The sequence below is a fragment of the Schumannella soli genome (assembly GCF_006517435.1).
Taxonomy (GTDB): domain Bacteria; phylum Actinomycetota; class Actinomycetes; order Actinomycetales; family Microbacteriaceae; genus Schumannella; species Schumannella soli.
Genome location: NZ_VHQG01000001.1, coordinates 247983 through 299355, shown reverse-complemented (window position 1 = coordinate 299355; position 51373 = coordinate 247983). Strand labels below are relative to the sequence as shown.

At 71.6% G+C, this 51373-nt stretch carries 33 protein-coding genes, 1 tRNA gene and 1 other RNA gene; 22 read left to right on the top strand and 13 right to left on the bottom strand.

Translation table 11 applies throughout. From position 1 onward, the window contains the following. Positions 1 to 79: 79 nt before the first annotated feature. Positions 80 to 691 (bottom strand): PDDEXK family nuclease, encoded by a 612-nt coding sequence (locus FJ657_RS01295; RefSeq protein WP_369407388.1) that lies wholly within the window; start codon positions 689 to 691, stop codon positions 80 to 82. Positions 692 to 850: 159 nt separating this feature from the next. On the opposite strand from FJ657_RS01295, the gene FJ657_RS16975 reads away from it, so the two are divergent. The 3 genes from FJ657_RS16975 (at position 851) to rplL (ending at position 2235) form a co-directional block, all read left to right on the top strand. Then, entirely contained in the window at positions 851 to 1024 is a 174-nt protein-coding gene (locus FJ657_RS16975; protein WP_181408821.1) for a hypothetical protein, read from the top strand. A gap of 269 nt (positions 1025 to 1293) precedes the next feature. Continuing rightward, positions 1294 to 1809, top strand: a complete 516-nt coding sequence (gene rplJ, locus FJ657_RS01290; protein WP_141161885.1) for a 50S ribosomal protein L10 — start codon at positions 1294 to 1296, stop codon at positions 1807 to 1809. A 39-nt stretch (positions 1810 to 1848) separates the two neighbouring features. Further along, positions 1849 to 2235, top strand: a complete 387-nt coding sequence (rplL, locus tag FJ657_RS01285; RefSeq protein WP_141161884.1) for a 50S ribosomal protein L7/L12 — start codon at positions 1849 to 1851, stop codon at positions 2233 to 2235. Positions 2236 to 2445: 210 nt separating this feature from the next. Here the strand turns inward: rplL and FJ657_RS01280 are convergent, their stop codons facing one another. Next, positions 2446 to 4059: a LuxR family transcriptional regulator gene (locus FJ657_RS01280; protein WP_141161883.1), complete on the bottom strand. Its 1614-nt coding sequence runs from the start codon at positions 4057 to 4059 to the stop codon at positions 2446 to 2448. 483 nt (positions 4060 to 4542) lie between these two features. Between FJ657_RS01280 and FJ657_RS01275 the strand changes: the two genes are divergently transcribed. Together FJ657_RS01275 and FJ657_RS01270 are read left to right on the top strand one after the other, a co-directional pair. Next, a complete protein-coding gene (locus FJ657_RS01275; protein ID WP_141161882.1) occupies positions 4543 to 6798 on the top strand; it encodes a hypothetical protein in 2256 nt (751 codons plus the stop codon). Between the two features lie 317 nt (positions 6799 to 7115). Next, entirely contained in the window at positions 7116 to 8993 is a 1878-nt protein-coding gene (locus FJ657_RS01270; protein WP_141162662.1) for an ABC transporter ATP-binding protein, read from the top strand. 2 nt (positions 8994 to 8995) lie between these two features. Here FJ657_RS01270 and FJ657_RS01265 read toward each other — a convergent pair whose 3' ends face one another. Together FJ657_RS01265 and FJ657_RS01260 are read right to left on the bottom strand one after the other, a co-directional pair. Further along, positions 8996 to 9670 carry a DUF305 domain-containing protein gene (locus tag FJ657_RS01265; RefSeq protein WP_141161881.1) on the bottom strand — a complete coding sequence of 225 codons (675 nt, stop codon included), beginning with the start codon at positions 9668 to 9670 and terminating at the stop codon, positions 8996 to 8998. Positions 9671 to 9745: 75 nt separating this feature from the next. Beyond that, positions 9746 to 10435, bottom strand: coding sequence for a thioredoxin-like domain-containing protein (locus FJ657_RS01260; RefSeq protein ID WP_255447069.1), 690 nt, complete (start codon positions 10433 to 10435; stop codon positions 9746 to 9748). Between the two features lie 179 nt (positions 10436 to 10614). On the opposite strand from FJ657_RS01260, the gene FJ657_RS01255 reads away from it, so the two are divergent. The 9 genes from FJ657_RS01255 to FJ657_RS01215 all read left to right on the top strand — a co-directional run bounded on the left by FJ657_RS01255 (position 10615) and on the right by FJ657_RS01215 (position 23921). Further along, a complete protein-coding gene (locus FJ657_RS01255; protein WP_141161880.1) occupies positions 10615 to 11976 on the top strand; it encodes a cystathionine beta-synthase in 1362 nt (453 codons plus the stop codon). A 58-nt stretch (positions 11977 to 12034) separates the two neighbouring features. Continuing rightward, complete coding sequence (locus FJ657_RS01250) at positions 12035 to 13201, top strand: cystathionine gamma-synthase (protein ID WP_141161879.1); 1167 nt, start codon at positions 12035 to 12037, stop codon at positions 13199 to 13201. Positions 13202 to 13356: 155 nt separating this feature from the next. Beyond that, positions 13357 to 14550, top strand: a complete 1194-nt coding sequence (locus tag FJ657_RS01245; RefSeq protein ID WP_141161878.1) for an ROK family transcriptional regulator — start codon at positions 13357 to 13359, stop codon at positions 14548 to 14550. Positions 14551 to 14774: 224 nt separating this feature from the next. Next, entirely contained in the window at positions 14775 to 16304 is a 1530-nt protein-coding gene (gene mmsA / locus FJ657_RS01240) for a multiple monosaccharide ABC transporter ATP-binding protein (RefSeq protein ID WP_141162660.1), read from the top strand. Continuing rightward, entirely contained in the window at positions 16304 to 17671 is a 1368-nt protein-coding gene (gene mmsB / locus FJ657_RS01235) for a multiple monosaccharide ABC transporter permease (protein WP_255447068.1), read from the top strand. The genes mmsA and mmsB overlap by 1 nt, the downstream gene beginning before the upstream one ends. A gap of 85 nt (positions 17672 to 17756) precedes the next feature. Beyond that, on the top strand, positions 17757 to 18851 hold the full coding sequence (locus tag FJ657_RS01230; RefSeq protein ID WP_141161877.1) for a substrate-binding domain-containing protein: 1095 nt from the start codon (positions 17757 to 17759) through the stop codon (positions 18849 to 18851). Positions 18852 to 19010: 159 nt separating this feature from the next. Next, a complete protein-coding gene (locus FJ657_RS01225; RefSeq protein WP_141161876.1) occupies positions 19011 to 20357 on the top strand; it encodes a bifunctional glycosyltransferase family 2/GtrA family protein in 1347 nt (448 codons plus the stop codon). Continuing rightward, positions 20354 to 22549 carry an ArnT family glycosyltransferase gene (locus FJ657_RS01220; protein ID WP_141161875.1) on the top strand — a complete coding sequence of 732 codons (2196 nt, stop codon included), beginning with the start codon at positions 20354 to 20356 and terminating at the stop codon, positions 22547 to 22549. The genes FJ657_RS01225 and FJ657_RS01220 overlap by 4 nt, the downstream gene beginning before the upstream one ends. A 145-nt stretch (positions 22550 to 22694) precedes the next feature. Next, complete coding sequence (locus FJ657_RS01215; RefSeq protein WP_141161874.1) at positions 22695 to 23921, top strand: multidrug effflux MFS transporter; 1227 nt, start codon at positions 22695 to 22697, stop codon at positions 23919 to 23921. 386 nt (positions 23922 to 24307) lie between these two features. On the opposite strand, the gene FJ657_RS01210 is transcribed toward FJ657_RS01215, so the two are convergent. Continuing rightward, a complete protein-coding gene (locus FJ657_RS01210) occupies positions 24308 to 25693 on the bottom strand; it encodes an HNH endonuclease signature motif containing protein (protein ID WP_255447067.1) in 1386 nt (461 codons plus the stop codon). Between the two features lie 451 nt (positions 25694 to 26144). Here FJ657_RS01210 and FJ657_RS01205 point away from each other — a divergent pair, with 451 nt between their 5' ends. From FJ657_RS01205 to FJ657_RS01195, 3 genes are all read left to right on the top strand, one after another. Further along, on the top strand, positions 26145 to 26966 hold the full coding sequence (locus FJ657_RS01205) for a phosphatase PAP2 family protein (protein ID WP_255447066.1): 822 nt from the start codon (positions 26145 to 26147) through the stop codon (positions 26964 to 26966). Positions 26967 to 26999: 33 nt separating this feature from the next. Continuing rightward, positions 27000 to 28301, top strand: a complete 1302-nt coding sequence (locus tag FJ657_RS01200; RefSeq protein WP_141162657.1) for a saccharopine dehydrogenase family protein — start codon at positions 27000 to 27002, stop codon at positions 28299 to 28301. Between the two features lie 102 nt (positions 28302 to 28403). After that, positions 28404 to 30242, top strand: coding sequence for a helicase HerA-like domain-containing protein (locus tag FJ657_RS01195; protein WP_141161872.1), 1839 nt, complete (start codon positions 28404 to 28406; stop codon positions 30240 to 30242). A gap of 66 nt (positions 30243 to 30308) precedes the next feature. Here the strand turns inward: FJ657_RS01195 and FJ657_RS01190 are convergent, their stop codons facing one another. The 3 genes from FJ657_RS01190 to FJ657_RS01180 all read right to left on the bottom strand — a co-directional run bounded on the left by FJ657_RS01190 (position 30309) and on the right by FJ657_RS01180 (position 33248). Then, positions 30309 to 30929 (bottom strand): hypothetical protein, encoded by a 621-nt coding sequence (locus tag FJ657_RS01190; RefSeq protein ID WP_141161871.1) that lies wholly within the window; start codon positions 30927 to 30929, stop codon positions 30309 to 30311. Between the two features lie 202 nt (positions 30930 to 31131). Beyond that, the gene (locus FJ657_RS01185; protein ID WP_141161870.1) at positions 31132 to 32217 is read right to left on the bottom strand and encodes a magnesium and cobalt transport protein CorA; all 1086 of its coding nucleotides are present in this window, start codon (positions 32215 to 32217) and stop codon (positions 31132 to 31134) included. Positions 32218 to 32621: 404 nt separating this feature from the next. After that, complete coding sequence (locus FJ657_RS01180; protein ID WP_141161869.1) at positions 32622 to 33248, bottom strand: TetR/AcrR family transcriptional regulator; 627 nt, start codon at positions 33246 to 33248, stop codon at positions 32622 to 32624. Positions 33249 to 33369: 121 nt separating this feature from the next. Here FJ657_RS01180 and FJ657_RS01175 point away from each other — a divergent pair, with 121 nt between their 5' ends. Further along, positions 33370 to 34056, top strand: coding sequence for a DUF998 domain-containing protein (locus FJ657_RS01175; protein ID WP_219995836.1), 687 nt, complete (start codon positions 33370 to 33372; stop codon positions 34054 to 34056). Between the two features lie 55 nt (positions 34057 to 34111). Here the strand turns inward: FJ657_RS01175 and FJ657_RS01170 are convergent, their stop codons facing one another. The 3 genes from FJ657_RS01170 to FJ657_RS01160 form a co-directional block, all read right to left on the bottom strand. Beyond that, on the bottom strand, positions 34112 to 35185 hold the full coding sequence (locus FJ657_RS01170; RefSeq protein ID WP_141161867.1) for a hemolysin family protein: 1074 nt from the start codon (positions 35183 to 35185) through the stop codon (positions 34112 to 34114). Next, positions 35172 to 36569, bottom strand: coding sequence for a hemolysin family protein (locus FJ657_RS01165; RefSeq protein ID WP_141161866.1), 1398 nt, complete (start codon positions 36567 to 36569; stop codon positions 35172 to 35174). Before FJ657_RS01165 ends, FJ657_RS01170 begins: the two co-directional genes overlap by 14 nt. A gap of 143 nt (positions 36570 to 36712) precedes the next feature. Further along, positions 36713 to 36797, bottom strand: a tRNA-Ser gene (locus FJ657_RS01160). A 168-nt stretch (positions 36798 to 36965) separates the two neighbouring features. Here FJ657_RS01160 and pta point away from each other — a divergent pair. Then, entirely contained in the window at positions 36966 to 39113 is a 2148-nt protein-coding gene (gene pta / locus FJ657_RS01155) for a phosphate acetyltransferase (protein WP_141161865.1), read from the top strand. Next, a complete protein-coding gene (locus FJ657_RS01150) occupies positions 39110 to 40234 on the top strand; it encodes an acetate/propionate family kinase (protein ID WP_141161864.1) in 1125 nt (374 codons plus the stop codon). The genes pta and FJ657_RS01150 overlap by 4 nt, the downstream gene beginning before the upstream one ends. Before the next feature lie 57 nt (positions 40235 to 40291). On the opposite strand, the gene FJ657_RS01145 is transcribed toward FJ657_RS01150, so the two are convergent. Next, positions 40292 to 40939 (bottom strand): SDR family oxidoreductase, encoded by a 648-nt coding sequence (locus tag FJ657_RS01145; protein WP_141161863.1) that lies wholly within the window; start codon positions 40937 to 40939, stop codon positions 40292 to 40294. Between the two features lie 102 nt (positions 40940 to 41041). Beyond that, positions 41042 to 41138, bottom strand: an RNA gene (gene ffs, locus FJ657_RS01140) — signal recognition particle sRNA small type. A gap of 448 nt (positions 41139 to 41586) precedes the next feature. Here ffs and FJ657_RS01135 point away from each other — a divergent pair. Then, a complete protein-coding gene (locus FJ657_RS01135) occupies positions 41587 to 49713 on the top strand; it encodes an IPT/TIG domain-containing protein (RefSeq protein ID WP_181408820.1) in 8127 nt (2708 codons plus the stop codon). Positions 49714 to 49967: 254 nt separating this feature from the next. Next, positions 49968 to 51373 (top strand): DNA polymerase III subunit gamma and tau (locus tag FJ657_RS17255; protein WP_255447065.1); only part of this gene is annotated, 1406 nt, incomplete at its 3' end.

Sequence of the window (51373 nt, the reverse complement as noted above, 5' to 3'; positions counted from 1 at the left end):
GGCGGCGGAGCCGGAGGCGGCGGAGCCGGAGGCGGCGGAGCTGGAGGTGACGGAGCCGGCGGATGCGCTCGCGCCCGGCTCAGCGTCGGCGCAGCAGCTCGAGCAGCCGATCGGCTAGCACCACGAGTCGGTGGATCTCGTTGTCGTCGCGATCCACCCAGCGCGACTCGGGCACCGCATCCACCGGCACGAAGTCGCGGTGCTGCTCCCACACGACGAGCGTGCGCTCGGCGCCGAGCACGTATTGCTGCCACCAGACCTGACGCAGGTAGGTGCGGGGGATGCTGCGCCAGGCCTTCGACGTCGTCTTGATCTCGCAGAGCTCGAGCGCCGCGCCGCGCTCGCGCACGCCGTCGGGGGTGGCGAGGTGCCCGCGCTCGCCGTCGGCGTGGAAGAGCTGGGTGCTCGGCTGCATGCCGTGCTCGGCGCGCGCCCAGCGGGCGATCTCCGGCTCGCGGGCGCGGCCGTGATCCGTGTAGGCGTTGCCGCCGAAGCCGGTGCCGAGCATCTTCTCCATGGCGATGCCCTGCAGGGGCTTGTCGCTCGAGAATCGCGCCGCATCGGTCGCGGTGACGCCGTTCGCGCGGGCGATGAACCAGCCGCGCCGATCGGTCGAGTCGGCGACGACGCGGTCGCGCCAGTGCACCGGCGGCGCCTCCCAGAGGGAGAGCATCGGCTGGGCGCGGGTCACGCGTCCATTGTCTCCCGGGCCGGCGACAGCGGCGGGCGGCGCGCGAGCCGGGCGCGACCCGATCGCGGGTCTACGAAGCAGGTGATGAGCTGAGGTAACCTCGCACGGCAGTGCTCGTGCGATCAGCCCGACCGCCGCTCCGATGAAGGGAGATGCGCCATGGCCAGCGGCACGATCCCCTCCATCGCGGAAGCAGGGCTCTTCGATGCGGCATGCATCCCCTGGGTGCCGATCGCCCTCGTGATCGCACTCGCCGCCGTGGCCGTGATCGGAGCGTTCGTTCTGCGCCGCGACCCGTCGGACGGCGACGACGAGACCGATCCCGAGATGTGAGACTCCGGAGCCGGTTTGCGCATCCGCCGTCTCTCGGGTTACCCTGGACCCGGCCGAAGACCGCTGGTCTCCGACGTGCCGCCTTCTCGAAGGCGTCACCCGGACGAAGTCCTTCCTCGTGAAGAGACCCGCGCAGGTGTGTGAAGTGACAAGCCCTTCTGTGGTTCGAGCTCCGTGCGTCTGCGCCGGAGCTCTTTTCGTTGGCGGATGTCTGATCCCACTCGGGATGCCCGCGGCCCTCGGCGCCGAATCCAACCACAAGGAGCGCCATGGCGAACAAGGAAGCAACGGTCGCCGAGCTGACGGAGTCTTTCCGCAGCTCGAACGCGGTCGTGCTCACCGAGTACCGCGGTCTCACGGTTGCTCAGCTCAAGGAGCTGCGCAAGAACCTCCGCGAGAACGCGACCTATGCCGTGGTGAAGAACACGCTCACCAAGATCGCGGCCAACGAAGCGGGCATCACGTCGTTCGACGACGCCCTCGTCGGTCCCTCCGCGATCGCCTTCGTGCACGGCGACACCGTCGCCGTCGCGAAGACTCTGCGTGACTTCGCCAAGGCGAACCCTCTGCTGGTGGTCAAGGGCGGGTACTTCGACGGTGCCCCGCTGACCGCCGACGAGGTGAACAAGCTCGCCGATCTCGAGTCGCGTGAGGTGCTGCTGGCCAAGCTGGCCGGCGCCTTCAAGGCCTCGCTGTTCGGTGCCGCGTACATGTTCAACGCGCCGCTCGCGCAGGCCGTCCGCACGGTCGACGCGCTGCGCGCGAAGCAGGAGTCCGCGGCGTAACCCGCCCGCGGCTAGACATTCAGCACTAAGGAGAAAAGCATGGCCAAGCTCACCACCGACGAGCTGCTCGAGGCGTTCAAGGAGCTCTCGCTCATCGAGCTCAGCGAGTTCGTCAAGAAGTTCGAGGAGACCTTCGAGGTCACCGCCGCCGCGCCGGTCGCCGTCGCCGCCGCCCCCGCCGCCGGTGGCGCTGCCGCCGCCGAGGAGGAGGAGAAGGACTCGTTCGACGTCGTTCTCGAGTCGGCCGGTTCCGCCAAGATCCAGGTCATCAAGGAGGTGCGCGGCCTCACGAGCCTCGGTCTCTCGGAGGCCAAGGCTCTCGTCGACGGCGCGCCCAGCACCGTTCTGGAGGGCGCCAACAAGGAGGCTGCCGAGAAGGCCAAGGAGGCCCTCGAGGGCGCCGGCGCCACGGTCACCCTCAAGTAAGGTTCTTCCTCACTTCAACGACGGCGTCGTTCCCGGTTCGTCCGGGGGCGGCGCCGTCGTCGTGTTCCCGGGCGGGGATCCGTCGGGCCCGGGGGGAGCGCGATCGCTCGACCCGAGTTGACGGACGGGGATCAGGTAACCAGCCGTTCTCCCCGCCCGTCGGCGCAAGCGGGCGGCCGGGATCAGGGACGGCCGGGCGCGAGCGCTGACTCAGTGAAGCGCATCGGGCTCGGGCGACGCAGAGTGACCCAGGGGTGATCCCGGGGTGACGTAGAGGCCGAGGGCCTGCGCCTTGCGCACCGCCTCGCCGCGTGAGCCGACGCCGAGCTTGCGGTAGATGTTGCGAAGGTGCGTCTTCATCGTGTTGCCCGAGACGAAGAGCTCCTGCGCGATCGTCGCGACGGTCTTGCCCTGACGCAGCTGGTCGAGCACGATCGTCTCCCGGCTGGTGAGCGGCGCGAGCATCCCGCCCTCGTCGCCGGCGGCGGTGAGGCGCGCATCCACGGCCGACCGGATGCGCTCCACGAGCGCCGCGATCTCGGGGGCCTGACGCCGCGACGAGGCCTGATTCATGAGCTCGCGCAGCATGAGCGGCGGCACCATGATGAGCGGCGAGCGCGTTCCGGTGCGCTGCATGTGGTGCAGGCTGCGGTCGCACCAGAGCGCCGACTCGGCCGGATTGCCGCGCTCGGCCTCGATGGCGGCGCGCAGCAGCTGCACCTCCGCGAGAGTGCGCGCGGCGTGGGCCTCGCCGAGGGCGTCGCACTCGGCGAGGGCGGCGGCCGCGCCCTCCACGTCGCCGTTCACGAGCCGGAGCTGCGCGACGTAGCGGCCGGCGCAGAGATCGTGCCGCGCATCGGAGGGCAGCTCGGAGAGCACCTGCCAGGCCGCGTCGCCCTGGCCGTGACGGATGAGGATGGCGGCGCGCAGCAGCTCGCCGAGAGCGGCGCCGCTGCCCGCCGGGTGCCACGTGCGGTAGCTCTCCCCGGCGCGTCGGATCAGCTCGAGCGCGCCGGAGAAGTCGCGCTCGAGCGCGTGCAGGCGGGCCGTGGCGATCCAGCCGAAGGGCTCCCAGTCGCTGCCCTCGGCGGCGGCGGCGATCTCGACCTCGATGCGATGCGCGGTCTCGCTGTCGAGGCGCTCGACCGCGACCATGAGCTCGGCGATGAGCGCTGTCGCCGCGAAGGGGCTGCGCAGCAGCAGGGTGCCCTCGGCGATCGAGCGCGCCTGCTGCACGAAGCCGGATGCGGCATCCAGCTCGCCGGCGCCGATCGCGATGAGGGCGCGCCCGCCGAGGCACTCCACGTGCTCGGCGCGGCTCAGGTGGCGTTCGCCCAGTCCGTCGGCGAAGGCGAGCAGCGGAGCGGCGTCGGCGTAGCGCCCGCGGTGCAGCTGCACCATGCCGCGCTGGAGGGCGGCCATCGCGCGCACGGTGACCCGCCATTCGATGCCGGGCGCCGAGGTGGCCTGGGCCTGTTCGGCGGCCAGGTCGAGGGCGTCGTCCGCGTCATCGAGTCGGCCGAGGGTGCGCAGGGCGGCGGCCGACTGCAGGCGCACGATCACGGCATCCGGGTCGTCGCAGGGCAGGCTCATCAGGGCCGCTTCGAAGTACGCGAGCGCCGACCGCGAGCGGTCGCCGCGCGCCGTGCGGTAGCTGGCGCCGAACGCCGCCGCGATCACGGGGTCGTCGCGCCAGGCCTCGTCGGGGATGGTCTCGATCAGCTCCCGCAGTCCCGCGGGAGACTCGGCGGAGAGCCCTCGCCAGGCGCTGCGCACGAGCGTGACGGCACCGGGGGGATCACCCGCGTCGAGTCGGGCGTCCACTTCCCGTCGGAGGGAGTCGAGAGTGGTGCTTCGGGGCAATTCGGTGTCGCTTCCACACGTCGGGTGCTGCGGACGTGCGCCGGTTTTCGGGCCCGGCGCGCGATGCAGGCACGCTTCGGAGTGATGCACACCCCCGTGTGGTTCCCAGTTCCGCGCGGTGGTCTGAATCTCACCCCCGATGCTACTTGCGCACCGCGAAACGTGTCCACCATAATGAGGACAACTCTGGCGACCCCCGTAGTCAGAGGGCCGATCGTCCCCCGCGGTCGGATCAGTACGGCATCGCGCCGTGCACCCGCCAGGTCTGGTCGGTCTTACCCTCCGCCCAGCCCGTCCCCCCTGAATGGCGGGTGGTCAGACGCGTGCCTTGAAGTAGAGAGCAACCCCCGTATGCGCTCCACGGCATCGTCCCCTGCCCGGATTCTCGATAGGGCCCTCGCGCGCCTCGCGCGCCGCGGGCCGCGCACCCTCAGAGCCAAGGTCATGACGGCGGTCTCCGGACTCGTCGTCGCGGCTCTCGCCGTCGGCGGCATCGCCCTCGTCGGCGCGGCGGCCGAGGCGCACAACCGCTCCGTCAACGTCACCTGCTCGAGCATCGCCGTGAACCTCACGGCGTACAACTCGAACAAGACCAACACGGTCCGCGTCGAACTCGACGGCAAGCAGCTCGTCGACACGACCTTCCGGTCGAGCTTCGCCGCCACCTACCCGGTTCCGCAGGATGGTGTGACCCACGCGTACCGCGTCAAGGTCGTCGCCGGCGACAACCCGAGCAACCCCGACTGGAACCTCGACAAGTCGGGTACGACCCCGCTCTGCACGCCGACGAACCCGCCGAGCAACCCGGTCAAGCCGACGATCTCGATCGATGCGGCCGACTGCGTCGCCCCCGGCGGCCCCACCTCGGTGCCCGTCACCGCGAAGCTCGGCTCGCTGCAGCCCGGCGCCAACTACACGGTCATCCTGAAGTCCGGCGCCAAGGAGCTGCGCACCGAGGACTTCGCGGCGAACGCCGCCAGCCAGAGCGTGCCGCTCGGCAGCTGGCCCACCGGCAGCAGCTACACCGCCGTCGTGACCAGCAGCACCACCGGCGCCTCCGCCACGAGCGCGGCCGTCACCCCGGCCGAGTGCCCGCGCGGAGTGGACTCCGCCGACGTCGTCGCCGATGTGTGCACCGCCCCCGGCTCGACCCTCGTCGGCGCCACCGTGACCGTGACCGGTCTCGTCGAGGGCCAGACCTACTACGCCACCGTCGACGGCAACGCCGGTTCGAAGACGAAGGTCGGCGCCGACGGCACCGCGCGCATTCAGGTGCCGGTCGGGGTCCCCTCGACGATCATCATCACGACCGAGGCGGGCGTGAAGGTCGGCCAGACCGCACCGGTGACCCCGGCGCTCTGCCCGGTCACGCCGAACCTCACGGTCGAGCTGGCCGTCTGCACGACCGACGCGCAGACCCTTCCGCTGACCATCACCGCCTCGGGCCTCTCCGCTGACCGCACCTACACGGTCGTCGTCGACGGCACGACCGTGGCGACCATCACCGGCGCGACCACCAAGACGGTCACCGCGGACACAGCGGCGGGAGAGCACACGGTGCGCGTCATCGACTCGGCGGCCACGTCGGTGCTCGCCGAGCAGACGATCACCCAGGTCGCCTGCGCCACGACCCCGAAGATCGCGATCGACGCCACGCAGTGCGTCGCCCCGCACGGCACCGGCAGCCTCGCCGGAACCGTGACCTCGGTGGTGCCGGGTCGCTCGTACACGGTCACTCTGGTGTCGGCCGGCGACGCGGTGCAGGCGCCGGTCCACGTGACCCCGACGAGCTCCAGCTTCCCGCTGAGCTTCACCGGGCTGACGCCGGGCGCGAGCTACACGGTCACCGTCGTCGACGACCAGGCCGACGACGCCACCGCGAAGGTCACCGCGAAGCTGGTCGACTGCCCTGACGTGCCATCGATCGCCATCGACCCGACCCAGTGCGTGGCTCCGACCGGCAAGGGCAGCTTCGACGTCACGGTCACCGGCGCCATTCCGGGTCGCAGCTACCTCGTGACGCTCACCGTCGACGGCAAGGCCGTCACGGGCGTGGACGCCAAGCCGGTCACCGCCGAGGCCGCCACGTTCTCGGTTCCGTTCACCGGACTCGAGCCCGGCACGACCTACGGCGTGACTCTGACCGACGCGGACGACGACCAGACCGTCGTGACCAAGGATGTCACTCTGGCCGACTGCCCGACGAACCCGGGACTCTCGGCGATCGCCGTGGCCTGCCAGGCCGACTCGAAGACCTCGAGCCTCGAGGTCGACGTGACCGGCGTGGAGCCGGACCGCGACTGGACCGTGCGTGTCAGCCAGGGTGACGACGACGCCTGGACCGTCATCGACGAGAAGACCGTCACCTCGGCCGAGCTCGCCGACCCGGTGGTCTTCACCGGCATCAAGAACGACGCCGAGTACCGGGTGACCGCGATCGACTCGAGCGGCAACCTGCAGAAGAGCACCGACGTCACCGTCAAGGACTGCGGTGTCTCCGACGAGGAGACCACGCCTCCCACCACGCCGCCGACCACCCCGCCGACCAAGCCGCAGGCCGGTGGCGGCACGGGCCTCGCGTCGACCGGTGTCGACGGACTGATCCCCGGAATCGGAGCGCTGCTCGTGCTGCAGGTCGGTATCGCCCTGCTCGCCGTCGCCGCGATCCGCCGCCGCAAGGCCGCCCGCCAGCAGGGCTGATGAGACCCGGATCCGGGCTGATGGGACGAGAGGCCCGGATCCGCAGCTGACGGGGACGATCAGCTGGCCGGGAGCGTGACCCGTTCACGCTCCCGGTGCTCCCCGTCGAATGAGAAGACGACCGGAGGTCGGGTGCCGCGGAGGGCGCCCGGCCCCCGGTCTTTCGTCGTTCATGCGCGCGCACGGGGGCGACAGCGCGGTCGGGGCCTCCGGTCTCCCGCGTGCAGGGCACGCGGGGCGGAAGCGGGATGCGCGTCCGCCCGGGGCGCACGACCCCGCGCGGGGTCGGCGGCGGGTTCTAGGCTCGGCGCGTGAGCATGCGCGGAGGTGGAGGCGGCGGAGGCCGCGGCGGCCGGATCTCGTCGAGCGACGCCGCAGCGCAGCGCGCCGCCAACGCCGAGGCCCCGCGCATCCCCCACCTGATCGGCCGCATCGCCGAGCTGTTCCAGCCGCACCGCCGCGCCCTCGGCACGATCGTCGTGCTCGTGCTGATCGGCGCCGGACTCAGCGTGCTGCCGCCGCTGCTCACCCAGCAGGCCTTCGATCGCGGGCTCTTCCCGGCCGGCGGCCGCCCCGACGTGCCGGTGCTGCTCGAGCTCGTGCTCGGGATGGTGCTGCTCTGGGTCGCCTCCGCCGCGCTCGGCGTCTGGCAGACCTGGCTCACCGCCCGGGTCGGCAACAGCGTGATGGGCCGACTGCGCATCCGGCTCTTCTCGCACCTCGAGGCGATGGAGCTCGGCTTCTTCACCCGCACCAAGACGGGCATCATCCAGTCGCGCCTGCAGAACGACGTCGGCGGCGTCGCCGGGGTGCTCAGCAACACCGTGCAGAGCGTGATCGGCAACACGGTCACGGTCATCGCCGCGCTCGTCTCGATGCTCGTGCTGAGCTGGCAGATGACGATCGTCGCGGTCGTGCTGCTGCCCGTGCTCGTGATCGCCCAGCGCCGTGTCGGCCAGGTGCGCGCCCGCATCGCGACGCAGACGCAGGAGTCGCTGTCGGAGATGACCGCGATCACGCAGGAGGCGCTGAGCGTCTCGGGCATCCTGCTGACCAAGAGCTTCGCCCGGCAGAACGCCGAGATCGCGCGCTACACGAACGAGAACGAGAACCAGATCCGGCTGCAGGTGCGCCAGGCGATGAGCGGCCAGTGGTTCTTCGCGCTGGTCAACATCTTCCTGTCGATCATCCCGGCCATCGTCTACCTCGTCGCCGCCTGGCTCATCCTCGATCGGGTGGATGTCACGGCGGGCACCGTCGTCGCGTTCACGACCGTGCAGGCGCGCCTCATGTGGCCGCTCATGGGCCTGCTGCGGGTCGCCCTCGACCTGCAGACCTCGCAGGCGCTGTTCGCCCGCATCTTCGAGTACCTCGACCTGACGCCGGCGATCACCGAACGGCCCGACGCCCGCGCCGTCGATACGACGAAGCTCGGGCGGATCGCCTTCGACGGGGTGGTGTTCCGCTACCCGGATGCGCCGGCCGAGAGTCCGGCGACGCTGCGCGGCGTGAGCTTCTCCGTCGAGCCCGGGCAGTACGCGGCCTTCGTCGGGCCCTCGGGCGCCGGCAAGACGACGGTGTCGTATCTCGTGCCGCGCATGCACGACGCGACCGGGGGCCGCGTGCTGTTCGCCGGCGACGACGTGCGCGAGCTGCGGCTGAGCTCGCTCGCCGAGTCGATCGGGCTCGTCAGCCAGGAGACCTACCTGTTCCACGCGACGATCGCCGAGAACCTGCGGTACGCGAAGCCGGACGCGAGCGACGAGGAGCTCGAGCGGGCGGCGCGCGCCGCGAACATCCACGCCACCATCGCCTCGTTCCCCGACGGCTACGACACGGTCGTCGGAGAGCGCGGGTACCGGCTCAGCGGCGGCGAGAAGCAGCGCATCGCGATCGCCCGCGTGCTGCTGAAGGATCCGGCGGTGCTGGTGCTCGACGAGGCGACGAGCGCGCTCGACACGGTCAGCGAGCGCATCGTGCAGAACGCGATCGACGCGGCCGCCCGGGGCCGCACGACGATCGCGATCGCGCACCGGCTGTCGACGGTCGTCGGCGCCGACGTCATCTTCGTGGTCGACGGCGGACGCATCGTCGAGCAGGGCACGCATCCCGAGCTGCTCGCCGCGGGCGGCGTCTACGCGCAGCTGTTCGCCGAGCAGCTCGCGGCCGCCGGCTCGAGCCCGCGGGCTGACTGAGCTCAGCCGAGCTTCTCGAGCATCTCCTGCATCGTCGTGATCTCGGCCTTCTGCGAGGCCTCGATCTGCGTCGCCATCGCCACGACCTGCTTCTGATCGGTGCGGTGCAGGATCGCCTCGGCCATCTCGAGGCCGCCCTGATGGTGGGCGATCATGAGCGTGAGGAAGAGCTTGTCGGCGGCCTCGCCCTTCGCCGCCGTCAGCGCGGCGATCTGCTTCGCGGTCGCCATGCCGGGCATCGGGCCTCCCGCCTTCTGACCCGAGACGGCGTGGCCGTGACCGCCGTCGCTGCCGTCGATGGTCGGGTAGCTCATCCAGGTCATCCGTGGCTGGCTGGATGCCTGAGGCAGGTCCCAGGCGTCGAGCAGGCCGTACATCTGGCCGGCCTGCCCGCCCTGTCCGATCGCGATGTCGTAGGCGATCAGCCGCACGGCCTCATCGGTGCTGCGGTCGCGCACCAGCAGCGACATCTGCACGGCCTGGGCGTGATGCACCTGCATGTCGCGCAGGAACCCGGCGGCCGCGCTCTCGGTCGTCGGCGTAGCCGGAGCGGCGCCGACGCGGCCGAGCAGCAGGCCCGAGGTGAACAGCAGCAGCGCGACGGCAGCGGCGACGATCCACCAGGGGCGGCTCGGCCGGCGGCTCGGGGTCGACGGGTCCTTCGCGGCGCTTCTCACCGGGTCATGCTCCCACTGTCGTCGTGTCGTGCTGTCGATGACCGTCCGAGAGCGGATGGCACGACGCGGATGCGGTCAGCTCACCTTGCCGGGAGCGTCGAGCCCGCCGGTGCACGGGGCGCCCGGCTCGGGGGCGTTGGGGGAGCGGTAGTAGTCGGTGATGAACTTCTGCACCTTCGCGTTCTCGGGGTTCGAGAACTTGATCTGCGCACCCCAGGCGGAGACGGCCATCGGGGCGTCGAGGCCCGGGTACGGCGAGAGCGTCGCGTAGACGTCGGGCACGATCTTCTTCAGCGCCTCGAGCTTCGCTCCCGAGATCCTGTCGGGGTCGTAGGTGAACCAGAGCGCGCCGTGCTCGAGGTCGTGCACCGCGTTCTCGTTGGGCACGGGCTGGTCGTAGATGCCGCAGTTGAGCCAGGTGGCGTTGTGCGGTCCGCCCGCGGGCGGTGACATCCGGTAGTCGACCTTCTTCGCGGTGTGCTGCGACGACAGGCCCTCCCAGGTCTGCACCGTGTTCAGCTTGACCGGCCCCGAGGCCGCTCCGCTCCCGCTGCCGCTCAGCGGCAGCACGATCGCGAGGGTCACGGCGACGATCGCGGCGACGGCGACCGTGATGCCGCCGCCGATCGCGAGACGGCGGTTGCGCTTGCGCGCGGCTTCCTTCTTCTTGAAGGCCGCGACCTTCTCGGCGCGCTGGGCGGCGCGGGCCTGCTTCGTCGTCGGCGTGCCGTTGTCGGCGCTCGGCGCGGATTCGTCGCGGGGCATGATTCTCCTCGGGCGGATGCGCTGGCTGAGCGCGATGTATGCGAAGACATAGACATTGTCCTCACCAACCTGGCAACTCGCCCGCTCCCGCGCCCATTTCGCGCACGGACGGGCCGCGCCCGCGTGGATCCGGAACCCCGCGACGTAACAGCCCCGGATCGCGCCGGTACCCTCGGACCATGGCATACGCGGAGTCCGTGCTCGACCTCGTCGGCAACACCCCGCTCGTGAAGCTCAACAGCGTCACCGACGGCATCCAGGCCACCGTGCTCGTCAAGGTCGAGTACGTGAACCCCGGCGGCTCGTCGAAGGATCGCATCGCCGTGCGCATCATCGACGCGGCCGAGCGCGAGGGGCGGCTGAAGCCCGGCGGCACGATCGTCGAGCCCACGAGCGGCAACACCGGGATCGGCCTCGCGCTGGTCGCGCAGCAGCGCGGCTATCGCTGCGTCTTCGTCTGCCCCGACAAGGTGAGCGCCGACAAGCGCGCGACCCTGCAGGCTTACGGCGCCGAGGTCGTCGTCTGCCCGACCGCGGTCGCGCCCGAAGACCCCCGCTCGTACTACAACGTGAGCGACCGGCTCGCCCGCGAGATCCCGGGCGCGTTCAAGCCCGACCAGTACTCGAACCCGAACGGTCCGCTCAGCCACTACGAGACCACCGGCCCCGAGATCTGGCGCGACACCGACCAGAAGGTCACGCACTTCGTGGCCGGCGTCGGCACCGGCGGCACGATCAGCGGCGTCGGCCGCTACCTCAAGGAGGTCAGCGACGGCCGCGTGCAGATCGTCGGCGCCGACCCCGAGGGCTCGGTCTACTCGGGCGGAACCGGGCGGCCCTACCTGGTCGAGGGCGTCGGCGAGGACTTCTGGCCGACCGCCTACGACGGCAGCGTCGTCGACGAGATCATCGCCTCCTCCGACGCCGAGAGCTTCGACTACACGCGCCGCCTCGCCCGCGAGGAGGGACTGCTGGTCGGCGGCTCGAGCGGCCTCGCCGTCGCCTCCGGGCTCAAGCTCGCGCGCCGCCTCGGTCCCGACGACACGGTCGTGATCCTGCTGCCCGACGGCGGCCGCGGCTACCTGGCGAAGATCTTCAGCGACGACTGGATGGGCAGCCACGGCTTCCTGCCCGCCCAGCCGGGTCCCACGGTCGGCGAGGTCGTCGCGCGCAAGGGCGACGCGATCCCCGCTTTCGTGCACGTGCACCCCGACGACACGCTCGGCGCGGCCGTGCAGATCCTGCGCGAGTTCGGCGTCTCGACGATGCCGGTCATCACGGCCGAGCCGCCGCTCGTGCTGGGCGAGATCGTCGGCTCGATCGACGAGCGGCACATCATCGCCGCACTCGCCGACGGCGCCGGGCTCGATACCCCGATCCGGGAATTCACCGGCCCCGCCCTCCGTTCGGTGGGATTGAGCCAGCCGGTCGAGACGGCGACGGCGGCGCTCCGCGAGACGGATGCGCTGCTCGTGCTCGACGAGGGCCTGCCCGTCACGGTGCTGACCCGCGCCGACCTGCTCGACTTCCGCGACGCCTGAGCGGCGCGCCGAGCTCGCCGAACTCCTCGTCCGACCCGACCGACACCACCGGAGCACCATGTCCGACTTCCTCACGCCCGACTCCGCCCTCGAGACCCGCGCCATCCACGCCGGCCAGGGCTTCGACCCGGCGACGGGCGCGGTCAACCCGCCTGTGCACTTCAGCTCGACCTTCGTGCAGGACGGCATCGGCGGCTTCCGCGGCGGCTACGAGTACGCGCGCGGCGGCAACCCGACCCGCGACCACCTGCAGGAGCTGCTGGCGTCGCTCGAGGGCGGCGAGGTCGCCTACAGCTTCGCCTCGGGACTCGCCGCCGAGGACGCCCTGCTGCGCGCCGTGCTGAAGCCGGGCGACCACGTGGTCATGGGCAACGACGTCTACGGCGGCACCCACCGTCTCGTGAATCGGGTGTTCGTGCCGTGGGGCGCGCACCTCGACACCGTCGAGATGGGCGACCTGGATGCGGTGCGCGCCGCCGTGAAGGCCGGCCAGACGCGCGTGCTCTGGGTCGAGACCCCGAGCAACCCGCTCATGAAGGTGACCGACATCGAGGGCCTCGCGGCGATCGGCCGGGAGGCCGGCGCGATCGTCGTCGTCGACAACACCTTCGCCTCGCCATACCTGCAGCAGCCGCTGTCCCTCGGCGCCGATGTGGTCGTGCACTCGACCACGAAGTACCTCGGCGGCCACAGCGACCTGCTCGGCGGCGCCGTCATCCTCAAGGATCGGGAACTGGCCGAGAAGGTCGGCTTCATCCAGTTCGGCGTGGGCGCGGTGTCGTCGCCCTTCGACGCCTGGCTGACGATGCGCGGCATCAAGACCCTGCCGGTGCGCATGGATCGCCACTCGAGCAACGCGCAGACCCTGGCCGAGCGTCTTGTCGGCCACGCGAAGATCGACCGCGTCTACTATCCGGGGCTGCCGGAGCACCCCGGCCATGACATCGCGGCGAAGCAGATGCGCAGCTTCGGCGGCATGATCTCGCTCGCGCTGAGCGGCGGCGGCGCCGCGGCGCGCACGCTGGCGGAGTCGACGGGGCTGTTCCAGCTCGCGGAGTCGCTCGGCGGCGTCGAATCGCTCATCGGCTACCCGACGGAGATGACGCACGCCTCGGTCAAGGGCACGGCGCTCGAGGTGCCCGAGAACATCGTGCGTCTGTCGGTGGGGCTGGAGAACATCGACGACCTCGCCGCCGACCTGCTGGGCGCTCTCGACCGCATCTGATCCTCCTCGTCAGCGCCGCGGCGGTTCCGGATCGTCGCGGCGCTGATGCCCCGCTGCGCGATCCGAGTGCGCGAGTCGGCGCGGGCGTCGGTGGTTATGCGATCGTTGCGTTCACGAGTTGACGACAAGACGACAGGTGGGGCACTCTGAACGCCATGAGGACGACGGGGCTCTCTGAGGCAGAGCGACGCCCGCGTCCCGGGTCACAGAGCGCCTTGCGCGGCCGGAATCGGCAGCGCATCGTCGACGCCCTGCGCGAGGCCGGGCCGCTGACGCAGGCCGAGCTGTCGCGTCGCACCGGCTTGAGCGCCGCGACGATCTCGAACATCGTGCGCCTGCTCGCCGACGAGGGCGCCGTGAGCACCGACACGACCACGAGCTCCGGCCGTCGCGCGACCTCGGTGCGCCTCTCGGATGACGGGCGCCTCGTCGTCGGCCTCGACTTCGGCCGCCGCCACGCGCGGATCGTGCTCGTCACCCCCGGCTACGAGGTCGTCGCCGAGCGGGCGATCGAGCTGCCCCGCGGCTATCCCGCCCTCGAGGGCGTGCGCGCCGTGCGCGACGTGCTCGACGAGCTCATGGCCGAGCGCGGCGTGCGCCGTTCGGCCGTGCTGGCCGCGGGCCTCGGCATGCCGGGGCCGATCGACCGCCGCAGCGGAACCGTCGTGCAGGGCACGATCCTGCCCGAGTGGATCGGCGTCACGGCCGACGACCTCAGCGAGCAGCTCGACCTGCCCGTGCTGCTCGACAACGACGCCAATCTCGGGGCGCTCGCCGAGGTGACGTGGGGCGCCTACAGCGAGGTCGAGAACCTCATGTTCGTCAAGATCGGCTCGGGCATCGGCTCGGGGCTGATCATCAACGGCAAGCCCTATTACGGCAACATCGGCGTCACCGGCGAGATCGGGCACACGACCATCAACGAGCAGGGCGCCGTGTGCCACTGCGGCAACCGGGGCTGTCTCGAGACCGTCGCGTCGACGGTCGTCATGCTCGAGCTGCTCTACCGCCGCCAGCCGGGCAACCACGGGACGGCCGACATCGTGCGCCGGGCCGTCGAGGGCGACCCGGGCACGCTGCGGGTGCTGCAGGATGCCGGCTCGGCGATCGGCGCCGCCCTCGGCAACATGGCCAACCTGATCAATCCCGAGGTGATCCTCATCGGCGGCCCCCTGGCCCCGATCGGCGAGCCCTTCCTCGAGCCGATCGCCCGATCGTTCTCGCGACATGCCGTGCCGCGCGTCGGCGACTCGACGACGATCGCGATGGGCTCGCTCGGCGATCGCGCCGAGGCGCTGGGCGGCGCATCCCTCGCCCTGCGGCACGTCGACGCGCTCGCGCTCGTCTGATCTCGAGGGCGGATCTGCGGCCGCGGATGCCGTTACGGCTTTCGTGACCGAACCGTTGCGTTCACAAGTTGACGACGACGGTCGAATGCGCGTTACAGTAGTGCGCGCATCACCCGCACCACCACCACCCGCGACGGCGTCGTCCGCACCCTCGGACACGCCGGCATCACCGCCGCTGCTCCCGAGGAGGACACCCCGTGGTCGACGCTCCCTACATCCTCGAGATGCGCGGAATCACCAAGCGCTTCCCGGGCGTCATCGCCCTCGACGATGTGACCCTGCGCGTGCGCGAGGGCGAGATCCACTCGATCTGCGGTGAGAACGGCGCCGGCAAGTCGACGCTGATGAAGGTGCTCTCGGGCGTCTACGGATTCGGCACCTACGAGGGCGACATCGTCTGGCAGGGCGAGGTGGCGCGATTCCGCGACATCCGCCAGAGCGAAGCCGCGGGCATCGTGATCATCCACCAGGAGCTCGCGCTCATCCCCGAGCTGTCGATCGCCGAGAACATCTTCCTCGGCAACGAGCCCCGCACCCCCTTCGGCTCGATCGACTGGTCGGCCGTGCGCCTGCGCGCCCGCGACCTGCTCAGCCGCGTCGGCCTGCGCGACGACCCCGACACGCAGATCAAGAACATCGGCGTCGGCAAGCAGCAGCTCGTCGAGATCGCCAAGGCGCTCAACAAGAACGTCAAGCTGCTCATCCTCGACGAGCCCACCGCCGCGCTCAACGAGAACGACTCGCAGCACCTGCTCGGCCTCATCCGCGACCTGCGCGACAAGGGCGTCACGAGCATCATGATCAGCCACAAGCTCAACGAGATCGAGGCGATCAGCAACTCGATCACGATCATCCGCGACGGCCACACGGTCGAGAGCCTGGATGTGAAGGCCGACGGCGTCGACGAAGACCGCATCATCCGCGGCATGGTCGGGCGCACCCTCGAGAACCGCTTCCCCGAGCACGACGGCTCGGGCATCGGCGAGGTCTTCTTCGAGGTGCGCGACTGGACCGTGCAGCACCCGCTGACGGCCGAGCGCCTCGTGGCCAAGCACTCGAACTTCACCGTGCGCCGCGGCGAGGTCGTCGGCTTCGCCGGCCTCATGGGCGCCGGCCGCACCGAGCTCGCGATGAGCATCTTCGGCCAGAGCTACGGCACCGTGCTCTCCGGCCAGGTGTTCAAGGACGGCCAGGAGATCAAGCTCCCCAACGTCTCGGCCGCGATCAAGAACGGCCTCGCCTACGTCAGCGAAGACCGCAAGGCGCTCGGGCTCAACCTGCTCGACGACATCAAGACCTCGGTCGTGTCGGCGAAGCTGTCGAAGATCGCCCCCGGCGGGGTCGTCGACGAGCTGCGCGAGCACAGCATCGCCGACGACTACCGCAAAGAGCTGCGCATCAAGACCCCCACGGTCGACGAGGGCGTCGGCAAGCTGTCGGGCGGCAACCAGCAGAAGGTCGTGCTGGCGAAGTGGATGTTCACCGACCCCGACCTGCTGATCCTCGACGAGCCGACCCGCGGCATCGACGTGGGCGCGAAGACCGAGATCTACGGCATCATCCGCAAGCTCGCCGAGTCCGGCGCCGGCGTGATCCTCATCTCGTCGGAGCTGCCCGAGCTGCTCGGCGTCGCCGACCGCATCTACACGATCTTCGAGGGCACCATCACGAGCGAGATCCTCGCGAAGGATGCGAATCCCGAGACCCTCATGAAGAGCATGACCTCCGACAAGAACAAGAAGGACGCCGCCTGATGACCGACACCGCAGCAGCCCCGAAGAAGTCGGGCGGCATCCGCGACCTGGGCAAGATGTTCGGCGGAGGGCAGTCGAGCCTCCGCCAGTTCGGCATCCTCGGCGCCCTGATCGTGATCATCGTGTTCTTCCAGATCGCGACCGGCGGGCAGACCCTGCAGCCGGGCAACGTGATCAACATCGTCAACCAGAACGCCTACGTGCTGATCCTGGCGATCGGCATGGTCATGGTGATCATCGCCGGCCACATCGACCTCTCGGTCGGATCGGTCGCCGCGTTCACCGGCATCGTCGTCGCGATCGCGATGAACCGCGGCGGAGTGCCGTGGTGGGCGGGCGTGCTGATCGGTCTCGGCATCGGCGCCCTCGTCGGCGCCTGGCAGGGCCTCTGGGTCGCCTACGTCGGAGTGCCGGCGTTCATCGTGACCCTCGCGGGCATGCTGGTCTTCCGCGGACTCAACCAGTTCATCGGCAACGCCACCACCGAGCCCGTCAAGGACGAGACCTTCCTCGAGATCGGCGGCGGCTACCTGCCCGACCCGAACCTCGGCATCGACTACAACGTGCCGACGCTCGTGCTCGGCTTCATCGCCGCGATCCTGGTCGTCGTGCTCGAGTTCCGCACCCGCGCCCGCCAGCGCAAGGTCGGCGCGGAGAGCGCCCCGCTCTGGGTCTCGCTCGTCAAGGTCGTGCTGCTCGCCGCCGTGCTCATCGTCGCCGCGTTCCTCTTCGCCGGCGGCCGCGTCGGAACGAGCTTCCCGATCCCGGGCATCATCCTCGTCGTGCTCGTCATCATCTACGCCTTCGTGACCAACAACACCGTCACCGGCCGCCACATCTACTCGGTCGGCGGCAACTGGCACGCGGCCGAGCTGTCGGGCGTGAAGATCAAGCGCATCAACTTCTTCGTCATGATGAACATGTCGGTGCTCGCCGCCGTCGCGGGCATGGTGTTCATCTCGCGCTCGGTCTCGTCGGGCCCCGGTGACGGAACCGGATGGGAGCTCGACGCGATCGCGGCGGTCTTCATCGGCGGCGCCGCGGTCTCCGGCGGAATCGGAACCGTGATCGGCTCGATCGTCGGTGGTCTCGTCATCGCGGTGCTGAACAACGGGCTCCAGCTGCTCGGCGTCTCGTCGGACCGCGTGCAGATCATCAAGGGCCTCGTGCTGCTGCTCGCCGTCGGCATCGACGTGCTGTCGAAGCGCTCGGGCGGCCGCTCGATCATGTCGCGCTTCTCGCGCCCCAAGAAGGTCAGCGCCGCCGACGAGAACATGACCTACCCCCTCAACCGCCCCCTGGTCGAGCCCGACGGAACCTCCGCCGAGCAGTCCAGCCGGCCCTCGAGCACTACGCCGAACGCCTGACGGCGCCCGTCGTAGCCATCCCCGGATCGCAGCGTCGCTCCGGAACCCTGCACCACCACACATCACAACGAAAGTGACGGAACACATGCGAAAGCTCGTCATCACCACGACCGCGGTCGCCGCGGTCGCGCTGCTCGCGCTCTCTGGCTGCTCCAGCCGCAGCGGCGACGACGCCTCCGGCGACGGAGCGTCGAAGGGCTTCGAGAAGGGCTCGCTCATCGGCGTCGCCCTGCCCGACAAGACCTCGGAGAACTGGGTTCTCGCGGGTGACCTCTTCAAGAGCGCGATCGAGGAGGCCGGCTTCAAGGCCGACGTGCAGTACGCCGGTCAGAGCACCCCGGTTCCGGACCAGCAGGCCCAGATCAGCTCGATGACCACCAAGGGCGCGAAGGTCATCATCATCGGCGCCAAGGACGGCGGCCAGCTCGGCACGCAGGTCAAGGACGCCCAGGAGGCCGGCGCGAAGGTCATCGCCTACGACCGCATCCTGACCGACACGAAGAACATCGACTACTACGTCGCGTTCGACAACTTCAAGGTCGGCCAGCTGCAGGGCCAGGCTCTGCTCGACGGCCTCAAGGCCAAGTTCCCGGACAAGAAGACCTACAACATCGAGCTCTTCTCCGGCGACCCGGGTGACGCCAACGCCCCCGTGTTCTTCAAGGGCGCGATGGACATCCTGCAGCCGAAGATCGACGACGGCACCCTGAAGGTCGTCTCCGGTCAGACCGACATCAAGCAGACCGCCACGAAGGACTGGCTCGCGCAGAACGCCCAGAACCGCATGGACACGATCCTGCAGGGCAGCTACGGCAGCGCCGAGCTCGACGGCGTCCTCTCGCCGAACGACACCCTCGCGCGCGCCATCCTCACCTCGGTGAAGAGCGCCGGCAAGCCCGCCATCGTCGTGACCGGTCAGGACTCCGAGGCCGCCTCGATCCCGCTGATCATGTCGGGCGAGCAGTACATGACGATCTACAAGGACACGCGCAAGCTGGTCAAGCAGGCGATCGACATGGCGACCGAGCTCTCGAAGGGCGACAAGGCGACCACGACCACGACGACCGACAACGGCGCGGTGAAGGTCCCGACCTTCTACCTCGACCCGATCGTCGTGACCAAGGACAACGCCGCCGAGGTCTACAAGGACGACGACAAGCTCGCTCCGCTCACCAAGTAATCCCCGACGCGGGCGCTGCACCGCTCGCGTCACCACGACGAGGCCGCTCGGGAACGCTCCCGGGCGGCCTCCGTCGTGCCCGGGGCCGGCGCGGTACTCACAGGATCAGCACAGGATCGGGAAACAGCCGCCATAGCGGGCGACCGGATGCTCATCCGCATGAGCCCCGACACGACCGGTCCCGCCGTCCCTCCCGGCATCCTGCCGCCGCTGCTCGAGATCGTCGTGCCCGTCTACGACGAGGAGCGCTCGCTCGAGACGAGCATCCGCACCCTGCACGCCGCACTGGCCGGCCAGTTCGGCGACCGCTGGCTCGTCACGATCGCCGACAACGCCTCGACCGACGCCACTGGGCGCATCGCCGACGCGCTCGCCGCCGAGCTCGAGCGGGTGCGGGCCGTCCACCTCGCCGAGAAGGGCCGCGGTCGCGCGCTCAAGCACGTCTGGCTGACGAGCGACGCCGAGGTCGTCGGCTACCTCGACGTCGACCTCTCGACCGACCTCGCCGCGCTCGCGCCGCTCGTCGCTCCGCTGCTCTCCGGACACTCCGATCTCGCGATCGGCACCCGCCTCTCGGCCGACTCGCGGGTGGTGCGCGGGGCGAAGCGCGAGCTCGTCTCCCGCGGCTACAACACGCTGCTGCGGGCGACCGGGCTGCGCGCCTCCGACGCCCAGTGCGGCTTCAAGGCCATGCGCAGCGACGTCGCCCGGCGCATCCTGCCGTTCGTCGAGGACACCGGCTGGTTCTTCGACACCGAGGTGCTGATGATCGCCGAGCGCTCGGGTCTGCGCATCCACGAGGTGCCGGTCGACTGGGTGGATGACGAAGACAGCAAGGTCGACATCGTCGCCACCGCGCTCGCCGACCTGCGCGGCGTCGCGCGCGTGCTGCGCGGCATCGCCTCGCGCCGCATCCCCGTCGAGGCCATCTACGCCGAGCTGGGCCGCCGCCCCTTCGAGCAGGTCCACCGGCCCGGCTTCTTCGGCCAGGTGCTGCGCTTCGGGCTGATCGGCGGCGCTTCGACGATCGCCTACGCCGTGCTGTACCTCGGCCTGCAGCTCGTGATCGCGCCGCAGGTCGCCAACTTCGTCGCGCTGCTGCTGACGGCGATCGCGAACACCTGGGCCAACCGGCACATCACCTTCGGGGTGCGCGGCCGGGCGGGACTCGTGAGCGACCAGGTCAAGGGGCTGCTCGTGTTCCTGCTCGCCTGGTGCCTCACCTCCGGCTCGCTGCTCGCGCTGCACACCGCCCGGCCCGAGTCGGGTCCGGTCGCCGAGCTCGTCGTGCTGACCGTCGCCAACCTCGTCGCGACCGTGCTGCGGTTCGCGCTGCTGCGCGCCTGGGTGTTCCGGCGCACGCGTCGGGCCTCCACGGCCCCGGCCGCCGGCACGTCGACCGCCGCCCGCTCAGGTGCGGACCCCATCCACTCGGCCTCGGCCGCCACGACCCCGCGGACCGGCGCGCTCGCCGCCGCGCTGACCAAGGAGGACGCCGCAGCATGAGCGCCGCCACCACGACCACCACCGGCACGGGACGCATCCCCGCCGGCTCGACCCATCTGCCTCCTGCCGCGCGCCTGCGCGAATGGGGCCGCGCCCTCGTGCTCGGTCGCCGCGGCGCCCTCGTCTGGGAGCGCCCCGCGCTGCTCGGCCTGCTCGCCGTCACCGCCGTGCTCTACATCTGGAACCTCGGCGCGAGCGGCTACGCCAACTCCTTCTACTCCGCGGCGGTGCAGGCCGGCAGCGTGAACTGGGAGGCCTTCTTCTACGGATCCAGCGACGCCGCCAACTCGATCACGGTCGACAAGCCGCCGGCGAGCCTGTGGTTCATGGCCCTCTCGGTGCGCCTGTTCGGGCTGAGCTCGTGGAGCATCCTGCTGCCCGAGGCGATCATGGGCGTCGTGACGGTCGCGGTCGTCTACGCGACCGTGCGCCGCCGCTTCAGCGCCCCCACCGCGCTGCTCGCCGGGGGAGTGCTCGCGATCACGCCCGTCGCGGCGCTGATGTTCCGCTTCAACAACCCCGACGCGCTGCTCGTGCTGCTGCTGAGCCTCGCGACCTACTTCACGATCCGCGGCGTCGAAGACGGCCGCATCCGCTGGGTGCTCTGGGCGGGCGCGATGATCGGCTTCGGCTTCCTGACGAAGCAGCTGCAGGCCTTCGTGCTGCTGCCCCCGCTCGCGCTCGTCTACCTGTGGGCCGCGCCGCGCACCTTCCGCGTGCGCCTGCTGCACTCGCTCGCCGCGCTCGGGGCCGTGATCGTGGCGGCCGGCTGGTGGGTCGCGATCGTCGAGCTCGTGCCCGAGTCGTGGCGGCCCTACATCGGCGGCTCGCAGACGAACAGCTTCCTCGAGCTGACCTTCGGCTACAACGGCTTCGGCCGGCTGACCGGCGACGAGACCGGCAGCGTGACCGGCGGCGGCGGTGGCAACACCGGCGGCGGGATGTGGGGCTCGACCGGCATCACGCGCCTGTTCGACGGCGAGATCGGCGGTCAGATCACCTGGCTGCTGCCCGCCGCGCTCGTCGTCGGCGTCATCGCCCTCGTGCTGCTGCGCCGCGCTCCGCGCACCTCGGTGCGCCGCGCCATCCTCGTCATCTTCGGCGGCTGGATGCTCGTCACCGGACTCGCCTTCAGCTTCATGGCCGGCATCTTCCACGCCTACTACACGGTCGCGCTCGCCCCGGCGATCGCCGCGGTCGTCGCGATCGGCGCGACGATGCTGTGGGAGCGCCGCTCGGCGATCTGGGCGCGGATCGTGCTCGCGGCCGTGCTGCTCGGCACCGCCGCGTGGGCCTACGCGCTGCTCACCCGGGCGAGCGACTGGATGCCCTGGCTCAAGTTCGTCGTCGTCGGCCTCGCCGTGATCGGCGCGGTGCTGCTCGTGCTGCCGCCGCTCGGACGCCGCATCGCCATCGCGACCGCCGCGGTGTCGCTGATCGGAGCCCTCGCGGCCCCGGCCGCGTACTCGCTGCAGACCGTGTCGGAGGGCCACACCGGCTCGATCGTCACGGCCGGCCCGAGCGTGCAGGGCGGGATGGGGGGCTTCGGCGGCGGTCGAGGCGGCGGCGGCAATGGCGGCGGCTTCGGCGGCGGGCAGGGCGGACCCGGCGGCAGCACGGGCGGGTTCCCCGGATCGAGCCAGAACGGCACCTCGAACGGATCGTCGAGCTCGCAGGGCTTCGGCGGCACCCCGCCGCAGGGCTTCGGGCCGGGCAGCACCGGCTCCGGGTCGACCACGGGCGGCGGCTCGTCGACGGGCGGCTCCTCGACGGGCGGGTTCCCCGGGGGCGGCACCGCGTCGGGTGAGCGCGGCGGCTTCGGCGGCGGCGGAGCGGGCGGCCTGCTCGGGGCGAGCAACGTCAGCTCGGAGGTCGAGGCGCTGCTGAAGAAGAACGCGAGCGCGTACACCTGGGCTGCCGCCACCATCGGGTCGAACAGCGCCGCCGGCTACCAGCTCGCGACTGAGCTGCCGGTCATGCCGATCGGCGGATTCAACGGCAGCGACCCGTCGCCGACCCTCGCGGAGTTCCAGGCTCTCGTGAAGAAGGGCGAGATCCACTACTTCATCGCCAGCGGCGTCAGCGGGCGCTCGAACGGCGGCTCGGATGCGGCCAGCGCGATCTCCAGCTGGGTCGACGAGAACTACGAGTCGACCACGGTCGACGGGGTCACGCTCTATGACCTGAGCTGAGTCCTGCGGCTTCACCCGGGCGGGCCTCGATCGCGAAGAGCGATCGAGGCCCGCTCGGTCGTGCGCGACAGCTGTCGCATCTGCGAGGATCGGGCGGTTCCACCACACCACCACCGCATCTCGACCGCTTCCGGAGCGCTCACCCATGACCGCCCTCGTGCACCCCGGCGACGCCATGTCGCGCGGCCAGCGCATCCTGCACATCATCCTGCTCGGCGCCCTCGTCGGCCTCGGCCCCTTCACGATCGACCTGTACCTGCCCGCCTTCCCGAAGGTCGTCGACGAGCTGTCGACGACGGATGCGGCGGTGCAGCTGACCCTGACCGCCACGACGGTCGGCTTCGGCCTCGGGCAGCTCGTCGTCGGACCGTGGAGCGACCGGGTCGGCCGCCGCCTCCCGCTGCTGCTCGCCACCGCCGTGCACGTCGCCGCGAGCATCGGCGTGGCCGTCGCGCCCGACGTGATCTGGGTGGGCGTGTTCCGTGTGCTGCAGGGCATCGGCGCGGCCGGCGGCGGCGTCGTGGCGATGGCGATGGTGCGCGACCTGTTCTCGGGGCACGCGCTCGTGCGCATGCTGTCGCGGCTCGCGCTCGTGACCGGGCTCGCGCCCATCCTCGCGCCGCTCATCGGCTCGCAGATGCTGCTGCTCGTCGACTGGCGCGGAATCTTCGTCGCCCTCGCGGTCTACGGCTTCATCGCGGTCGTGGTGTCGGCGTTCCTCATCGCCGAGACGCGGCCGCGCGGGGCGCACATCCCGTCGGCCACCACCACCGCGCGGCAGAGGTATCGGGCGCTCTTCACCGACCGCGTGTTCATCGGGGTCGCGGTCATCGGCGGCATGCAGTTCTCGGGACTGTTCGCCTACCTCTCGGCCTCGTCGCTGCTGCTGCAGAACGTCTACGGCCTGAGTCCGCAGGAGTTCGGGCTCATGTTCGGCATCAATTCGCTCGGGCTGACGGTCTGCTCGCAGCTCTCGTCGCGGCTCATGCGCCGCATCGGACCGCAGTGGATCCTGGCCGCGGCCATCGGCATCATGCTGCTCGCCTCGGTGTCGATCGCGATCACCGCGCTGCTCGGCGGGGCGCTCATCCCGATCCTCGTCGCCCTGTTCATCATGCTGTCGGCGTGCGGGCTGGCGTTCCCGAGCGTGCAGGTGCTCGCGCTCGCCCACCACGGCAGCGAGGCCGGAACGGCGGCGTCGCTGCTCGGCGCCGTCAACTTCGGGCTCGCCGGCATCATCTCGCCCCTCGTCGGCGTGCTCGGCATCTCGTCGGCACTGCCGATGGCGGCCGTCATGATCGGCTGCCACGTCGTCGCGAACGTCGTCATGTGGACGGTCGTGCGGCCGCGGACGGTGCCGCCGATCGAGTAGGCGCCGGGCGCCGGGCGCCGGGCGCTGGCGGCGGGTGTCGGGCGTCGGGGTGCCGGAGGCCGGGTGGCGGTCGCGGGCATCGAGCTCGGGCCGCGTACGGAGCGGTCGACGGGCGCGCGGGCATGCGTGGTGAATCGCGCGCGGGTCGCGACCGGGCTGACCCTGCTCTGGTCAGAAGGGCGCGTGGTCGTCGATGAGGGTTCGGATCCGACGATCCGGAGCTCCGATCTGATCGATGCCGGAACCGGCCGACCCGGCGACTGGATCGAGGCGGTCGCCGAGACCGGCGAGGTCGGGCAGATCGCCGACCGAGTCGGGTGGGTCGTGCGACTCGCTGTTCGATGTCCGTCGGTGGTGGCGGATGGGGTGTCCGAGGGGCACGAACGCTACGGGTGGGGCGGGGCGTCTTCGCGGTAGACGCGTCCGGTCGGGGAGGTCCATTCCAGGACCCCGCCGGCATGTTGTTCCACTCGCCAGGGGGTGAGCTGCTTCATCGAGTGATGTCGCTGGCACAGGTGAGCGAGGTTGGTCAGAGCGGTGGGGCCGCCGAGGGCGTGGTCGACGGTGTGGTCGAGTTCGCAGCGGATCGCGGCCTGCCGGCATCCGGGGAAGCGGCAGTGCAGATCCCGGGCACGCAGGTGGCGACGCTGTTCGAGACTCGGCCTGTACCGGTCGATCGCGATCGTGGTGCCGTCGACCGGGTTCGTGAGCAGTCGCGTCCACGACGAGGTCTCGCCGGCGAGGTAGCGCGCCGTCCCGGCGTCGATCGGGCTTCGGCCGACGAGGTCGGCGGGGTTCTCGTTGTCACCGAGGAGCGTCAACGCCGAGACGGTGACCTGCACCTGCGCACGAATCGCGCGGAGCGCACCGGCCCCGTCACCGTGCACGGTCGGGTCGAGCGCGGGCGACTCGGCGAGGATCAGGTCCGCGAACAGGTCCGCGCGGATCTGATCGGCCGTGCGACGATCGGTGCCCGCCGTGCCGACCGAGGGTGTCATCCCCTCGTGCGCGACGTCGGCGTCCTGCACCGCGTGGGCCATGCGGGTGAGGCGGTCCAGGATCCCGTCGCCGATCACCGTCGGGACCGTCGCGATCACCTCGCACATCCCGTCCCGGCCCGGGACCAGGCGCACCGCGCGCTGGCGAGCGGCGTCCTGGTGTCGTTCGGTGAACGACTGTTCGGTGAGCTTCTCCGCGTAGAGCTCCAGCCCGGCCCGGACCCGGTTCGGGGTGTCGTTCAGGCTGCGGTCGATCGCCTCCCGTTCGAACTCGGGCCGCCGATCCACCGGAACCACACGACCGACATCGACGATCACCGTCACGTGGGCGCGGGTGATGAATCCGTGCTCCCACGCCGACAACGCCGCCGGGTAGAACTCCACGATCTCCCGCGCTTCCCCGATGCGGCGCTGCACGGTCCGGTCCGGGGAACGCAGCACCCCGCCGATCTCTGCCGCGATCGACCGCAGAGCCATGTTGTGCGCGCGCACGTTCGCGGGCGAACCGGCTGCTTCGGTCTCGGCGAGCTGGCCGGCGCGGGCGAGCATCCGCACCTCCGCCACCTGACCCGCCGTCAGCAACGCGAGCGCCGATTCCGCCTCACCCACTAACCGCGGCAACCACACGACCGCGTCCGCAGCACGGCCACCGGCCGGGGTCGTGCCGCCGTCGAGAACACCGTCGTCGAACGGCGCAGGATCGTCGCTTCCGGGTGTCGTCGTGGGATTCTCCATACCTGCACTGTGACAGTCACCACCGACATTCAGCGGCACTCGACCGCGAGGTAGAATCGCAGATCAGATGCACATTCCACTGACATCGGCCAGAACTCTTCCGTCTACCGGAACCGCGCATCAGAGGCACATTCCACCGACATGGGACGGGCCGTTCCAGCCACCCGCGCGGCGCATCAGAGGCACATTCCACCGACATCGACCTGGACCCGTCCGCTGACCAGGACAGCGGATCGGATGCACCCTTCACCGACACCCCGCGCAGGGATCCAGTACAGCGACTGAGGGCACCGGTACCGATCACCCGCACACCGACCCCGAGTCGAGCCGGATGCGATCCCGGTCTCCCACCGCCACGTCGCGCCGCGCCCCTCGACCGCCGCCTGTCCGCGGCGTCGCCGTCACATCCCGACCGCCGCGCGAACGCCACGATGCTGTGCGGCGGCTCGATCGGCGATGCCCGCCCGAGGCCATGGCCTAGCGTGACGGGATGCCCGTTCCGCCGACGCCCGCTGACGACGAACGTCGGAGCGCCGATCGATCCCTGACCCCGCGCGAGGCGGCCGCGCATCCCGTCGCCGCCGCACGTCGTCGCCCGGCGCTGTTCGCCGCGCTGATCGTGCTCGCGGCGGCCTTCGGCCTCGGCGCGCTGCTGGCCGTGCGCGGAAGCCAGCCGCCGGGCATCGACCGCGAGTGGATGGCCGAGATCATCGAGCACCGCAACCCGATCTGGGAGGTGCCGTCGCTGCTCTTCAACGCGATCGGCGGAGGGTGGTTCGCCGTTTTCGTCGTGCCGCTCGGGGTGCTGGCGGTGCTGCTGATCCTGCGGCGACCCTGGGCGGCGCTCTACTGGGCTCTCGCCTGCGGGGCGAGCGCCGGGCTCGTTCAGCTGCTCAAGGCGCTGTTCGGGAGGGCACGGCCGAACGACATCCTCGTCGCCGTCGACCCCGGATCCTTCCCCTCGGGCCACACCGCCAACGCCGCGACGCTGGCCGTCGTGCTCGGCGTGCTGCTCGCCCGCCGCTGGGTCTGGGTGCTCGGCGTGATCTACGTCGTCGCGATGATGCTGAGCCGCACCTACCTCGGCGCGCACTGGATGACCGACACCCTCGGCGGCCTTCTCATCGGCGTGGCGGTCGGGCTGCTGGGATGGGCGGCTCTCGCCGGACCGGTCGAGCGCGAGCGGCAGCGCCGGCGCGAGCTCGCCTCCGCCCGATTCGCGGATCCCGACCGCGGCGCGGGACGCACGGCAGATGCTTCCGCCGAACGTCCGTCACGCGATCCCTCGCCGGGCGACGGGGGTGCGCGCTAGCCTCACGCCATGAACGACGCCGCCGCCCCCGCCATGCGCATCCTCCTCGTCGGGGCGGGCGGTGTGGGCGACGCCTTCGCGCGCATTGCCGCCCGTCGCTCCTTCTACGAGCGCATCGTCGTGACCGACTACGACCCGGCGCGAGCGGAGCGCACGGTCGCGTGGATCCGCGAGCGGCACGGCGACGAGGTCGCGTCGCGCTTCGCGGCGGCGCGCATCGACGCCTCCGACCCGTCTGACGTCACCCGTGTCGCGACCGAGCACGGGGTGACGCACGTCATGAACGCGGTCGAGCCGAGGTTCGTGCCGACGATCTTCCGGGGAGCGCTGGATGCGGGTGCTGACTACCTGGATATGGCGATGAGTCTGTCGGAGCCGCATCCCACGGACCCGCACTCGCAGACCGGGGTGAAGCTAGGCGATGACCAGTTCGCGCAGGCGCCGGATTGGGAGAGCGCGGGCCGTCTGGCTCTGGTCGGGATCGGTGTGGAGCCGGGGCTGTCGGATGTGCTCGCCCGCTACGCGTCGGATGTGCTGTTCGAGTCGATCGATGAGCTCGGGGTGCGGGATGGCGCGAACCTCGTCGTGCGCGACGAGGCCGGCAACGAGATCTTCGCGCCCTCGTTCTCGATCTGGACCACGATCGAGGAGTGCCTGAACCCGCCCGTGATCTTCGAGAAGGAGAAGGGCTGGTTCACCACGCCCCCGTTCAGCGAACCGGAGACGTTCGTCTTCCCGGAGGGGATCGGGGAGGTCGAGTGCGTCAACGTCGAGCACGAGGAGGTGCTGCTCATGCCGCGCTGGCTCGACGCGAAGCGGGTCACGTTCAAGTACGGGCTGGGGGCGGAGTTCATCGGGGTGCTGAAGACCCTCAACCTGCTCGGCCTCGACCGCACCACCCCGGTTCGGGTCCGCTCGGCTAACGGCCCGGTCGAGGTCGCGCCGCGGGATGTCGTCGCAGCATCCCTGCCCGACCCCGCCACGATCGGCCCCCGCATGACGGGCAAGACCTGCGCGGGCGTCCTCGTCACCGGCACCGGCGCGACCGGCACCGACTGGGAAGGGAAGCGCCGGGAGGTGTATCTGTTCCACGTCGCCGACAACGAGCGGACGATGTCCGAGTACGGCACCCAGTGCGTGGTCTGGCAGACCGCCCTCAACCCCGTCATCGCCCTCGAACTCCTCGCCACCGGCGTGTGGACGGGATCCGGTGTCCTCGGCCCCGAAGCCTTCGACGCCCGCCCCTTCCTCGAGCTCATGTCCCGCCCCGTCGCCGACGGCGGCTACGGCCAACCCTTCGGCCACGAGGAACGCACCCCCACTCCCGCGAGCTGAACCGAGGATCGTGCCACCCCGTCGAAATCAGCACGCCATACCGACGGGAACGCACGATCCCCGGCCGTGGAATCGGGAAGGCGCGCTCAATAGGGTGAGGGCATGAGTGACGCCGAGGACAAGGTCGCTGCTGCACGTCGCGCGCTGGAGGAGGCGCAGGCGGCCCTCGCCGCCGCCGAGGCGGAGCATGCATCCGAGCCGGCGGCCGCCGCACCCGCGGATGCCACGCCCCCGGCCGCCCCGACCGGCCCGCTCACCACGCCCCCGGCCGCCCCGACCGGCCCGCTCACCGCGCCCCAGGTCGACGCGATCCGCGCCGGGTACGCCTTCGACGGCCCCGCGCTCGAGATGGGCGCCCTCGTCAACGGCGACGCGCTCGCGGACGTGCCCGTGCGCATCCCGCTCGGCATGACCAACCGCCACGGCCTCGTCGCCGGCGCCACCGGAACCGGCAAGACGAAGACGCTGCAGGTGCTCGCCGAGCAGCTCAGCGCCAACGGCGTGCCCGTGTTCGCCGCCGACATCAAGGGCGACCTCTCGGGCATCGCGAGCCCCGGCGAGGGCAACGAGAAGCTGCTCGCCCGCACCCGCGGCATCGGCCAGGACTGGACGCCGCAGGCCGCCCCGACCGAGTACTACACACTCGGCGGTCTCGGCACCGGCATCCCGATCCGCGCGACCGTGTCGAGCTTCGGCTCGCTGCTGCTCAGCAAGGTGCTCGGCCTCAACCAGACGCAGGAGTCGAGTCTCGCGCTCGTCTTCCACTACGCCGACCAGGCCGGCCTGCCGCTACTCGACCTCAGCGACCTGCGGGCGGTGCTGACCTTCCTCACGAGCGACGACGGCAAGGATGAGCTGAGCCAGCTCGGCGGTCTGTCGAAGGCGACCGCGGGGGTCATCCTGCGCGAGCTGATCGGCTTCGCCGACGCCGGAGCCGACGTCTTCTTCGGCGAACCCGAGATCGACACGGCGCAGTTCCTGCGCACCGCGACCGACGGCCGCGGCATCGTCAGCCTGCTCGAGGTGCCGAGCGTCGCCGACCAGCCGGCGCTGTTCTCGACCTTCCTCATGTGGCTGCTCGCCGACCTGTTCAACGACCTGCCCGAGGTCGGCGACCTCGACAAGCCGAAGCTCGTCTTCTTCTTCGACGAGGCGCACCTGCTGTTCAAGGACGCATCCAAGGACTTCGTGGCGCAGATCACCCAGACCGTGCGTCTCATCCGCTCGAAGGGCGTCGGCATCTTCTTCGTCACCCAGACGCCGAAGGACGTGCCCTCGGATGTGCTCGCCCAGCTGGGCAGCCGGGTGCAGCACCAGCTGCGCGCCTTCACCCCCGAGGACGCGAAGGCGCTCAAGGCGACCGTGACCACCTACCCGAACAGCGGCTACCAGCTTGGCGAAGTGCTGCAGTCGCTCGCCACGGGCGAGGCGATCGTCACCGTCATGAACGAGAAGGGCGCGCCGTCGCCCGTCGCGTGGACCCGCCTGCGCGCGCCGCAGGGATCCATGTCGCCGACGCCGCTCGAGCAGATCCAGGCCACCGTGACCGCCTCGCCGCTGCTCGCCCAGTACGGCATCGCGATCGACCGCGAGTCGGCGCGCGAGATCCTGGCCGCGAAGATGGATGCCGCCGCCGCGGCCGACCGCGCCGCCGAGGAGCAGGCCCAGGCCGAAGCCGCCGCCGCGCAGAAGGTCAAGGACGACGAGAAGCGCGCGAAGGACGAGGCCAAGGCGAAGGCCCAGGCCCAGCGCGACTACGAGAAGGTGCTCGCCGAGGCCCGACGCAGTCAGGGGCGCACGACCACGACCCGCACGTCGTCGAGCCGCGCATCCACGAAGCGCGAGAAGTCGGTGGCCGAGGAGATCCTCGGCTCGACGACCGGCCGCGCCGTCATCCGCGAGATCGTGCGCGGCATCTTCGGCACGCTCAAGCGCAAGTAGCCGCGAGGAGGCGCGAGGGGTCGCGCGTCGCGATCAGCGCGTCGACGAGCGGGTGCTCGGGCCGGATCAGTGCATCCCGCCGCCGAGCGCGAGCATCGCCCCCGCGGCGACGCCGAGCACGAGCAGGCCGACGCCGAGGATCGCCGCGACCCGCAGCCACGGCTTGTTCTCGAACCAGTACTCGCTGCCGGGGTAGGTCTCGAAGAACGACTTCGACGTCACCGGCTCGGCGATGGTCTGCACCGGAACGGGCAGGGCCGCGGCGAGCTTCTCGAGCAGGCCGTCATCCCAGAAGTTGCCGCGCAGGCGGAACAGCCGGCGCCCGGTCGCGTCGCGCACGAGCAGCTGCAGCACCGGCTCGGGCGCCGAGCCGACGAAGGTCGGCACCAGCAGCACCTCGTGCACGTCGTCGAGATCGACGCGGACCATCGGACTGAAGATGCCGTTGCCGCTCAGCTCGCGATCGGTGAGCCGCACGTGGATCGTCAGCTGGCGGAGCCCGATGACGACGCAGGCGATCACGATCGCCGACTCGATGAGCACGGTCGGGAGCAGACCGTCGCCGAGCACGACGAGGGCGACGGTCACCGGCACGAGCGCGAGCACGAGCGCCGTGATCGCGCCGACCAGGATGGATCGGCGCAGGCGCGCGTAGACGAGCGTCGTCGGCGTCGTCATGGTCGTCACCCCGTCCTCCTCCTCGGGTCTGCTGTTCCGATGGTGACAACTCTGCCGGATCCGCGCGTCATCCCAGTTCGGGGCACCCCGGTTCGGGGGCGCTGCCGGGCGGGATCAGGGCGCACCGTGACCGGAGAGCCGGACGGGGTGGATGTGCGCCGCCGCCCATCCACCCCGCCGTGTTCCCAGAGCCGGCGTTCGGAGCCGGCGCTCAGAGCCAGCGCTTGCGCTTGAACACGAACCACAGCCCCGCGCCGAGCCCCAGCATGAGCGCGATCGCGAAGGGGTAGCCCCACGCCCAGTGCAGCTCGGGCATCGCGTCGAAGTTCATGCCGTAGACGCCGGCGATGAGCGTCGGCGCGAACAGGATCGCCGCCCACGAGGTGATCTTCTTCGTCTGCTCGCCCTGCTCGAGCTGGATCTGCGCGAGCCGCCGGCTCTCCTCGCCCTGCGCGAGGCTCGCGCGGGTCATGCGCCGCATCCCCTCGTTCTGCTCCTGCGTGACCAGGGTCGAGTGCAGGGTGAGCAGGCTCTCGAGCAGTGCGCGGAAGGCATCCGCGCGCTCGGTGATGCGCAGCGCGTGGTCGAGCACGTTGCGCACCTGGTTCTGCACCTCATCGTCGGCACCGTACTTGCTCGAGCCGCGCAGCAGCCCGTGCAGCATGTCGGGCAGCGGTCCGATCGCCCGCTGGAAGTCGATCACCTGCGAGAGCAGGTGGTAGATGCGCTGGGATGCGGCGGGGTCGGCCTTGCCCAGCAGCAGCTCGTCCTCGAGCGCATCCACGCCCTCCTGCAGGCCGTGCACGACGGGTGCGTAGCCGTCGACGACCTCGTCGAGGATCGCTGCGAGCACGGCCTCCGAGCCGCCGCAGAGCGCCTGCGGGTTCGCCTCGAGCCGTGCGCGCACGCCGGCGAGCGAGGGGCGGTCGGCGTGCCGCACGGTGATCACGAAGTGCGGACCGGCGAAGACGTGGATCTCGCCCGACTCGACGGTGACGCCGTCGGCGGAGGCCGCGGCCGGCGCCGCCGCCAGCCACGCGGGCCGCAGCACGAGGAACAGCGTGTGGTCGTAGCGCTCGAGCTTGGCGCGCTGGTGGCCCTTCTGCGCGTCTTCGACGGCGAGCGGGTGCAGGTCGAACTCCTCGGCCAGCTCGGCCAGCTGGGCGGCGGTGGGGCGCAGCAGGCCGATCCAGGCGAGGTCGTGCGTGCCCTCGAGCGTCTCGGAGGTGAGGCGGGCCTCGGGAGGGGCGGCCAGGCGTGCGCCGTCGCGGTAGATGCCGGTGTCGATGAGAGTCATCACTCCTCCTGAGGTGTCAGGAGGCAGGCGTGCGCAGACCCGGAGTCAGGCGAGGGGATGCGCGGGCGCGAGCTGATTCAGCCGCGGACGCGGGCATCCACCCGCCTCGTGCCGGGACGAGGGAGGAAGATCAGGACGCAGAAGCGCCGAGGCAGGAGCGACGGCGCTTCTGCGGATCATGATCGCCGATCATCGTGCGCGTCACCTGCCTCTCGCGGTTCGTCCTGCGGGTCTCGTGGCGCCGCGCCGGGCGCGGGCCTCGGCAAGGATACGCCTCTTCGGCGGCCCGGGCGCACCGTCAATCAGGGCGCGGCCTCAGGGAGGATCGCGCGGCGATCCTGGCCGCGCCGCACGATATCCCGCGGCGGGGCCCAGATCGTGCGGCGATCAGGTCGGGATCCGCGTCACGCCCCGGGTGCGTAGGCGCGCAGGAACGCGGCGGCGCCGGCTCGGGCCGCGGTGCGCACGCGGCGGGCGGTGACGTCGAGCGGCAGGAAGGTGCCGCGGTCGAGGTCGGCGCCCATCACGAGGAAGGCGAAGTGCTCGGCCATGAGTCGACCCGGCGCGGCGCGCAGCAGCCCCCGCTCGGCGAGACGCACGAACAGCGCGGCAAGCGCGCGCATGACCGCCTCCGGGGCCCGGTCGCGGTACTCCTCGGCGAGGTCGGGGAAGCGTCGCGACTCGGTCACGAGCAGCCGCCGCAGCGGCAGCACGGGACCGAGCAGCACGGATTCGGCGAGTCGCACCGCGACATCCGGCAGCTCCACGGCGGGGTCGTCGACCGCCAGTACCTCGGCGGCAAGGGACGCGCTGAAGCGGTCGGCGGTCGCGATCGAGCGCAGGATCGTGGCGCGGAACAGCGCATCCTTCTCGCCGAACAGGTTGTAGATCGTGCGCTTCGCGATGCCGCCGGCCGCGGCGATCTGGTCGACCGTCGCGTCGACGTAGCCGTGTTCGAGGAAAACCGCGGCCGCGGCGTCGAGGATGAGCGCGCGCGACCGGGTCACGCGCGGGTCCTCGTGCTCGGTCATCGTCGTCCTCTCGCGAAGCCCCGGCCGTCGGCGGTGAGCGGAGGGCGCTTGCGTGCGCAGCAGGGATCTCGCTACCGTACCGCCCAGTGCACTAATGCACTCACGAGTGCAGGAGAACGAGATGGCCGAGAAGAACCCGGATCTCGACGGCGCCGCCGCCGTCACCCGCAGCCTGCTCGGCTGGGGCGTCGTGGCCGGACCGTTCTACGTCGTCGTCGGCCTCGTGCTCGCCCTGACCCGACCCGGCTTCGATCTGACCCGACACGCGCTCTCGCTGCTCATGCTCGGCGACCTCGGCTGGCTGCAGCGTGTGAACCTCGGCCTCACCGCGCTCATGGTCATCGCCGCAGCCGTCGGCATCCTGCGCGCGATCCGCAGCGGACGCGGCCTCGCGATCGGCGTGCTCACGATCGTCTACGGCGGCGGACTCGCGCTCAGTGCGGTGTTCGCTCCCGACCCGGTCGCCGGCTTCCCGCCCGGATCGGCGGGCGGCGAGTTCAGTCTCTCCGGCATCCTGCACCTGCTGTTCGGCGCGCTCGGATTCGTCGCGATCGCCGTCGCCGCCTTCTCCTACGCCGGATGGGTGCGTTCGCTCGGGCGTCCGCGCCTCGCGGGGCTCAGCATCCTGCTCGGCGTGCTCGTGCTCGTCGGCTTCGTCGGCGGGGCCGCCCTCTCGAACGGCCCGCTCGTGTCGCTCGGCACCGCGCTGCTCTGGATCGCCGTGCTCGCGCAGTTCGCCTGGCTCGCCCGCGCGGCCTCGCAGATCTACGCCTGGTCGCCGCACCCGCTGCGCTCGCAGCGCGCCTGACGCGTCGACGCTCAGGCCGCCGCTCGAGCAGGATCGCGCGGCGATCCTGCTCGAGTCAGGCCACCGCGTGCGCACTGTCGTCGATCTCGCCGACGAGCTCCTCGAGGATGTCCTCGAGGAACACCGCGCCGTGGATGCGCCCCTGGGCGTCGGCCGTGCGCGCGACGTGCACGCCGTCGCGGCGCATCCGGTCGAGGGCGTCCTCGAGCTCGGCGTCGCGCGAGAGCGTGACGAGGCGGCGCATCCGCTTCCCCGGAACCGGCTCCGCATCCGCGGCGCCCGTCAGGTCGAGCACGTCCTTGAGGTGCAAGTACGCGATGGGCTCGGCGGCGACGGGCTCGGCGGTACCTGACGCATCCGTGTCGGTCAGCACGAAGCGCGACCAGCCGGTCTCCGCCACCGCGGCCCGCACGTCGGCGGGCGTCGCGTCGCGAGCCAGCGTGCGCATCCGATCGGTCGGCACCTCGATGTCGCGCACCCGCTTGTCGGTGAACTCGAACGCCGCCTGCAGTGCGCCCGAGCGGTCGTCGAGCACGCCCTCGCGGGTCGACACCGCGACGATGCCGGCGACCTCGTCGAGCGTGAACGCGCTCGTCGCCTCGTCCTTCGGCTGCACCTTGAACAGCCGCAGGATGCCGTTCGCGAGCCAGTTCAGCGACCCGATGACGGGAAGCAGGATGCGCGCGACGAGCACGAGCGGCGGCGCGAGCAGCAGCGCGACGCGATCCGGAACCGAGAACGCGAGGTTCTTGGGGATCATCTCGCCGAACACGACGTGCAGGAAGGTGACCGCGAGCAGCGCGACCACGAAGGCGATCACCGCGATCGCGTCGCCGCTGAGCGCGGTCGCGCCGAGCGGCACCTCGAGCAGGTGCTTGATGGCCGGCTCGCTGACGTTGAGGATCACGAGCGAGCAGACCGTGATGCCCAGCTGGCTCGTCGCCAGCATGAGCGTCGCGTGCTCCATCGCCCATAGCGTCGTCTTCGCGGCCCGGCTGCCGGCGGCGGCACGCGGCTCGATCTGGGAGCGCTTCACCGAGATGACGGCGAACTCGGCGCCGACGAAGAAACCGTTCACGATCAGCAGCACGAACAGCCAGATCAGGCCGGCGATGTCACTGCTCGCCATGAGCGCTCACCTCCTGTCGGTCGCGGGCATCCGCGTCGGCGGATGCGGCCTCCGGTCGCTCGGCGTCGGTGCTCTCGGCCCCGGGCGTCCAGCGCAGGCGCGTGACGCGTACCCCGTCCATCCGCGCCACCGTGAGGGTGCCGTGCTCGAGCTCGACCGTGTCGCCGACCTCGGGCACCCGCTCCAGCCGGTCGAGCACCAACCCGCCGACCGTGTCGTAGTCGTCGCCCTCGGGAACGACCGCGGCGGCGCCGCTGCCCGTCGTGGTGAGCTGACGCAGCTCGTCGGGGCGCAGGCCCGCGTCGAGCATCCAGGCCGCACCGTCGCGCACGACGGCCTGGCGGATGCGATCGTGCTCGTCGCGCAGCTCGCCTACCAGCTCTTCGATGAGGTCTTCGAGCGTCACGAGTCCGGCGGTGCCGCCGTGCTCGTCGAGCACGATCGCGAGCTGCCCGCCCGAGCGGCGCAGGGTCTGCAGCACGCCGTCGACGGCGGCCGTCTCGGGCACGATCAGCGCCTGCGTCGCGAGCTCGCCCGCGGTCACGCCGGCGCGGTCGGCCGGGTCGAGGCGGAACGCCTGCTTCACGTGCACGAGCCCGACGATGTCGTCGCGGTCGGCGCCCGTCACCGGGAACCGCGAGTGGCCGGAGGCGAGCGAGGCGGCGATCACGGCGTCGGCCGAGTCGGCGGCGGCGACCGTCACCATCCGCACCCGCGGGGTCAGCGCGTCGGCGACGTCGTGCTGGGCGAAGCGCAGGGTGCGGTCGAGCAGAGTCGCGTGGTCGGGGTCGAGGGTGCCCTCGACGGCGGACCGCCGCACGAGGAAGCCGAGCTCCTCGGCCGTGCGCGCCCCCGACAGCTCCTCCTGGGGCTCGATCCCCATGCGGCGGATGATCGCGTTCGCGGTGCCGTTGCACAGCGCGATCACCGGCCGGAACACGGTCGTGAACACGACCTGCAGCGGCACGACGACCTTCGCCGTCTGGCGGGGGAGCGCGAGCGCGAAGTTCTTCGGCACGAGCTCGCCGAGGATCATCGAGAACAGCGTCGCCAGCACGATCGCGACGACCGCGCCCACGCCGGGCACCACCGCATCCGGGATGCCGAGTCCAGTGAGCGGACCGCGCAGCAGGCTGCTGATCGCGGGCTCGAAGGTGAAGCCGGCCAGCAGGGTCGTCAGCGTGATGCCGAGCTGGGCGCCCGAGAGGTGGGTCGAGGTGATGCGCAGGGCGCCGATCACCGGCGCGAGACGCTTCTCACCGCGGTCGCGCCGGCCCTCGAGCTCGTGGCGGTCGAGGTTCACCAGGGCGAACTCGCTCGCGACGAAGACGCCGGTTCCGACGGTGAGCAGGGTGCCGAGGATCAGGCCGAGCCACTCGGGCACGCGTCACCTCCGTCGGCGACGCGGATGGGCGGGCTGGGTCTATGGCAGTCGTCCATGCGACGACCGTAAATCAGGATGCTCGGAGAACGCCGGGCGCGGAACGTAAGAAGCGCGGCTCCGATCGGAGCCGCGCTTCTCAATTGCGGAGGATGGGGGATTCGAACCCCCGAGGGCTTTCACCCAACACGCTTTCCAAGCGTGCGCCATAGGCCACTAGGCGAATCCTCCTGGCACTCGCCGAGGCGAAGCCGTCGCCCATCCTACCGGGCATTCGGGGCGCCGCCGTCCGTGGGCGTGCGCCGCCGTCTCGCGGCGCGCGGCGACGGCGCATCCGACCCTCCGAACCCGCACCGATTCCCAGGTCGTGAGGTCATCCTCACTCCTACGCTGGAGGGCGTGACGACTCGCATCTTCATCGCCTCAGCAGAAGGTCACACCGGCAAGTCGACCGTCGCCCTCGGCGTCGTCGAGTTGCTGCAACGTCGCGCCACGCGCGTCGGCGTGTTCCGGCCGGTGGCCCGCACGACGCAGGAGCGCGACTACGTGCTCGAGCTGCTGCTCGCCCACTCGACGGCCGACCTCGACTACGACACCTGCGTCGGCACGACCTACGAGCGCGTGCACAACGATCCCGACGGGGCGCTCGACGAGATCGTCACGCGCTTCGCCGCGGTGGAGGCGGCGAGCGACGTGGTCGTGATCGTCGGCAGCGACTACACCGACATCGGCAGCCCGACCGAGCTGAGCTTCAATGCGCGCGTCGCAGCGAACCTCGGCGCGCCGGTGCTGCTCGTGCTCGGCGGCCGCGGACAGGACGGCACGGCCGCGCGCACTCCGGCCGAGCTGCGTCAGGTCGCCGAGGTCACCCGCGCCGAGTTGCGCGCCGAGCATGCCGGGCTGCTGGCTGTCGTCGTGAACCGCGCCGATCCCGATCAGCTGAACGAGATCGTCGCCGCGGTCGAGGCGGCCGAGCACGGCGCGGTCGTCGCCGGAGCGGGAGCAGCGGCGGGCGCCGGCAGGCCTGGCGCGAGCGACATCCCGGTCTGGGCGATCCCCGAAGATCCGCTGCTCGTCGCGCCGTCGTTCCGCACCCTGGTCGAGTCGCTGGATGCGCGGCTCATCCGCGGCGACGACGCTCTGCTCGACCGCGAGGTGCTCGGCACCGTGATCGCGGCCATGTCGCTCGAGAACGTGCTGCCGCGCCTGCTCGAGGGCGCCGTCGTCGTGGTTCCGGGGGACCGCTCGGATGTGCTGCTCGGCACGATCCTCGCCCACGCCTCCGACACCTTCCCGTCGCTCGCGGGCGTGCTGCTCAACGGCGGCTTCGAGCCCGCCGCATCGATCACCCGCCTGCTCGACGGCCTCGGCTCGCCCCTTCCGGTCGCCGCGGTCGACACCGGCACCTTCGACACGGCGGTCGGCATCACCCGCACCCGCGGCCGTCTCGCCGCGGACTCCCCGCGCAAGCAGGATGCGGCGCTCGCCCTGTTCGAGCGCAGCGTCGACGGCGAGGCGCTCGCCTCGCGCCTCGACCTGGCGCCGCCGTCGGCGGTGACGCCGCTCATGTTCGAGCACGGCCTGCTCGACCGGGCGCGGGCCGATCGCCAGCACATCGTGCTGCCCGAGGGTGACGACGACCGTGTGCTGCAGGCCGCGGGAACGCTGCTGCAGCGCGGGACCGCGCAGCTGACGATCCTCGGCGAGGAAGCGACCGTCCGCGCTCGGGCGGCCGAGCTCGGCGTCGACCTGCGCGACGCGGCCGTCATCAGCCCCTTCGACGAGCAGCTGCGGCAGCGCTTCGCCGAGGAGTACGCGCGCGTGCGCGCCCACAAGGGCATCACCGTCGGCCAGGCCGCCGACACGGTCACCGACGTCAGCTACTTCGGCACGATGATGGTGCACCTCGGGCTCGCCGACGGGATGGTGTCGGGTGCGAAGCACACGACGGCGCACACCATCCGGCCCGCCTTCGAGATCATCAAGACCAAGCCCGGCGTCTCCGTCGTCTCGAGCGTGTTCCTCATGGCGCTCGCCGATCGGGTGCTCGTCTACGGCGACTGCGCGGTCATCCCCGACCCCACCTCCGAGCAGCTCGCCGACATCGCCGTCAGCTCGGCGGCGACGGCCCGGCAGTTCGGCATCGACCCGCGCGTGGCGATGCTGAGCTACTCGACGGGGGAGTCGGGATCGGGCGCCGACGTCGACAAGGTGCGCGCCGCGACCGCGCTCGTGCGCGAGCGCGCCGAGCACCTCCTGGTCGAGGGACCCATCCAGTACGACGCCGCCGCCGACCCCACGGTGGCGGCCGCGAAGATGCCGGATTCGGCCGTCGCCGGGCGCGCGACGGTCTTCGTATTCCCCGATCTGAATACAGGCAACAACACCTACAAGGCCGTGCAGCGCAGCGCCGGCGCGGTCGCGATCGGGCCCGTGCTGCAGGGCCTCAACAAGCCCATCAACGACCTCTCGCGCGGAGCCCTCGTGCGCGACATCGTCAACACGGTCGCGATCACCGCGATCCAGGCCCAGGGGAGTGCTCAGTGAGCCGCGTCTTCGTCGTCAACTCCGGTTCGTCATCCATCAAGTACCAGCTCGTCGACCCGGTCGCCGGCGAGACGATCCTCTCGGGAACGCTGCAACGACTGGGCGAGCCGGGTGGTGACGCCGCGAACCACGACGAAGGGATGCGCATCGTGCTCGAGCGTCTCGGCCCCGATGCCGAGGTCGCCGCGGTCGGCCATCGCGTCGTGCACGGCGGCGCCCGATTCGATCGCGCGGTCGTCGTCGACGACGCCGTGATCGCCGAGATCGAGAAGCTCAACGAACTCGCTCCGCTGCACAACCCGGCGAACCTCGACGGCATCCGCGCGGCCCGTGCCGCCTTCCCCGATGTGCCGCACGTGGCCGTCTTCGACACCGCATTCCACCAGTCCATGCCGGAAGAGGCATGGAGATACGCGATCGATCGCGAGCTGGCGGATCGGCACGCGGTGCGGCGCTACGGATTCCACGGCACGAGCGTCAAGTACGTGACCGAGCGGGCGGCCGCGTTCCTCGGCCGACCGCTCGGCGAGCTGAAGCAGATCGTGCTGCACCTCGGCAACGGCGCGAGCATCACCGCGGTCGACGGCGGCCGCAGCGTCGACACCTCGATGGGCCTCACGCCGCTCGAGGGACTGGTCATGGGCACGCGCTCGGGCGACCTCGACCCGGCGATCGTGCCCTACCTCGGCCGCGTCGCCGACCTCGACCTCGGTGAGCTCGATGCGCTGCTCAACAAGCGCAGCGGACTCCTCGGCCTCACCGGCACGGGCGACATGCGCGACGTGCAGCGCGCCGCCGCCGAGAGCGAGCCGCACGCCGAGCAGGCGCTCGCTATCTGGCGGCACCGGGTGAAGCACTACGTCGGCGCCTACGCGGCGATCCTCGGCGGGGTCGACGTCGTCGTGTTCACGGCCGGCATCGGCGAGAACAATCCGCTGCTGCGCCGCCGCACGATGACGGGGCTCGAGTTCCTCGGCATCCGTATCGACGACGACCGCAACGAACTCGATTCGCGCGCCGAACGCCGCATCTCGCCCGACCGGCAGCCGGTCGAGGTGCTCGTCATCCCCACCGACGAAGAGCTCGAGATCGCCAAGCAGGCGCTCGCCCTCGCCGGCTGATCGGCGCTCTCGGGTCGATCAGCGCGCGGGCTGAGCAGCGCCGACTCGCGTCGACCCTCAGAGCGCCGCGACGGCCTCCGCGATCGGGGTCCCACCGGTCGTGAGGTCGAACTGCGTGCGCACGGCGCCGCCCGAGCGCAGCAGCTCCGCGAGCACGGCGGCCACGTCGGCGCGGGGGATGTCGCCCCGCGGCAGCTCGGGGGCCGCGCTGACGGATCCGGTGCCGGCGTCGTCGCGCAGACCGCCGGGGCGCACGATCGTCCAGTCGAGGTCGCGCTCGCGCACGGCCGCATCCGCTTCGCTCTTCGCCCGCAGGTAGATCTGGAACACGTCGTCCGAGTCGGGGTCGAAGGCGTCGGCGTTCATCGCCGAGACGAGCAGGTATCGGCGCACGCCCGCCTGCACGGCCGCATCCGCGAGCAGGATCGCGCCGTTGCGGTCGAGGGTCAGCTTGCGCTCGGCGGTGCTGCCCGGCCCGGCGCCGGCCGCGAAGACGACGGCGTCGGCGCCGTTGATCGCCTCGGCGACCTCCGCGTCGTCGGCGGTCTCGAGATCGAGCACGACCGCTTCGGCGCCGACGGCGCGCAGATCGTCGCCATGATCCGGGTTGCGCACGAGCCCGCGCACGCGGTGCCCGTCGGCGCTGAGCAGAGAAGAGAGCAGAAGGGCGATCTTGCCGTGACCGCCCGCGATCGCGATGTCCATGGGTCCAGTCCATCGCATCCGGGGTGCCGGGTGCCGGGGCGCGCCCGATCGCTCAGGCGGCGAGGAGGAACGCGCGGGCGGAGACGGCATCCACCGGGCACAAAAAAGGACCCCCCGCGCACCCGCCAGAGCCCGGTTACCCTTGCTGCGTTTCCGCCCTGGGGGAGTTGGCCTGGATGGCGCCACGCGGGGAGCCGGGCCTCAGTCTAGCGGGCGCGCACGGATCCCTCGTTCCCGGGCCGTACCTCCTGTTGACCGCGCCCGCACATAGCCCGGCTTCACGCCGGGCGCAATCCCCCCGGGGCGCGTCGGGACGCGCCCGGGCCCGCGGAATCGTCGCCGTGCGGTGCCGACGCCGGCCGTCCGGCACGCGCCGGCACTGTCGTCTCGCCCGTCTTTTCGGGGAGCGGAGTCTGTTTCCGACCGGACGATGTCCGTTTGGCGCCCCCGTTTGCCCGATTCCGACCGCCTCGGTGCGACCGGGGGATGCCCGACCGAGTCCGACGGGGGGTTGAAAACGAGCAGTGCGCGCGTAATCTGAAACACAGTCACCCGACGGGGAACCCGAAACCCGGACCAACCACCCGAGTTCGATCTCCGTCTAGTCGGATCAGGACACGGGGATGTGTGACATGGGGGAAATGACGATGGCGCCGACGCGCGCCGAGAAGTTCAGCACGTGGGGGAGCCGGGGGCTGGCTCTCGTCGCGGCGGTGATGACGGGGGTCTTCCTCGTCGGCATCGCCCCGAGCGACGCCAGCCCTGGCGACCGCTCCAGCGCGAGCGGCACCTTCCTCTCGGGTTCGCTGGTCAGCGCTATCGACGGCGCGCTCAACACCTCGGCGACGCAGAACCTGGGGACGACGGCGACGCAGATCGACCGGCACAACCTCAACGCGTCGGTGTTGAACGGGTTCACCATCTCGCTGCCGGGCAACCTGGGCATCCCGGTGCATCTGACCAACGCCGGCGCGCTCTCCTCCTACGCGAGGTCCGACCCCGACGCCAGCTCGGTCGGCGCCTCCGGCCTCGTCGGCAACGACGGCGTGATCGGCGTCGGCACCGTTCCCCCCAGTCAGGTGCCCGGCAACCTCACCTTCGATCTGCACGACATCCTCGGTGCTCAGCTCACCGGCGAGCTGGCGGATGCGCACCTCGACCTCGGCGCCCTCAGCGCGAGCGCCTCGAGCAGCCAGGGCGGCACGCCGGTCGGCAAGTACGAGATCGCCGGCGGCAAGCTCCGCCTCACGAGCAACACGCTCAAGAGTCTCAACAGCATCGTCACCCCGCGCGTGAGCGCGCTGCAGACCACCGTGCAGGGCCAGCTGACGACCGGCGCCGGCACCCTGCTGACGAACACCCAGAACAGCCTCAAGGGGCTGCTCAACGTGTTGCCCGGGCTGATCAGCACTCCGGCAGCGACGAACAACTCCTCGATCACCGTCGATCTGACGTCGGTGACCCTGCCGCAGACGCTCACCACCTCCGACGGCAGCGTGAGCATCAACCTGACGACCGGCGAGATCACCGCCGACCTGTCGAAGATCAACGGCGGACTCAACAACCTCGACCCGAACACCGAGATCCTGTCGGCGCAGGCGCTGCAGGCGATCTCGGGATCGGTGCTCACGCTCGTCGGCTCGGCGGTCGACCAGCTGCAGGCGAACCTCATCACCGCGATCCGCTCCGCCGCTGTGAACCTGAACGTGCAGATCGCGGTCGCGGGCACGCCGGCGATCACGGTCAACGTGGCCGCGCCGCTCGGCCAGCTGCTCGACGGCACCTACGCTCCCACCGCGGTCAAGGTCACCGCCGTCGGCCTGACGCTCTCGGTCGGCCAGGTCGTCGGGCTCCTCACCGGCACGCTCGGCACCCTGCTGACGCAGACGACCGGCAGCGTGAACACCGCCATCACGGCCCTGCGGCCGCTGCTCATCACCCCGGTCACGAACACCCTGCAGCCCGTGCTCGCCCTCGTGAACACGGTGCTGTCGCTGCGCGCCAACGTGCAGAGCCCGTCACCCGCGCAGGCCGGCCGCCCGTTCAGCGAGACCGCGCTGCAGCTGCGCCTGCTCAACTTCTCCGCCGGCGGCGGCGACGTGCTCACGCTCAACCTCGCGAACGGCGAGGTCGGCGGGGCCGTCGACGGCAACGCCAAGGCGGTCGCGCCCCGTGTCGACGGGATCAGTCCGTCCAGCGGCCCGGAGGCCGGCGGCACCGTCGTCACGATCACGGGCGCCGGATTCACCGGAGCGACCGGCGCGACCTTCGGCGGCACGCCCGGCATCATCCAGTCGGTCACCGACACCCAGATCACCGTCAAGACGCCGTACCACGTCGCGGGTGCCGTTCCCGTGATCGTCACCACGGCGGCGGGCGCCTCGCTGCCCGGCAGCTTCACCTACGTGCCCGCGCTGGCGCTGACCTCGGCGGTGCCGAACACCGGTCCGCTCGCGGGTGGCACCACGGTGATCCTCACCGGCTCGTGCCTCGACACCGTCACCGGCGTGACCTTCGGCGGCACTGCCGGCACGATCGTCAGCCGCGACTCCGCCCAGCAGCTTACCGTCACCACGCCGGCCCACATCGCCGGAACGGTGGATGTCGGGGTCACCAGCGCCGCCTCCTGCGGCACGACCGCGACCCTGCCCGGCGGCTTCACCTACGCGAACCCGCTGCCGCTGACGCCGGCCATCGCGACCATCACCCCGAACCACGGACCGGAGACGGGCGGCACGGTCGTCACGATCGGCGGCGTGAACCTCGGCGTCACCGGGACCACCGGCGTCACCTTCGACGGCATCCCCGCGACCTCGGTCTCGGTCAACCTCGCCGGAACCGTCGTCACCGCCACGGCCCCGCCGCACACCGCGGCGACCGTCGGCGTCGCCGTCACGACCGCCGTGGGCACCTCGGGCACTAGCCCCTACGTCTACGACCCGGTCATCGCGATCACGACCGTGACCCCCGCTTCCGGTCCTGCCGCGGGCGGCACCCCGATCACGATCGACGGCCGCGCCTTCACCGGCGCGACGGGTGTCGACATCGGCGGCACCCCGGCGACGAACGTGACCGTCGTCAGCGACACGCGCATCACGGCGACCACCCCGGCCGGCGCGACCGGCCCGGCGAACGTCGTCGTGCACGGCACCGCGGCCGTCGGCGGCGACGCCACCGCGGTCGGCGCGTACAGCTACATCGCCCCGCAGAAGCCGGCCGTGACGAGCTACACGCCGCAGCAGGGCCCGAGCACGGGCGGCACCACGGTGCTCTTCACCGGAACCGGCTTCACCGGCGCCACCGGTGTGCAGTTCGGGGGCGTGCCCGCCACCGGGGTGCAGGTCATCAGCGACACGGCGCTGCGCGCCACCACCGCGGCCCGCACGCCCGGCCAGGTGAGCATCGTCATCCAGCACCCCAACGGCGACACGACGATCGACGGCGGCTACACGTACACGCCGCCGCCCGCACCGACCGAGGCCTCGATCGATCCGGTCGTCGGCCCGACCGCCGGCGGCACGGCGACGACGATCACCGGCACCGGCTTCACCGGCGCGACCGGCGTGACCTTCGGCGGCACCGCCGGAACCGCGTTCACGGTCGTCTCGCCCACGCAGATCACGGTCACCGCACCGGCCCACGCGGCGGGCCCGGTGGATGTGGTGGTGCAGCACCCGAGCGGCGACGCCACGCTCACCGGCGCCTTCACCTTCCAGCCCCCGGCCGTGCCGAACGTGACGACCGTCGCGCCGGCGAGCGGCACGCAGCTCGGCGGGACCGTCGTGACCATCACGGGCACCGACCTCGGCGGCACCACCGGCGTGACCTTCGGCGGCACCGCCGGCACGGGTCTCGTCGTCACCCCGACCCAGGTGACCGTCACGACGCCCGCCCACGCTCCGGGGCTCGTCGATCTGATCGTGCAGGCGCCCGGCGGCGACGTCACCCGCGGCTTCACGTTCATCCCCGACGGCGCGCCCGTCGTGGTGACGCACACGCCCGTCACCGGCCCGACCGCCGGCGGAACCGACGTGACGATCACCGGAACCGACCTCGACGGCGTCACCGCCGTGCAGTTCGGCACGACGAACGGCACGATCGTCAGCACGACCGCGACCCAGATCGTGGTCACGAGCCCGCTGCACGCAGCCGGCTCGGTGGACCTGGTGCTGCGCGACCCGGCCGGCGACGTCACGATCGCCGACGGCTTCCTGTTCCGCGACCCGCAGGCGCCGACCGCCGCGGGCCTGACGCCGCTCACCGGCCCCACCGCCGGCGGCACGAACGTCACGATCACGGGCACCGGCTTCAGCGCTGCCACCGGCGTTACCTTCGGCGGCGTCGCGGGCACCTCGTTCACCGTCGTCAGCGACACCCAGATCACCGTCGCCTCGCCCGCCCACGCGGCCGGCCCGGTCGCGGTCGTGGTGCAGCACCCCGACGGCGCGTCGGCTCCGCTCGCCTTCACCTACACCGTCGCGACGCCCGTCATCGGCGCGCTGACCCCGAACACCGGTTCCACCGAGGGCGGCGAGGTCGTGCGCGTGACCGGCACGGCGCTCGGCGACGCGACCGCCGTCTCCTTCGGCGGCAGCGCGGGCACCTCGATCACCCGCGTCGACGCGGACACGATCGACGTCACCACCCCGGCCCACGCGGCCGGCGCGGTCGGGGTCACCGTGACCACGCCGGGCGGCACCTCGCTCACCCTCGCCGGCGGCTTCACCTTCCTGCAGCCGGCGCCGCAGCCGACCATCGGCTCGCTCACGCCGGTCTCCGGCCCGACCGGCGGCGGCACGACCGTCACGATCACCGGAACCGGATTCACCGGCACGACCGGGTCGGGCGCGGTGACCTTCGGCGGAACCCCCGCCGCGAGCTACACCGTCGTCAGCGACACCCAGATCAGCGCGGTCACCCCGGCGCACGCCGCGGGCGCGGTGGATGTCGTCGTCACCGCACCGGGAGGCACGGCCACCCAGGCGAACGGCTACAGCTTCCGCCCCGGCCCCGAGATCGTCGGGCTCACCCCGGCCAGCGGGCCCACCGCGGGCGGCACGAGCGTCACGATCATCGGCTCGAGCCTGACCGACACCGGCGCCGTCAGCTTCGGCGGCGTGGCCGCGACGAGCTTCGTCGTCGACAGCGACACGCAGATCACCGCGGTCGCCCCGGCCCACGCGCAGGGCGCGGTCGACGTGGTCGTCACGACGCCGTTCGGCGGCACGACGAGCACGGGCGGCTTCACCTACCTGCCGCCGGCCGCCGCGACGGGCGTGAGCCCCGCATCCGGCCCCGACACCGGCCAGCAGACCGTCACGATCACCGGAACCGGCTTCACCGGCGCCACCGGCGTGACGATCGGCGGCACCGCCGCGACGAACGTCACGGTCGTCGACGCCGAGCACATCACCGCGACCACCCCGGCGCACGCCGCCGGAACCGTCGACGTCGTCGTGCAGCACCCAGCGGGCGACAGCACGCTGACCGGCGCCTACTCGTTCATCAGCACCGCCCCGCTGACCGCGAGCGGCTTCACGCCGACGAGCGGATCGGCCACGGGCGGCACCACCGTCACGATCAGCGGATCCGGCTTCACCGGCTCGACCGGCGTCACCTTCGGCGGCACCGCCGGCGTCGGCTTCTCGGTCAGCGCCGACGGCACGAGCATCACCGTCACCACCCCGGCGCACGCCGCCGGCGACGTGCCGGTCGTCGTGCAGCACCCCAACGGCGACGTGACCCTCGCCGATCCCTTCACCTTCACGGCCATCCCGCCGTCGATCCAGACGATCGCCCCGAACACGGGCGACGCGGCCGGCGGCACCGCGGTGACGATCAGCGGTCCGGGCCTCGGCGCCGCGACCGCCGTCAGCTTCGGCGGCACGGACGCCGGAGCGGTCACCCGCCTCAGCGACGACAGCATCAGCGTCGTCACCCCGGCCCACGCGGCCGGAGCGGTGGATGTCGTCGTCACCCTGCCGACGACGACCCTGACCTCGACGGACGGCTTCACCTACACCGGCGGCACGCCCGTGCCGCCCACCGCATCCGGCCTCGCACCGGCCAGCGGCGGCACCGCCGGCGGCACGGTCATCACGATCACCGGAACCGGACTGACCGGCACGACCGGCATCGCCGTCGACGGCGTCGTGCAGCCGGCCACGGTCGTGAACGACACCACCGTCACCGTCACGAGCCCGGCGCACGCCGCCGGCCCCGTCGGCCTCGAGGTGCAGCACCCGAACGGGAACGTCGCGGTCCCGGGCTCCTTCACCTACGTCGCCCCGCCGGCTGCGATCGACACGATCACGCCGAACAGCGGACCGGCCGCCGGCGACACCACGGTGACGATCAGCGGATCCGGACTCGGCGACGCCACCGGCGTCACCTTCGGCGGCCTGTCCGGCACGCAGCTGGTGCGCGTCGACGCCGACACGATCACCGTGCACACCCCGGCGCACTCCGCCGGAGCGGTGGATGTCGTGGTCACCCTGCCGACCGCCACGCTGACGAAGACGGCCGGGTTCACCTACACGGGAGCGCCGACCGCACCCACCGCGAGCTCGATCGCCCCGGCCACCGGCAGCACGGCCGGCGGCACGACGACGACGATCACCGGCACCGGCTTCACCGGCGCCACCGGCGTCACCTTCGACGGCACGCCGGGAACCTCGTTCTCGGTGACGAACGACACCACGATCGTCGTGACCTCGCCCGCCGGAACGGCAGGTGACGTCCCGGTCGTCGTGCAGCACCCGAACGGCACCGCGACCGTTCCGGGCGGCTTCACCTACACCGGCACCGCGCCGTCGATCACCGCGATCACGCCGAACAGCGGCCCCGCAGCCGGCGGCACCACCGTCACCATCACCGGCCCCGGCATCGGCCAGGCGACGGGGGTCACCTTCGGCGGCACCCCGGGCACGAACCTCGACGGCGACGCGGACAGCATCACCGTCACCGCGCCCGCGCACTCCGCCGGTGCGGTGGATGTGGTGGTCACCCTGCCGACCGGGCCGCTGACCTCCACGGGCGGCTTCACCTACACGGGCGCCCCCGTCGCGCCCACCGCCACCGGGCTCGACCCGAGCAGCGGCGCCACGGCCGGCGGCACCACCGTCGTCGTGGACGGCACCGGCTTCACCGGCGCCACCGGGGTCACCTTCGGCGGCACCGCCGGCACCTCGTTCACCGTGACGAACGACACGACCATCACGGTCACCACGCCCGCCGGTACCGCCGGGAACGCGCCCGTGATCGTGCAGCACCCGAACGGCGACGCGACCGTGCCCGGCGGCTTCACCTACACCGCGCCGCCGGCATCCATCCAGACCATCGCCCCGAACAGCGGCCCCGCCGCGGGCGGAACGAGCATCACGATCACCGGCCCCGGCATCGGCGCGGCCACCGGCGTGACCTTCGGCGGCGCCGCCGGCACCGCCCTGGTCTCGAACGGCGCGGACTCCGTCACCGTCACCGCCCCGGCGCACTCCGCCGGAGCCGTCGACGTGGTCGTCACCCTGCCGAGCACGACGCTCACCTCGACCGGCGGATACACCTACACCGGAGCCCCGGTGCCGCCGACCGCGACCTCGCTGACGCCCACCACGGGTGGCACCGCGGGCGGCACCACCGTCACGATCACCGGGACCGGCTTCACCGGCGCGACCGGAGTCACCTTCGACGGCGTGGCCGGCGGCTCGTTCACCGTCGTGAACGACACCACGATCACCGTCGCGGCGCCGGCCCACGCGACCGGCAGCGTGCCCGTGCTCGTGCAGCACCCCGACGGCACCGCGACCGTGCCCGGCGGCTTCACCTACGTGGCCGCGGCGCCCAGCATCCAGTCGGTCTCGCCGAACGCGGGCCCGGCCGACGGCGGCACCGTCGTCACGATCAGCGGCCCCTCGGTCGGCTCCGCCACCGCGGTGACAATCGGCGGCACCCCCGCCACCGGACTCACCGTCGTGGACGCGAACACCATCACCGTCGTCAACCCGGCCCACGCGCCCGGCGCCGCCGACGTGGTCGTGACGCTGCCGACCGTGACGCTCACCAGCGTCGGCGGGTTCACCTTCGCCGGGGTCGCCCCCAGCGTCGGCACCGTCTCGCCGAGCGCCGGTCCTGCCGCGGGCGGCACCACCGTCACCCTCGGCGGCACCGGCCTCACCGGCACCACCGGCGTCGAATTCGGCGGCACCCCGGGCACGAACGTGACCGTCGTCGACGACAGCACCGTCACCGTCGTCGCGCCGCCGCACGCTCCCGGCAACATCAACATCGTCGTCCGCAACCCGAAGGGCGACGTCACCGTCACCGACGGCTACGGCTACGTCGGACCGAACGACCCGATCGTCACCGACGTCAGCCACGATCAGCTGCCCACCGGCGGTGTGCGCATCCGCATCTTCGGACGCAACTTCGCGAACGCGACCGGCGTCACCTTCGACGGCGTGCTCGGCTCGGGCTTCACCGTCATCGACGACAACACCATCGAGGTCATCGCCCCGCCGCACGCGCCCGGCCGCGTGCAGGTGCGCATCCTCACCGCGACCGGCGGATCGCTCCCCTGGGAGATGGTCTACGTCGCAGCAGACCCCGGCACGCCGGGCGACGGTTCGGGTCCGTCGTCCAGCGCCGCCGGAAGCGGTGGCCTCGCGGCCACCGGCACCGATGGAGGTCGGTGGGTATTCGGGGCTCTCGCGATGCTGTTCGCGGGTGCAGCCCTCCTCCTCCGCGGTGCACGCCGCCGGCGGTTCTCCGCACGGTGACCGGGCGGGGGAGCCCTTCGGGTGGGCTCCCCCGCTTCGCCGGCCTCTCGCCACCGGGTGGCCCGGCACTCGAGCTCTATCTCCCTCATGACTGAACAGGCACTTCCGGCGCGGACGATCGCATCCCCTCTTTCAGCGGTCGTCCGCGCCGGTCGTCTGCGTCGCGTCGACGGGCGCCGGCGCGACGCGCGCGAGGGCGGATGCGGCCCTCCGCCGGGCCGGTCGGCGTCGGTGGTCGCGGGTAGTCTGTGCGGGTGGTCACAGCCCTGTATCGCCGGTACCGACCGGAGAACTTCGCCGAGCTGATCGGGCAGTCGCAGGTGACCGATCCGCTGCGCACCGCGCTGCGCACCGACCGGGTCAACCACGCCTACCTCTTCAGCGGCCCGCGCGGCTGCGGCAAGACCACGAGCGCGCGCATCCTCGCCCGCTGCCTCAACTGCGTCGAGGGCCCCACCGACACCCCCTGCGGCGTGTGCCCGAGCTGCGTCGAGCTCGCCCGCGGCGGCGGCGGATCGCTCGACGTGATCGAGATCGACGCGGCCAGCCACAACGGCGTCGACGACGCCCGCGACCTGCGCGACCGCGCCGCCTTCGCGCCGGCCCGCGACCGCTTCAAGATCTTCATCCTCGACGAGGCCCACATGGTCACGAGCGCCGGCTTCAACGCCCTGCTCAAGCTCGTCGAAGAGCCGCCGGAGCACGTCAAGTTCATCTTCGCGACGACCGAGCCCGAGAAGGTCATCGGCACGATCCGCTCGCGCACCCACCACTACCCGTTCCGGCTCGTGCCCCCGGCGACGATGCTCGACTACCTGCAGCAGCTGTGCGAGAGCGAGGGCGTCGAGGTGCAGCCCGGCGTGCTGCCGCTCGTCGTGCGGGCCGGCGGCGGCTCGGTGCGCGACACCCTCTCCCTGCTCGACCAGCTCATCGCGGGCAGCGAGGGCGCCCTCGTGCAGTACGAGCGCGCCGTCGCGCTGCTCGGCTTCACCCACGGCGCGCTGCTCGACGAGATCGTGGATGCCCTGGCCGTCGCCGACGCACCGGGCGCCTTCGCCGGGGTCGACCGCGTCATCCAGACCGGTCAGGACCCGCGCCGCTTCGTCGAAGACCTGCTCGAGCGCCTGCGCGACCTCATCGTCGTCGCGGCGACCCGCGAGGGCGCCGCGGCCGTGCTGCGCGGCGTGCCCGCCGACGAGCTCGAGCACATGGGCCGCCAGGCTGGCGCCTTCGGCACCGCGGCCCTGTCGCGTGCCGCCGACATCGCGAACAGCGCCCTGACCGAGATGTCGGGCGCCACCTCGCCGCGCCTGCACCTCGAGCTGCTGCTCGCCCGCCTGCTCGTGCCGGCCGCCGACGCGACCGAGCGCGGGGCGCTGGCGCGCGTCGAGCGTCTCGAGCGCCGGGTCGGCATCGCGGATGCGACCGGGTCGGGGGCGTCGGGTGCGGCACCGGCGTCGGGGGCCCTCGCATCGGGTTCGGCCTCCGGCTCCGCATCGGGCCCTGGCGGTTCGGCCGGCACGTCGGCTTCGGCGGGCTCGTCGGGCGACGTGCCGCCCACGGAGTCCGGTCTCACCGGGATCGCGGCGATGCGCGCGGCGTCGCCGCGCGCCAAGGCGGCTGCGGCTGCTGCGGCGGCCTCGGCCGCGGGGCAGAGCGC

What these genes read in the sequence shown, in the direction of transcription:
- FJ657_RS01275 (WP_141161882.1), top strand. Translation starts at nt 4,543, where the DNA reads ATGACGGCGGTCTCCGGACTCGTCGTCGCGGCTCTCGCCGTCGGCGGC.
- FJ657_RS01175 (WP_219995836.1), top strand. Translation starts at nt 33,370, where the DNA reads ATGGCCGAGAAGAACCCGGATCTCGACGGCGCCGCCGCCGTCACCCGC.
- FJ657_RS01185 (WP_141161870.1), bottom strand. Translation starts at nt 32,217, where the DNA reads ATGACTCTCATCGACACCGGCATCTACCGCGACGGCGCACGCCTGGCC.
- FJ657_RS16975 (WP_181408821.1), top strand. Translation starts at nt 851, where the DNA reads ATGGCCAGCGGCACGATCCCCTCCATCGCGGAAGCAGGGCTCTTCGAT.
- FJ657_RS01215 (WP_141161874.1), top strand. Translation starts at nt 22,695, where the DNA reads ATGACCGCCCTCGTGCACCCCGGCGACGCCATGTCGCGCGGCCAGCGC.
- FJ657_RS01225 (WP_141161876.1), top strand. Translation starts at nt 19,011, where the DNA reads ATGAGCCCCGACACGACCGGTCCCGCCGTCCCTCCCGGCATCCTGCCG.
- FJ657_RS01200 (WP_141162657.1), top strand. Translation starts at nt 27,000, where the DNA reads ATGCGCATCCTCCTCGTCGGGGCGGGCGGTGTGGGCGACGCCTTCGCG.
- FJ657_RS01245 (WP_141161878.1), top strand. Translation starts at nt 13,357, where the DNA reads ATGAGGACGACGGGGCTCTCTGAGGCAGAGCGACGCCCGCGTCCCGGG.
- FJ657_RS01260 (WP_255447069.1), bottom strand. Translation starts at nt 10,435, where the DNA reads ATGCCCCGCGACGAATCCGCGCCGAGCGCCGACAACGGCACGCCGACG.
- FJ657_RS01195 (WP_141161872.1), top strand. Translation starts at nt 28,404, where the DNA reads ATGAGTGACGCCGAGGACAAGGTCGCTGCTGCACGTCGCGCGCTGGAG.
- FJ657_RS01220 (WP_141161875.1), top strand. Translation starts at nt 20,354, where the DNA reads ATGAGCGCCGCCACCACGACCACCACCGGCACGGGACGCATCCCCGCC.
- FJ657_RS01230 (WP_141161877.1), top strand. Translation starts at nt 17,757, where the DNA reads ATGCGAAAGCTCGTCATCACCACGACCGCGGTCGCCGCGGTCGCGCTG.
- FJ657_RS01205 (WP_255447066.1), top strand. Translation starts at nt 26,145, where the DNA reads ATGCCCGTTCCGCCGACGCCCGCTGACGACGAACGTCGGAGCGCCGAT.
- FJ657_RS01135 (WP_181408820.1), top strand. Translation starts at nt 41,587, where the DNA reads ATGGCGCCGACGCGCGCCGAGAAGTTCAGCACGTGGGGGAGCCGGGGG.
- mmsA (WP_141162660.1), top strand. Translation starts at nt 14,775, where the DNA reads ATGCGCGGAATCACCAAGCGCTTCCCGGGCGTCATCGCCCTCGACGAT.
- rplL (WP_141161884.1), top strand. Translation starts at nt 1,849, where the DNA reads ATGGCCAAGCTCACCACCGACGAGCTGCTCGAGGCGTTCAAGGAGCTC.
- FJ657_RS01145 (WP_141161863.1), bottom strand. Translation starts at nt 40,939, where the DNA reads ATGGACATCGCGATCGCGGGCGGTCACGGCAAGATCGCCCTTCTGCTC.
- FJ657_RS01180 (WP_141161869.1), bottom strand. Translation starts at nt 33,248, where the DNA reads ATGACCGAGCACGAGGACCCGCGCGTGACCCGGTCGCGCGCGCTCATC.
- mmsB (WP_255447068.1), top strand. Translation starts at nt 16,304, where the DNA reads ATGACCGACACCGCAGCAGCCCCGAAGAAGTCGGGCGGCATCCGCGAC.
- FJ657_RS01250 (WP_141161879.1), top strand. Translation starts at nt 12,035, where the DNA reads ATGTCCGACTTCCTCACGCCCGACTCCGCCCTCGAGACCCGCGCCATC.
- FJ657_RS01270 (WP_141162662.1), top strand. Translation starts at nt 7,116, where the DNA reads ATGCGCGGAGGTGGAGGCGGCGGAGGCCGCGGCGGCCGGATCTCGTCG.
- rplJ (WP_141161885.1), top strand. Translation starts at nt 1,294, where the DNA reads ATGGCGAACAAGGAAGCAACGGTCGCCGAGCTGACGGAGTCTTTCCGC.
- FJ657_RS01255 (WP_141161880.1), top strand. Translation starts at nt 10,615, where the DNA reads ATGGCATACGCGGAGTCCGTGCTCGACCTCGTCGGCAACACCCCGCTC.
- FJ657_RS01170 (WP_141161867.1), bottom strand. Translation starts at nt 35,185, where the DNA reads ATGGCGAGCAGTGACATCGCCGGCCTGATCTGGCTGTTCGTGCTGCTG.